At 34.6% G+C, this 41,809-nt stretch carries 50 protein-coding genes, 1 tRNA gene and 1 other annotated feature (1 of these 52 running past the window's edge); of the genes, 19 read left to right on the top strand and 32 right to left on the bottom strand.

The window, feature by feature from the left end:
* From CWR45_RS15790 to CWR45_RS15870, 17 genes are all read right to left on the bottom strand, one after another.
* Positions 1 to 258, bottom strand: the 5' portion of a protein-coding gene (locus tag CWR45_RS15790) for a hypothetical protein (protein ID WP_115750825.1). 135 nt of this gene lie to the left of the window's left edge; only the first 258 of its 393 coding nucleotides appear in the window; the start codon lies at positions 256 to 258; its stop codon lies beyond the left edge, outside the window.
* Between the two features lie 110 nt (positions 259 to 368).
* The gene (locus tag CWR45_RS15795; protein ID WP_115750826.1) at positions 369 to 821 is read right to left on the bottom strand and encodes a hypothetical protein; all 453 of its coding nucleotides are present in this window, start codon (positions 819 to 821) and stop codon (positions 369 to 371) included.
* A 14-nt stretch (positions 822 to 835) separates the two neighbouring features.
* A complete protein-coding gene (locus tag CWR45_RS15800) occupies positions 836 to 1,789 on the bottom strand; it encodes a hypothetical protein (protein ID WP_115750827.1) in 954 nt (317 codons plus the stop codon).
* Positions 1,790 to 2,008: 219 nt separating this feature from the next.
* Positions 2,009 to 2,665 carry a hypothetical protein gene (locus CWR45_RS15805; protein ID WP_115750828.1) on the bottom strand — a complete coding sequence of 219 codons (657 nt, stop codon included), beginning with the start codon at positions 2,663 to 2,665 and terminating at the stop codon, positions 2,009 to 2,011.
* A 221-nt stretch (positions 2,666 to 2,886) separates the two neighbouring features.
* Positions 2,887 to 3,333 (bottom strand): hypothetical protein, encoded by a 447-nt coding sequence (locus tag CWR45_RS15810; RefSeq protein WP_115750829.1) that lies wholly within the window; start codon positions 3,331 to 3,333, stop codon positions 2,887 to 2,889.
* A gap of 2 nt (positions 3,334 to 3,335) precedes the next feature.
* Positions 3,336 to 3,980 (bottom strand): hypothetical protein, encoded by a 645-nt coding sequence (locus tag CWR45_RS15815; protein WP_115750830.1) that lies wholly within the window; start codon positions 3,978 to 3,980, stop codon positions 3,336 to 3,338.
* 137 nt (positions 3,981 to 4,117) lie between these two features.
* The gene (locus CWR45_RS15820; protein WP_115750831.1) at positions 4,118 to 4,315 is read right to left on the bottom strand and encodes a hypothetical protein; all 198 of its coding nucleotides are present in this window, start codon (positions 4,313 to 4,315) and stop codon (positions 4,118 to 4,120) included.
* A gap of 132 nt (positions 4,316 to 4,447) precedes the next feature.
* Positions 4,448 to 4,753, bottom strand: a complete 306-nt coding sequence (locus CWR45_RS15825) for an HNH endonuclease (protein ID WP_115750832.1) — start codon at positions 4,751 to 4,753, stop codon at positions 4,448 to 4,450.
* Positions 4,754 to 4,757: 4 nt separating this feature from the next.
* Positions 4,758 to 4,952: a hypothetical protein gene (locus CWR45_RS15830; protein WP_115750833.1), complete on the bottom strand. Its 195-nt coding sequence runs from the start codon at positions 4,950 to 4,952 to the stop codon at positions 4,758 to 4,760.
* Positions 4,953 to 4,967: 15 nt separating this feature from the next.
* Entirely contained in the window at positions 4,968 to 5,387 is a 420-nt protein-coding gene (locus CWR45_RS15835) for a hypothetical protein (protein ID WP_115750834.1), read from the bottom strand.
* A gap of 3 nt (positions 5,388 to 5,390) precedes the next feature.
* On the bottom strand, positions 5,391 to 5,888 hold the full coding sequence (locus CWR45_RS15840) for a hypothetical protein (RefSeq protein WP_115750835.1): 498 nt from the start codon (positions 5,886 to 5,888) through the stop codon (positions 5,391 to 5,393).
* A gap of 33 nt (positions 5,889 to 5,921) precedes the next feature.
* Positions 5,922 to 6,257 carry a hypothetical protein gene (locus tag CWR45_RS15845; protein WP_115750836.1) on the bottom strand — a complete coding sequence of 112 codons (336 nt, stop codon included), beginning with the start codon at positions 6,255 to 6,257 and terminating at the stop codon, positions 5,922 to 5,924.
* A gap of 308 nt (positions 6,258 to 6,565) precedes the next feature.
* Positions 6,566 to 8,806: a phage/plasmid primase, P4 family gene (locus CWR45_RS15850; RefSeq protein WP_115750837.1), complete on the bottom strand. Its 2,241-nt coding sequence runs from the start codon at positions 8,804 to 8,806 to the stop codon at positions 6,566 to 6,568.
* 101 nt (positions 8,807 to 8,907) lie between these two features.
* A complete protein-coding gene (locus tag CWR45_RS15855) occupies positions 8,908 to 9,144 on the bottom strand; it encodes a helix-turn-helix domain-containing protein (RefSeq protein WP_245975440.1) in 237 nt (78 codons plus the stop codon).
* A 93-nt stretch (positions 9,145 to 9,237) separates the two neighbouring features.
* Positions 9,238 to 9,600 carry a hypothetical protein gene (locus CWR45_RS15860; protein WP_115750838.1) on the bottom strand — a complete coding sequence of 121 codons (363 nt, stop codon included), beginning with the start codon at positions 9,598 to 9,600 and terminating at the stop codon, positions 9,238 to 9,240.
* 15 nt (positions 9,601 to 9,615) lie between these two features.
* Positions 9,616 to 9,810, bottom strand: coding sequence for a hypothetical protein (locus CWR45_RS15865; protein WP_115750839.1), 195 nt, complete (start codon positions 9,808 to 9,810; stop codon positions 9,616 to 9,618).
* Between the two features lie 15 nt (positions 9,811 to 9,825).
* Entirely contained in the window at positions 9,826 to 10,053 is a 228-nt protein-coding gene (locus CWR45_RS15870) for a helix-turn-helix transcriptional regulator (RefSeq protein WP_115750840.1), read from the bottom strand.
* 161 nt (positions 10,054 to 10,214) lie between these two features.
* Between CWR45_RS15870 and CWR45_RS15875 the strand changes: the two genes are divergently transcribed.
* Together CWR45_RS15875 and CWR45_RS15880 are read left to right on the top strand one after the other, a co-directional pair.
* Positions 10,215 to 10,799 (top strand): helix-turn-helix domain-containing protein, encoded by a 585-nt coding sequence (locus CWR45_RS15875; protein ID WP_115750841.1) that lies wholly within the window; start codon positions 10,215 to 10,217, stop codon positions 10,797 to 10,799.
* Between the two features lie 2 nt (positions 10,800 to 10,801).
* Positions 10,802 to 11,962 (top strand): tyrosine-type recombinase/integrase, encoded by a 1,161-nt coding sequence (locus CWR45_RS15880; protein ID WP_115750842.1) that lies wholly within the window; start codon positions 10,802 to 10,804, stop codon positions 11,960 to 11,962.
* A 134-nt stretch (positions 11,963 to 12,096) separates the two neighbouring features.
* On the opposite strand, the gene CWR45_RS15885 is transcribed toward CWR45_RS15880, so the two are convergent.
* Positions 12,097 to 12,169: transfer RNA gene (locus tag CWR45_RS15885), tRNA-Val, on the bottom strand.
* 223 nt (positions 12,170 to 12,392) lie between these two features.
* Here CWR45_RS15885 and CWR45_RS15890 point away from each other — a divergent pair.
* The 6 genes from CWR45_RS15890 (at position 12,393) to CWR45_RS15915 (ending at position 18,816) form a co-directional block, all read left to right on the top strand.
* Positions 12,393 to 14,123, top strand: a complete 1,731-nt coding sequence (locus CWR45_RS15890) for an ABC transporter ATP-binding protein (protein ID WP_115750843.1) — start codon at positions 12,393 to 12,395, stop codon at positions 14,121 to 14,123.
* Entirely contained in the window at positions 14,113 to 15,948 is a 1,836-nt protein-coding gene (locus tag CWR45_RS15895) for an ABC transporter ATP-binding protein (protein WP_115750844.1), read from the top strand. The genes CWR45_RS15890 and CWR45_RS15895 overlap by 11 nt, the downstream gene beginning before the upstream one ends.
* Before the next feature lie 55 nt (positions 15,949 to 16,003).
* Positions 16,004 to 16,729 carry an alpha/beta hydrolase gene (locus CWR45_RS15900; protein WP_115750845.1) on the top strand — a complete coding sequence of 242 codons (726 nt, stop codon included), beginning with the start codon at positions 16,004 to 16,006 and terminating at the stop codon, positions 16,727 to 16,729.
* 207 nt (positions 16,730 to 16,936) lie between these two features.
* Complete coding sequence (locus tag CWR45_RS15905; protein ID WP_115750846.1) at positions 16,937 to 17,455, top strand: YjcG family protein; 519 nt, start codon at positions 16,937 to 16,939, stop codon at positions 17,453 to 17,455.
* The gene (locus CWR45_RS15910; RefSeq protein WP_115750847.1) at positions 17,452 to 17,874 is read left to right on the top strand and encodes a GNAT family N-acetyltransferase; all 423 of its coding nucleotides are present in this window, start codon (positions 17,452 to 17,454) and stop codon (positions 17,872 to 17,874) included. The genes CWR45_RS15905 and CWR45_RS15910 overlap by 4 nt, the downstream gene beginning before the upstream one ends.
* A gap of 234 nt (positions 17,875 to 18,108) precedes the next feature.
* Positions 18,109 to 18,816, top strand: coding sequence for a YetF domain-containing protein (locus CWR45_RS15915; RefSeq protein ID WP_115750848.1), 708 nt, complete (start codon positions 18,109 to 18,111; stop codon positions 18,814 to 18,816).
* Positions 18,817 to 18,845: 29 nt separating this feature from the next.
* Here CWR45_RS15915 and CWR45_RS15920 read toward each other — a convergent pair whose 3' ends face one another.
* The 3 genes from CWR45_RS15920 to CWR45_RS15930 all read right to left on the bottom strand — a co-directional run bounded on the left by CWR45_RS15920 (position 18,846) and on the right by CWR45_RS15930 (position 19,885).
* On the bottom strand, positions 18,846 to 19,085 hold the full coding sequence (locus CWR45_RS15920) for a hypothetical protein (protein WP_115750849.1): 240 nt from the start codon (positions 19,083 to 19,085) through the stop codon (positions 18,846 to 18,848).
* Between the two features lie 114 nt (positions 19,086 to 19,199).
* Positions 19,200 to 19,409 (bottom strand): hypothetical protein, encoded by a 210-nt coding sequence (locus tag CWR45_RS15925; RefSeq protein WP_115750850.1) that lies wholly within the window; start codon positions 19,407 to 19,409, stop codon positions 19,200 to 19,202.
* 272 nt (positions 19,410 to 19,681) lie between these two features.
* The gene (locus CWR45_RS15930; RefSeq protein ID WP_115750851.1) at positions 19,682 to 19,885 is read right to left on the bottom strand and encodes a hypothetical protein; all 204 of its coding nucleotides are present in this window, start codon (positions 19,883 to 19,885) and stop codon (positions 19,682 to 19,684) included.
* Between the two features lie 196 nt (positions 19,886 to 20,081).
* Between CWR45_RS15930 and CWR45_RS15935 the strand changes: the two genes are divergently transcribed.
* Positions 20,082 to 20,549, top strand: a complete 468-nt coding sequence (locus tag CWR45_RS15935; protein WP_115750852.1) for a CotY/CotZ family spore coat protein — start codon at positions 20,082 to 20,084, stop codon at positions 20,547 to 20,549.
* 67 nt (positions 20,550 to 20,616) lie between these two features.
* Here the strand turns inward: CWR45_RS15935 and CWR45_RS15940 are convergent, their stop codons facing one another.
* Positions 20,617 to 21,141: a CotO family spore coat protein gene (locus CWR45_RS15940; protein WP_115750853.1), complete on the bottom strand. Its 525-nt coding sequence runs from the start codon at positions 21,139 to 21,141 to the stop codon at positions 20,617 to 20,619.
* A 77-nt stretch (positions 21,142 to 21,218) separates the two neighbouring features.
* On the bottom strand, positions 21,219 to 22,604 hold the full coding sequence (gene mgtE, locus CWR45_RS15945) for a magnesium transporter (RefSeq protein WP_115750854.1): 1,386 nt from the start codon (positions 22,602 to 22,604) through the stop codon (positions 21,219 to 21,221).
* Positions 22,605 to 22,915: 311 nt separating this feature from the next.
* On the opposite strand from mgtE, the gene prpE reads away from it, so the two are divergent.
* Positions 22,916 to 23,656 (top strand): bis(5'-nucleosyl)-tetraphosphatase PrpE, encoded by a 741-nt coding sequence (prpE, locus tag CWR45_RS15950; protein WP_115750855.1) that lies wholly within the window; start codon positions 22,916 to 22,918, stop codon positions 23,654 to 23,656.
* On the opposite strand, the gene CWR45_RS15955 is transcribed toward prpE, so the two are convergent.
* Genes CWR45_RS15955 through yjbM form a run of 3 tightly spaced genes read right to left on the bottom strand, consistent with a single transcriptional unit; the run spans position 23,649 to position 26,011 of the window.
* Complete coding sequence (locus CWR45_RS15955) at positions 23,649 to 24,548, bottom strand: RluA family pseudouridine synthase (RefSeq protein WP_115750856.1); 900 nt, start codon at positions 24,546 to 24,548, stop codon at positions 23,649 to 23,651. The genes prpE and CWR45_RS15955 overlap by 8 nt on opposite strands.
* A 15-nt stretch (positions 24,549 to 24,563) precedes the next feature.
* The gene (locus CWR45_RS15960) at positions 24,564 to 25,373 is read right to left on the bottom strand and encodes an NAD kinase (RefSeq protein ID WP_115750857.1); all 810 of its coding nucleotides are present in this window, start codon (positions 25,371 to 25,373) and stop codon (positions 24,564 to 24,566) included.
* 29 nt (positions 25,374 to 25,402) lie between these two features.
* Complete coding sequence (gene yjbM / locus CWR45_RS15965) at positions 25,403 to 26,011, bottom strand: GTP diphosphokinase (protein WP_115750858.1); 609 nt, start codon at positions 26,009 to 26,011, stop codon at positions 25,403 to 25,405.
* Positions 26,012 to 26,153: 142 nt separating this feature from the next.
* Between yjbM and CWR45_RS15970 the strand changes: the two genes are divergently transcribed.
* The 4 genes from CWR45_RS15970 (at position 26,154) to CWR45_RS19925 (ending at position 28,854) form a co-directional block, all read left to right on the top strand.
* On the top strand, positions 26,154 to 26,726 hold the full coding sequence (locus tag CWR45_RS15970) for a CYTH domain-containing protein (protein ID WP_115750859.1): 573 nt from the start codon (positions 26,154 to 26,156) through the stop codon (positions 26,724 to 26,726).
* 86 nt (positions 26,727 to 26,812) lie between these two features.
* Positions 26,813 to 27,199, top strand: a complete 387-nt coding sequence (locus tag CWR45_RS15975) for a globin domain-containing protein (RefSeq protein ID WP_115750860.1) — start codon at positions 26,813 to 26,815, stop codon at positions 27,197 to 27,199.
* An 18-nt stretch (positions 27,200 to 27,217) separates the two neighbouring features.
* Entirely contained in the window at positions 27,218 to 28,105 is an 888-nt protein-coding gene (locus tag CWR45_RS15980; protein WP_115750861.1) for a ClpXP adapter SpxH family protein, read from the top strand.
* Between the two features lie 572 nt (positions 28,106 to 28,677).
* The gene (locus tag CWR45_RS19925) at positions 28,678 to 28,854 is read left to right on the top strand and encodes a hypothetical protein (RefSeq protein ID WP_170138887.1); all 177 of its coding nucleotides are present in this window, start codon (positions 28,678 to 28,680) and stop codon (positions 28,852 to 28,854) included.
* Positions 28,855 to 29,201: 347 nt separating this feature from the next.
* On the opposite strand, the gene pepF is transcribed toward CWR45_RS19925, so the two are convergent.
* The 6 genes from pepF to CWR45_RS16010 form a co-directional block, all read right to left on the bottom strand.
* Complete coding sequence (gene pepF, locus CWR45_RS15985) at positions 29,202 to 31,013, bottom strand: oligoendopeptidase F (protein ID WP_115750862.1); 1,812 nt, start codon at positions 31,011 to 31,013, stop codon at positions 29,202 to 29,204.
* 132 nt (positions 31,014 to 31,145) lie between these two features.
* Positions 31,146 to 32,339 carry a competence protein CoiA gene (locus CWR45_RS15990; protein WP_115750863.1) on the bottom strand — a complete coding sequence of 398 codons (1,194 nt, stop codon included), beginning with the start codon at positions 32,337 to 32,339 and terminating at the stop codon, positions 31,146 to 31,148.
* Between the two features lie 372 nt (positions 32,340 to 32,711).
* Positions 32,712 to 33,377, bottom strand: coding sequence for an adaptor protein MecA (gene mecA / locus CWR45_RS15995; RefSeq protein WP_115750864.1), 666 nt, complete (start codon positions 33,375 to 33,377; stop codon positions 32,712 to 32,714).
* A 538-nt stretch (positions 33,378 to 33,915) separates the two neighbouring features.
* Positions 33,916 to 34,311, bottom strand: coding sequence for a transcriptional regulator SpxA (gene spxA, locus CWR45_RS16000; protein WP_114916087.1), 396 nt, complete (start codon positions 34,309 to 34,311; stop codon positions 33,916 to 33,918).
* Between the two features lie 283 nt (positions 34,312 to 34,594).
* Entirely contained in the window at positions 34,595 to 35,170 is a 576-nt protein-coding gene (locus tag CWR45_RS16005) for a GNAT family N-acetyltransferase (protein WP_342770189.1), read from the bottom strand.
* Between the two features lie 82 nt (positions 35,171 to 35,252).
* Positions 35,253 to 36,464, bottom strand: coding sequence for a putative glycoside hydrolase (locus CWR45_RS16010; RefSeq protein ID WP_115750866.1), 1,212 nt, complete (start codon positions 36,462 to 36,464; stop codon positions 35,253 to 35,255).
* A gap of 1,013 nt (positions 36,465 to 37,477) precedes the next feature.
* Here CWR45_RS16010 and CWR45_RS16015 point away from each other — a divergent pair.
* The 5 genes from CWR45_RS16015 to trpS all read left to right on the top strand — a co-directional run bounded on the left by CWR45_RS16015 (position 37,478) and on the right by trpS (position 41,691).
* On the top strand, positions 37,478 to 37,735 hold the full coding sequence (locus CWR45_RS16015; protein WP_115750867.1) for a DUF3243 domain-containing protein: 258 nt from the start codon (positions 37,478 to 37,480) through the stop codon (positions 37,733 to 37,735).
* 282 nt (positions 37,736 to 38,017) lie between these two features.
* On the top strand, positions 38,018 to 38,326 hold the full coding sequence (locus tag CWR45_RS16020) for a DUF378 domain-containing protein (RefSeq protein ID WP_115750868.1): 309 nt from the start codon (positions 38,018 to 38,020) through the stop codon (positions 38,324 to 38,326).
* Between the two features lie 325 nt (positions 38,327 to 38,651).
* A complete protein-coding gene (locus tag CWR45_RS16025) occupies positions 38,652 to 39,074 on the top strand; it encodes a pyridoxamine 5'-phosphate oxidase family protein (RefSeq protein WP_115750869.1) in 423 nt (140 codons plus the stop codon).
* A 303-nt stretch (positions 39,075 to 39,377) separates the two neighbouring features.
* Positions 39,378 to 40,319, top strand: coding sequence for an AEC family transporter (locus CWR45_RS16030; protein WP_115750870.1), 942 nt, complete (start codon positions 39,378 to 39,380; stop codon positions 40,317 to 40,319).
* Between the two features lie 150 nt (positions 40,320 to 40,469).
* Positions 40,470 to 40,647, top strand: a binding site (T-box leader).
* A 54-nt stretch (positions 40,648 to 40,701) separates the two neighbouring features.
* Positions 40,702 to 41,691: a tryptophan--tRNA ligase gene (trpS, locus tag CWR45_RS16035; RefSeq protein ID WP_115750871.1), complete on the top strand. Its 990-nt coding sequence runs from the start codon at positions 40,702 to 40,704 to the stop codon at positions 41,689 to 41,691.
* Positions 41,692 to 41,809 lie beyond the last annotated feature (118 nt).

Raw genomic sequence — 41,809 nt, forward strand, 5'->3', positions numbered from 1 at the left:
ATAATCGTTAATATCTTCTTCATTTTCTTCAGCAATTTTCTTAAATAGTTCACTTTTTAATCCAAAACGCTCATAATCTCTTATTACTTCTTGAAGTTTACCTACTAAAGCTCTAGCTGGTAGTCCAACATGGTAACTTAATCGAGTAGTTTCAGGTTCATAAAACTCCTTTGTTGTACCAATTATTTCCCATCCTTCTGACAAATATTTATGAATATCTTCTGAATTTACGTAATCAGCCCTCACATATTCTTTCATCAAAACAGTCTCCTTTTTTTAAAAGTATATATATATATATAATTACTATTCAACAAAGATGGACTATTTTCCTTCATGATCAACATAGAAAAGACCTCAAGGTGAGGCCTTTAAAGATTTTTTCTTACTTTTTTTATAATTGATGCTAAATTAAAAATTGCTTTGATAAAGAAAGCAACTCCCAGTAATATAGCTATTTGTTCAATAATAAGTACATATTTATTATTATCCATGTTTTCTAGGAATAAAGCAGCAAGCCCAGATATAGCAGATGCAATAAAAAAAACTAGACCAAAATAAATTGTGTTGTAGTACTCGTCCATATAACCAGCTCTATCTGAATTGGCAATTTTAGTGTTGCCTAAGAAACCAACAATCACTCCGAGAGTTGTGAAAAGAAAGCCAATAAAAATAGAGTTTATTGTTAGAATATCAATATGTTTTATATTTTTCATTGTATCTTCATTTATCATATCATTCAACAAAGCCAATATAATTAAGATAACAAGGATTATTAATAGAAATAAATTGCGGGTATTTCGACGAACAAAACGACGAATCATTTTACCCTCTCCATTCAATACTTTTGCTTACAAAACCTTAATACTTCACTTTTATTTTTATTATACACCTTCACCATTTTTTCATAAATATCTTGTTTTATTAGTTTCATATCCTGAATATCTTCATTAAATTCAAAATTAACTTTTTTCGTTAAAGGATTGTTTATCAAACTATGTTCTTGTGTATACTCGTCATCATTCTTTGCTCTAACTTTAATCTTTGAACCAAACTCTGTGATTTTCCTGATGGCCTGACTAAACATCCCTTTATCGGGGAAGGTATCCTTATTACGCTCTGCAACTAATTTTACAGTGATCTCAACATTTTTGAGGTTTTCAATGCTCTCATAAGTACTTCGGTCTAATCCAGTTACTTCTTCATTCCACAACCTTGAGTCCGATGGCGGTAGGGTTGTTTTATAAGTTATGGTACCAATTGAATCTTTCTGACTTAAAAAAGGTATTGCATCTTCAACGCTAACTGCAGCTATTTCCCCAAATAAACTGTCGTCCTTATATAAATTAGTGAACAGTTCTCCCAGCTTAAGTATTGATGGAGCGGATTGTTCAAACAGATATGATACAATTAATGTTTCCCTATCAATAAGCAAGTATGTAAATACCTCAAAAATTTGGTCTTTTTTCACATCAATTGGTTTAGAAATCAAAGTTTTACCTTCCCTTATATGAAAAGCCCTTACATCTTTTTCTTTTCCCAGACGACCAAAAATATACTCATCATTATGTTCTATAACTTCTAATGTTGTGTAATCCGGATCATACTCTTGTTGTATTCTTATGCAGTTATTATTAAGTTTATTATTGATAATTTCTTCAAATAAGTTATTTACTTGTTTAATTTCAAGATCATCAAATTGTTGCTCACTTGCTGTACCGGCTTTTTTTACAAGTGTCCTTTTAAGTACACTAAGTTGATGGAAATGTAATTTCTTAAATGTTTTAGCCAATTATAAAATCCCCCCTATTTATCTACAGTACTAAATTCGACAAATAGGGACTATTTTCCTTCTTTACCAGCCATTAATTTCATCAATCTACAAAGGCAATGGTGATACCCTTGGCAAGTAACTTCACGAAAAAAATTTCTCAGGAAGACCGGGCAGATGGCTCGACAAACCGCACTAAAGGTAGTTTTAGTTCACAATAGTGGGCATACTCAGAGTTTTTCACATTAAAGTTACTTCTTTCAATTCTTCTATGTCATTATGGTTAACTACATACTCCTTACCGTATGAAAGTTGCTCATACGATAAATTAACTATTGAACCCTCAACAATTGCTAATATGCTTTCAGGGTAGAATGTTGTTTTATAAACCGTTCTAGGTCCCAGTAGATCATGGTTACGATCCTGAAAGACAAGAGCCATATTAATATCATCAGTCCAGGACATACCCCTAGCAAAATATGGTTCGGCTGCTCTATACAATATGATCGGCTTTTCTGGTCTCATTTTATCTTTATTAGATATGAATCCCAACTCATTAAAATAAGGTAGCCACCAATCAAAACCGTATAGATTGCCGTCACCCTTCGCTCCCCAAACATAGATTAGGTAAAATTCCTTTTCGTCCCGTGTGAAGGTATTCCACCATTTTTCTAAGAAGTACTGCTTATCAAAGTAAAAAGCATTTTTAAGCGCATATTCTGGGTTATCTGATTTCTCGCAGGCTTCCCTGGTTCTAGCGACCTTTCTCCAAAGTAAGCTTTCTTGAAGAATCTCAGTACCATCATCTTTAAGACCATTTATCATTTTAAACTTGCTCCAGAAAATTTTCATTTTATGCTTTTCGTACCATTCTTCATAAGTGAGATTACTTTTCATATACATCACTTCTCTTTATAATTTCTGCAATATACTCAATTGCTTTCTTTGTGTTTGGAGTACCAACTACTATTGTTTTCATATAATCCCTTCTCCCGTCAATTTGTGATATTAGGTTAACATTGAAGGTTGGAATACTGCTAATTAACAGATAAACCAACCTTTTTTCTTACCATTCTCAATATCTAAGAGTGATAGTTAATCTCTCTATGGGGTACAACTTATAATGCTTTTATATCATCAAATGTAAGTTTCACTGGCTGTTCTACTTCCACACGTTCGCCAACAACAATATCAAAGTCTTTTCCTACTTCTAAGGATGCACCGTACCCTTTAACGCCTGGTAGGAAGTGTGTAAACCCGTCAATTCCTTTACGACCAATTGCCCCAGGTACTGCATCTTTAACAATCGCTATTCGTGTCCCTTCTGTTTCCTGTGGGTCATCATAATGGAACGTATATCTCCCTGATAAATCTTTCATGTTTTCATCGGTCAGCAATGCTAAATCTTGCTTTTTCATCGATAAAACGTAACTTGTTGTTTTACTAAAGAAATGTTTGGCTACCATATATTTTGCTAACTCAGATTTCAATACGATGTGGTATGGGTAATAAAATAATGGAGTACGAGATTCTTGTTTTGCCACTTCGATTTCATAATGTTTCATTATTATTTCCCTCCTAAAATACGTTCGAATATAGATGGTTTAATAATTCCGTCTGATTGCTTAGGGGTTGTAGCTATATTTTTTAGAGCATTAAACAACTTTTCAGCTTTTTCGTGTGATTCTTTAGCATTGCTATGTTCAGGTGAAAATGATAAATAACTTACATGACCGAATGCGTTGCGGATTCTATTGTCTTGTGTAATTTTTTCTTCTAGTAAAATATCAACCTTTTTACCAATTAATCTACGCTCTTCTAATTTTTCGATATTCAGTAATACATTGAGTAGTGGTGTTTGTAGACCGTCTACTAACTCCATTAATAACTCTTTTTGTTTAGCTATCTCCAAATCGATTTGTTCTTCTTCACGTACACGATTTACAGCGATTTTACTTTGGTTTTCTTCTGGAATAGCAGGAACGTAATTTTTACCGTATTTTATTTCAAATTCAAAGTCTTTTATCATGTTACTTAATTCATCATAATCTTCGCGTGTTTTCGCCTTTTCCAACGATTCTTTTGCTATTCTTAACTTAAATTCTGTGGGCAATGTGCGGTGAATTTTGTCCTGACGATCTTTCACGATTTGAATTACCTTTTCCGATTCCTGGAAATACTTGTTTGCATCAATCAGATTAATTTTTTTCATATCTTAAAACCTCCATATAATTTTGTTGTTTGGAAAGGGTACCCCCGCCAAATATATTTCACTCAATTTTTATTTTTGGAAAACCGGTGCATAGGGTCAATTCAACGGATATATCAAAATATTTTATCCCCTCCCCCTTAACGCTTTTCCTCCTGTTTTTGCCTTGCTCTATACCTTCTCATTCGCTCCCTAGCCTTTTCCTTGTCCACAATGGGTTTACATACAGGGCAATACTTTTGAGCGAACGATCCGCATTCTTTTAATACTGCATCACACCGATAACAGATAGCTGTATATACTGTTTTTCCGTTGCCGGATTTTACTTTATACTTCATATCAGCCCTCCTATCTTGTTACGAATAACCCCTCTTCACGTGAGTTTTTCAATAAATCTAAAGAGCAGACTCCCCATCCCGTTCCCATGGTCAAGAATATGAGATTGGATTCTTGAGCCGGGGGGGTGTTATTTACCATCGTTCATCGTTTTCCCACTTGTTTATTTTTCTTTTAAAGACTCGACCTTCTTTTTCGTTGTGATGTCTCACGCATAATAGCTGCAGGTTTTCTAATTCAAGTGCTAACTCTGGATGATGCTCAATGCTTTTGATATGGTCAACATCTAATTTGCTTTGATCTCTTACCGTTACATATCCAAGTTCTTTACACATTCTGCATTCATAGTTGTCTCTTACTAATACTTGTTGCCTTATGTCTTGCCACTCTTTACCTTTGTAGAATTTCTTCTTCTGTTCAATCGTTTTATACTCAGCCATTGAATCACAACCTAATTAATTTCTTTTGTAACTTCCTTTTCTTTCCGTCTCCAACTCTTAATGCTTTCTTCAATCGGTTCTCAAAGTGTATCTGTCTTTGCTTCTGGTCAACCTGGTAGATAGAAAGAACTTCATCGTCAGATAAACTACTCGTATCAATCACTCTATCTAATTGCTTACGTATATCATCAATGTCCATTAATACAGTCCCTCCTCAATCCCGTAAGAAAGCCATGGCTGATTCTTTCAGTAGTTCAAAGTCTTTCTCTTTCTTAGCCAAGAATCGTTTACGTGATGCACTATGAACCAGATCAATAGCTTTTCTATATTCATCCTGGTATTGTTCCTTACACTTAATGAAGATTGGTTTAAGTTTCGTTTCAATTCGGATACGTTCCTTGACATATTCTTTTACATCCACACTGTTACGCTCTGCTAATATTGAGTCCTTAATGTATGGCTTCACTGGTACACGATACTTCTCTGCTAAGAATTGTCTTTCATCAAGTGTAATTTCCTTTAGTGCTGCATAAAGAATTTTCATCTTAACTAATTCAGCATCGTTCAGATATTCCATGTTATTATCCAAATAACCCCAGGCAAGTAAGTAATGTTTTACTATTTGATTCCTCACATTTCACACTCCTAACAATGTTGCTATAGCATCAAAATCCTTTTCTAAGGTTTCATTATTTAACTCGACATTTCTAATATCAGGTGGATAATCCCACATGAAATTAATAGCTTCATTGATTTCTAGAATTTCCTCGTATAATTCTCTATCCAATGGATTGATGGTTTTCGGTATTTTTTTCTTTGTGTACCTATTGATTAGATATGTTTTATCTAATGGATCCAATGTATTAAGATAATCATTCAAGTATCGTTTTCTTTTTCGTAATACTTCTATTGTTCTTTCTCTAGAAAGGACTACATCTAAATATGGAACAACGTTTCTATCAGGGGAAAAACCTACAGAATATATATCTAGTCCATCACATTCTGTACGTGTTGCCATTGTTTGGTCATAAAACATTTTCCTTAGTTGTTCTATTCGGTATTCAATATTGCTAATGCGATTATCTATATTGAAATAGGCTTGTATTTCTTCTTGTTCAATCTCGTTTAGCTCCATTAACCACCACCCCCAAAGTTTCAACACTTCTATTTAATTTGCGATTGCTTGTGTTCCGGCACGTTTGCTAAGCTTGAATGTCCAGTTTAATTGTCTTGAATCCTTTGGCTTAAAATCAGCTGCAAGCATTGCTCCTTTAAATTGTCCGTTGGTTATATAAAAACCATATTTACTCGATTCAAACCGGTGTTTTAGACCGTATGAAGAAGGAGATTGATAGTTATAATTTATCGTTTGATTCGGTGCTAAACATTTTTGAATCCACACCTCAAGCATGAACTTTTCTAATAACATTAATCGTTCATATTCCTTTGGATTGTTTCCTTCTGAAAAAGCTGTTGTTTTATAACTCCATTCTTTAGTTTGCATGCTTTTCACTCCTAGGATTGTTATTCACAAGACAGATACAAGACGGATACAAGACACGTTTTTTTAATCTATCTTGATTCAATCGCTTACCAGTACTGGATTTCTCTTTCACAAGACACATAAGACAGATTGATGTAACTTGTCTTATATATTCATACACATCTGCCTTATATATCTTTTTATCACCAAGAGTTAATGAAACGTGTCTTATGTGTCTTGTTACTCCAAAAGTACTGATACGATAAGGCTTGTGGACAAGATACATTTATTTAACATGTATCTTGTCATGTCTCATGTGACTTGTTTATCTAAGCTAATTTACTTTGTTCTTGTTGGAATTTCTTTAAATCTTCTTCATTTCTCAAATAAACGCGCACTTGCTTACCATCTAAATACTTTCTATCAGTGGTATAGCCATGTTGCGATAACTCAACTGCTAATGCTTTTTTACTTAATGGATATTTATAATTATTTTGTAAACAGAAATGCTCATAATCACCATAGACTGAAGCAACTGGCAAGTAATGAATGTCTTTACCATCTTCATAGTATTCATGTAACCATTCCGTTACCGGATTGTTAGTTATTTCAAATTCATTTAACATACGCTGTACTGCTTTAGGTTTTACAAATTTACCTCTTAGAAGTAATCCATTTAATGCAGCTAATCCCACATTCAATAAATAACTTTTAGCTTCTTCAGTCGTAATCTTGTTTTCAAAAAATGGATCTTGTTTTTTACTATTTCTAATCCTTGCATTCAAAGGAATAATTACTAATCTGTCTTTTAATCCCTGGCTATTGTCGTATACTCTAGGAATCTTGTTAGTTGCAAATATTAACTTTGCAAAACTTCTGAAGTAAAAAGGTGTTTCCCCTTTAAACTCTCCTTTGATTGTGTTACCAGTGGCTAGTTTCTTAAAGCTTGATGTATCTCTGATTGACGTATAAGGAATATCATCACCAATGTTTGCCAGTTTTCCGTTTAACATCCCCGTATTAAATCGTTCACTTAAATCTGATAAGGATAAAGCTGTTATATTCTCTTCACCTAATAAGGCACTTATAGCAGCAAACAAAGTTGATTTTCCGTTTCCACCTTCACCTTTAAACAGAAACGCTTTTTCAAATACGTTCTTCCTATAAAACGTGTAACCTATCATTTCTTTAATTAGATGCATTACCTCATTATCGTTATCGCTTATTAGAGTTAACATGTCGTCAATATGACTACATCTAGCTGACGGATTATAGTTAGCATTAATCTGATTGGTGATAACGAACTCTGGGCTATGGTTTAATAACCTGTTTTCTTCAATGTCATAAACACCATTTTTCACACCTATATAACGGGGGTCTGAATGTTCTTTCTGGGGTGAAACTAGCTTTAACCTCTCCATCACCTCACGTACTTTACTAACTGTTAAATTCGGTATGATTGTTACAATTAAACGCTTGATATATGTGTCGTTTGCAACGTATTTTCCATTTTCATAAATATGCAGCCTTTCATCTAAGCAGATGATGTTCCATTCTTTCACTAAATAACACGCAAAATTATGATGCAAGAATGTATTTTCATAATAGAATTGGGAAGAGTCTACCTCTATGGTTTCTTCACCATCTTTTACATGTAACTGAAATTTATTGTTTTGAAACGTTGCATTAAGTCCGTGTATAGCGTTGTTTATAGTGCTGGTCTTATAGTCATTCCTTTGCCATTTATCACGATATAACCCACTGTTTGAAAAGATGCGGTCAATCTGTGGAAACGATTGAGTATAAAAAGCAATGTAATTACATAACGCTTGATCTGCTTCACTTTGACTTTCATAATATGGAGCCCAATCACCTGAATAAAGAGCCTTGAATTTCTCTTTGTAGTCCTCTTTTTTAGAATTGAGTATTACGCTTATAATCTCGTCATCTTCCATTTCCTCTGATATTGAGACAGGCTTCTTATCGTTAACCTTTTCTGGAAAATAATGACTGTACATTTTGTTAATTTCGTTTTGCCTATCTTCTATGACCGATGGAGTACCTTTCACATGGTTTCCGGTCATAACGATAAAACGACTTTTACTGTATATCTCAATGCCCTTTTCTGGGTTTTTACTACGATTACCAGGCTTTTCACCTTTCACGAATATATGAATCCCATTTCCACTTTGACTGTATTCTGTATAGCTGTTTAGTGCTTGCACAATCGTTATAGCTTCGGGGGCGGTTTTCCCATCAATGATGCAATCGTCAATATCTACCACTGTGTATGGGTCATTTTTAGTTAATACATACCCAATTCCGCTGTATTGCCTATTGTCTACTGCATTTAATACATTGTCATAGCTTGTCCATGTAGAAGGGTCTGTACTAGCTGCCTTTTTACCGTTTAACTGAAACGGTACTTTTGTTTGTTTAATCCTGCCTGTTTTTCCGTCTATCACCTTTTCGCCTGTTTCTTTGTCAATTACGTCTACCAATTTCCACAATACCCACTGGTTACGACCCATTAATTCTTGGGGTATTTGACTTTTTATTAATGTTTGCAAGAAACCTCACCCCCTTGTACAATCTGACTTTTTACGGTAGAATTATTGTATTGAATATTTTTTTAACAACCGGTTTAGGAATTGCCGTTCCTAAGCTTTTTTTATTCCCATTCATCAATAACACTTGATTCGATTTGCTCTTCAATCCAATTGTCAATTGCTTCACGTTTAAACAATTTTCTTCTTCCAATCTGGAAGCAAGGAATCTTTTTCTCACGTACTAACTTATAAACTGTATCAATGGATATCCCTAAATACTCGGCCGTTTCTTTCGCTGTCATCGTGCTTCTTTTGATTGGTTCCAATTGAATTTTCCCCATTACTTGCTCTGATAACATAGACAAAGTAATTTCCCCTCTCATGAAATAATTAAAGATATATATAAAAATGCTAATGTTACAACAAATGCAATTTGATAAAAGCGTTCAACTTTACTCATTTCCAATACCTACATAAACATCTCCATCAATCTTCATTGCTACCCCTTCTGGGAGTAATTCAGTTTTAATCAGCTTATTTATTAATACCGATAGATCCACATGTATTTTCTCGCTAATTTCTTTATTTTCAAATAGGTAGTCATATGTCATATAAGGGAAGAAGGTCGTTTTAATTTTGTAAACTTCTGTAGCGTAAAAATCTGTGACAACATCCCTTTCTTCAGCTTCGGAATACATTTTTCCAACCCTATTAATTTTTCTTACGACTTCTTCAGCCGTAATCCCTAATACATTTGCTAGAGCTTGTGGCTGTAAACCTGCTTTGTTCATCTCAATAGCTAAATTACTGTACATTTTCATTCATCCCCTTTATTTTTTTACTTCTAGCGGATCTCCTAAATAACCCATATCACTCAAAACTTTTATTAAATCTTGCGCTACGTTTTCCTTTGTGTAATCCTTCACTTCTTGAAGTGCATATACAACCCGTAAAATACCTACAGTTATTTCGCTTCGTGATAACATTTCTTCCAAATTTAACTCCTTTACATTAGGTTCTTGCATAATTTAAACCTCCTTTTATACGCCCAAAAACTTTCGTTCAACTATCTCGTTTAAGAAATCTAAACTGAACAATTCATCAACGGTAACGCCTAAGGCTTGTGCGATTTTAAAAGCACTATTCATTGATGGTTTGCTTTTTCCATTCTCAAAAAGTGATATAGCAGGTTTACTCAATCCGGTAATAGAAGCTACATCTTTTTGTTTTAATCCCTTCTGTAAACGGATTTCTTTCATGCGGCTCATTTTTTCACCTTCCTAATTTTAACTACAGTTAATTAACTATAGTTAAAATATACCATAAGAAATTATTAAATGCAATAATATTATTATAAAAAATTTACTACAGTTAATTTTTGTGTTAATCTTAGTTAAAATAATATTTTCAAAATAGGGGGCTATTCCCAATGGATTACGAATTAGGTAAATTTATAAAGCAATTAAGAACAGAAAAAGGATTTACATTAAATGCGTTATCAAAGGAAATAGGTTATTCTGACGCTTACATTTCTATGGTAGAAAACGGAAAAAAGAAAAAACCATCTTTAGATTTTTTGCTTAAATTATCGGATATATTGGAAGTTGATATTAGAAAACTAACAAATTTATCAAATCATATTGATGTGGATTTGGCTCAAATTGATAAATTAACAAAGCTGGGGGAAAATAAGGCAGCAGTTATGGATAAATTAATCCAAAAGAGAAAAACATCTATGTTGGACGAATCAGAGAAAGATATGTTTTTAAATTTGCAACGAGAAATATACACTATTAGGGAAGATTTAAAGTCTATGCTTGCAAGGGCAAAAGAAAAGGAAAGAGAAAAAAATATTCAAGAAATAGAAAAAGAAGAAAGAGAAGCAATCACCTACGAACTTCATTCAATATTAACTAGGAACGCAAGCGTTTATTTCAAAGGCAGACTTTTAGATCGTGATTACAAAGAATTCTTACTAGATTTACTTGAACGATCAATAAAGGAAGGTGAATAACTATGGCTGGATCAATACAGGATAGAGGAAATGGATCTTTTTTATTGTCATATCATATAGGTTATGATGCAAAAGGAAAACGGATCCGCAAGACTAGGACAGTAAAAGCTAAGAATCCAACTGAAGCAAAAAAGAAACTTGCTGCTTTTGTTACTGAAATTGAGACCGGTCAATATGTTGCTCCTTCTCATACTCGTTTTAGTGATTATGTAAAAGTGTGGAGAAAACACGCCATTAAGAAACTATCACCTAATACATTAGAAACATATACCTATTCATTAGATGGTCGTATACTCCCTGCTCTTGGTCATTATAAGATGGAGGAAATAACGCATGTTCATATTAACGGTTTCCTTGAAAGCCTGGAAGGTGTTTTGTCATCATCCACCATTAAAAAGCAATATAATATCTTAAGCAGTATTTTTAAACTCGCTAAAAAAAATGAGATTATTAATCATAATCCAATGGAAAAATCCGAAAAGCCTTCTGTTACTTACAAAGAAGGTGATGTTTATAACTCTTCCGAATTAAATGAGTTATATCAGCTTCTTAACAAAGAAGAAAATAAACAAATGGTACTCTTAATTAAGATGGCTCTAAAAACTGGTATGCGTAAAGGTGAATTGTTGGCTTTACAATGGGATGACGTTGACTTTAATACTAATACTGTTCATATACGCCATTCATTAAGCTACACCAAAGATAATGGATATTTTCTTAAAGAACCAAAAACTAAAGGATCCTTCCGGAAAGTTGCTCCACCCAAAAAGTTAATGGATGAATTAAAGAAGCATATTTTTAAAAAGAAAACAGATAGAATGGAAGCAGCGGAATTGTGGGAAGGTGGAAAATATTACTTTGTTTTTTCTTCAGAGATGGGTAAGCCATACAATTTAGACGTACCTAATAGGTGGTGGACTAGATTCCATGAACGTGTTAATAAGGAATTGAAAAAGAATGATAAGCCTCCATTGAAAAAGATTCGCTTCCACGACCTACGGCACACGGCAGCTACCGACTTAATAAACAAAGGTGCTAACATTCATTCAATATCGAAAAGACTCGGTCATGCTAATATAACAACGACTATGAATATATACGGACATTACTTGGAAGAAGCTGATCAAAAAATAGCTGACTTACTAAATGAAGATTACATTTAAACATCATAATTTTATGGTGTTTTTTCTTTGCCTTTTCTGATTGGTCAACAATCGGACAACAAAACAAGCCTCATAATAATAATTATAGAAAACAAAAAACGCTCAATCCTTTTAAGGATAAGCGTTTCTCTGGATGATTCCGATTGGGCTCGAACCAACGACCTCTACCCTGTCAAGGTAGCGCTCTCCCAGCTGAGCTACGGAATCGTATGTAATAATTGGTAACTATTACTATAATCGCTTTAGCCAATTATGTCAACAACAAAATATCTGTTCGTTAAATTTTTAAAACTCCCTCTCATTCAGAAATAATATACATTGACACTTCCCTCCCCTTATTTACTTCGCCCCTCGAAATACTAAACTAGCGAAAATCCCACCTTACCATTATAATAATAACAAAATTGCATTTTTATGATGGAGGGTCAATGTGAGAAATGTCCTGTCATTTTTAAAAGCCTATAAATTCCCCGCGGTTTTCGCTTTTTCCTTAATGCTTATTGAATTAGCCATTGAACTGCTTCTCCCATTTTTCCTCGGAAAAATGATCAATGATGGAGTACTTAATCAAGATATTAATAATATTACAATGTGGGGTAGTATCATGCTTAGTATGGCACTCCTCTCACTCGGTATAGGAATAACAAATTCATTCTACTCTTCCCATGTTAGTTTTGCATTTGGGTATGATTTAAGACAGAAATTATTTGAAAAAATTCAGTCCTTTTCTTATCAGAATATGAATCAATACCCTACATCAGCACTTGTAACACGTTTTACTAGCGATGTGCGCCAAATTCAGAATACGGTATTCATGTCTCTAAGAATCATGGCTAAGGCCCCATTAACTGTTATCGGTGGCGTAATAATGGCATTTATTGTAAACGCTAGACTCGCTCTTATTTTTCTTGTAACCGTACCCCTTCTAATCCTTTTCCTATTATGGATTATGAAATATGCAAGTAAAATGTTTATGAAAGTGCAACACAATGTAGATAATGTTAATCGTGTTATGCAAGAAAATCTAGTTGGTATGCGATTAATCAAAGCATTTATGAGACGTGATTACGAGGAATCACGTTTTGATGAAGTAAATGAAAGCTTAGCAAATTCAACAAAATCAACATTCCGAATGATAGAAGCGTCTATGCCAGTGTTACTATTTGTTATGAATATAAGCTTGATTATTATATTATGGTTTGGCAATACACAGATTGGTACAGGAAACACTGATGTTGGCCAGGTTGTTACAATTGTAAATTATGCATTACGAGTAGCAATGGCAATATCCATGTTTTCCTTTATCATTATGATTATTTCTCGAACTAAAGCATCTGCCGAACGAATTGATGAGGTTTTTCAAGTTGAGGTAGATTTAAGTAATCAACCTCAACCAAATCCGAATTTGTCTATTACGAAAGGAAAACTTGAATATAGTAAGGTTTCTTTTTCCTATCCTGATGCAGGTAAATCCGTACTAGATAAAATTTCGTTCACATTAGACCCTGGTGAAAGATTAGCGATAATCGGGGCAACTGGTTCTGGTAAGACTTCCCTCTTCCAGCTTATCCCAAGACTTTATGACCCAACAGAAGGCAACATACTTGTAGATGATCAACCAATTGCCTCTTATCCATTGGATCACCTCCGCGGGAGTATCGGTTATGTACCGCAAAGTCCATTATTATTTACCGGCTCAATTAAAGATAATATCGCTTGGGGTAAGACTAATGCGACAATGGGTGAAATCATCCAGGCTGCAAAGGATGCGCAAATCCATGAAACGATTATGGGGCTTCAAAATCAGTACGATACGAAAGTCGGTCAGAAAGGGGTTAATCTATCTGGTGGGCAAAAACAAAGGATATCGATTGCCCGTGCGTTCGTACGTAAACCTAAAATATTAATGCTTGATGACAGTACAAGTGCACTCGATTTAGCAACAGAGGCCAGGCTGCTTGAAGCAATCCAAACTTACGATTGCACAACATTAATTATTACACAGAAGATTTCTAGCGCTTATAGTGCTGATCGTATTCTATTACTGGATGGTGGAGAAATTATTGCAATCGGCACTTATGAAGAATTATTAGCTACCTCATTACTTTTTCAGCAAATTGTTGAATCTCAATATGGAAAGGAGTATGCACATGTCGAATAACGAATTAAAGGCACCTTTTCAATATAAAAAGATTCCGGTCAATCAAGATGCTTCAAAAGATAAGAAAAAAGCAAAGAATATGACTGGAACGCTACTGAGAATTTGGTCATATCTAGTTCGAGAAAAAGTAAAACTATCTCTCGTCATTCTTATGGTTACCATAAGTTCTGGACTTAGTTTATTAGGTCCCTATCTAGTTGGTACCACTATAGATAAGTTCATTGTAACTCGCGAGATTTCTGGTTTTGGTTTGTTACTTATTAGCTTGCTAATCGTTTATCTCTTTCATTCATTATCCTTATTTTTACAAAGCTTTTGGATGATTGGGATTGCCCAGAATACCGTTTTTGATTTACGAAAGGATTTATTCAGGCAATTTCATCGACTTCCAATCTCTTATTTCGATAAACGGCAGCATGGAAATTTAATGAGTCGCTTAACAAATGATATTGACAACGTAAATAACGTACTTAATTCATCCGTTATTCAAATTTTTTCTAGTGTCTTAACATTAGTAGGTACACTAGTTGTAATGCTAATGCTCAGCCCTATTTTGACGTTTGTTACGATGATTATTATTCCGCTTATGTATTTTGCTACTAGATGGATAACAAAGCGAACAGGACCTCTTTACAAAATGCAGCAAAAAGATTTGGGTGATATCAATGGTTACATCGAGGAGGTTTTATCTGGACAGCATGTTGTACAGACCTATTCCCAGGAGAAAAGAGTAATCCATCATTTCGAGCAGAAGAATAATCAGTTGAAGCTGACAGGTTTTTGGGCGCAAAATATTGCTGGTTTTATCCCTAAGGTTATGAATACCTTAAACTTTTTAAGCTTTGGATTAATCGCTCTAGTCGGTGGGATTTTGTCGATCAATACCTCGCTTGTAACAGTCGGAATGATTGTTATTTTCATAGAATATTCACGGCAATTTACTAGACCATTAAACGAACTTTCCAATCAATTTAATTTACTGCTTTCAGCTGTGGCAGGTGCAGAGCGAGTATTTAATGTCATGGATGAAACACCCGAGGAGGACGATGAAGAAGACGCATTAGAGATTAAATCGACTTCTGGGCATATTATTTTTGACAACGTATCTTTCGCCTATGAATCTACACTAATACTGAAAAATATAAGCTTCGAAGCTAAACCAGGGGAAACGATTGCTTTCGTTGGCCATACTGGTGCAGGAAAAACAACGATAATCAATCTCATCTCACGATTTTACAATTATGATGGCGGCAGCATAAAGGTTGATGGAAATGAATTAAATAAAATAAAACGTTCTAGCTTACGTAAGCATATGGCATTCGTCTTACAGGAACCCTTCCTATTCCAAGGAACGATTCGAGATAATATCCGCTATGGTCAGCTAGAGGCAACAGACTTCGAAGTAGAAAAAGCTGCAAAGGATGCAAATGCACATGAATTCATTAACCAGCTGCCAAACGGTTATGATACGATTCTCGATCATGAAGGAAGTGGGATTAGTCAAGGGCAGAAACAACTGCTTACGATTGCTCGCGCACTTATAGCAGAACCATCGATTCTAATTTTTGACGAAGCGACAAGTAATATCGATACTATCACAGAAATAAAAATTCAAGATGCCTTACATCGCCTAATGTCCGGAAGAACGAGCTTCGTGATTGCCCATCGATTGAATACGATTCAAGATGCCGATCAGATTATTATGCTGGAGCATGGTGAAATAGTAGAAAAAGGAAACCACGAAGCCCTTATAAAGCAAGAGGGCCATTATTATCAATTGTACAAAGGACAGCTAGTAGAGGAAGCGAATAAATCATTAGAGTAATTGAATCATTCGTGATAAACTATTGCTAAAGTAAGCTTCCCCCGAGGTGAATAGAATGGGTAGAAAAGGATCCTTTATTGTGAAAGAAATCCAAAGCAATTATTTAAATGAGACAAAGGCTGTTAAAATATATTTGCCTGAATCATTTTCTCCTCTTAATAAATACAACATATGTATTATGCAAGATGGGGATGATTATTTCCAAATGGGCAGAATAGCTACGCTAAGTGATCGTTTGCATACAGATGGTGAGATTGAGAACACCGTGTTTGCCGGCATACATTATAAAAATAAAGCGGATCGTCGTAAGAGATATCATCTTGAAGGCGCTGAACATGATGCTTATACGAATTTTATTGTTCGCGAAGTAATTCCGATGCTGGATGAAATTATTCCTAATTTGCAAATGGGCAGATCTCGTGCATTAATTGGTGATTCGCTCGCAGGGTCATTCGCCCTTTCAACAGCAATCCGTTATCCAAATACTTTTGGAAAAGTAATCATGCAGTCCCCTTATGTTGATGATGCCTTACTTCGGAAGGTAAAAGCAACACCAAATCTTGAAACACTTGATATTTATCATACTATTGGAACTGCCGAAATAGAGGCATTACTATCTGATGAAAAAAAAGAAGACCTGCTAACACCAAATCGAGAGCTATTCAAGCTATTACAAGAGAAGGGTACCAATTATATTTATTATGAGTTAGCAGATGGTGACCATACTTGGAAATACTGGCAAAGGGATATGGAGCGGCTATTAAAAACAATGTTTAATTAATGCTTTAATTGAAGATTAGAAAACTACAATTTAATTAACCAAGCCTCTGCCTGATAGCCTTAGTATTACTTATTCGTTAAGAAAGCTGTTATGCTTTCTTACCTACTAAAATAATCTGAACTCTGCTATAATAAAATAATAAATAGGGTTCTTTAAATGTTCCGAAAATAAAGATTACCACTATATCTTGATTGAGGAGGCTTTATTATGAAATATGGTATTACAATTTTTCCATCAAAACCAATCCAAGACGAGGCAAACTCTTATCGAAAAAGGTATGATCCACATTATTCATTAATTCCGCCACATCTGACATTAGGGCAATCATTTGAACTGGATGAGAAATCAGTTGATGTATTGATTCACGAGTTAAAGATTATCGCTAACGGAACTAAACCGTTCAGCATCAACATTAATAAAGTCAGTACATTTGCACCGGTCTCAAATACCATTTATTTTAAAGTAGAACCAAATAAAGAACTATTAGAACTAGAAAGTAAAATCCATCAAAGTAAATTCAATATTGAAAGAGAGCATGCATTTGTACCGCAAATTACAATAGCTCAAAAGCTTACGAATGATGAATATTCCGATGTCTTTGGCCGGCTGAATATGAATGAGTTCAAGTTTGAAGATGTAATTGATCGTTTTCAATTACTTTATCAATTAGATAATGGATCTTGGACAGTGTACGAAACGTTTGTTTTTGGAAGGGAATTAGTATGATCGTTAAAATAGTAGAATCAGATAACGAATTACAGCAAGCATACAAAGTACGAATGGAAGTCTTTGTAGATGAACAAAAAGTGCCGGAAGAAATAGAAATAGATGAACATGAAGAAGCTGCAACCCACTTTATTGGTTATGAAAGTGCAACGCCAATTGCAGCCAGTCGTCTTCGTTTCGTTGATAAGTACGGTAAACTGGAGCGGATTTGTATCAAAAAAGATTACCGTGGCAAGTCCTATGGTAAAGAATTAATTAAAGAAATGGAGTCTGCTATTATCGATAAAGGATACGAGCAAGCTAAATTAAACGCACAAACACATGCTGAAGGCTTTTATCAAAAACTAGGATATGTTACTGTATCCGGTGAATTCTTAGATGCAGGTATTCCTCATGTGACGATGATTAAACAATTATAGATAGAAGGCATTCCACACTTTAAATGGGGTGCCTTTTTTTGATGGCGATATTAATAACAGTGCAGTCACTTTCAGGAATATCTATTACCATTTGCAAAGTTCACTGCAATATCGAAGATGATACGAACTTTTTTTCTAAGATCATTCGTTAATTTCATTATTTGCCATATGAATCATTTCAATATAATCTGGTTAAAATAATCGAGAATATTTACATAAGGAGTTTAATTTTCTATGTTGGACTATTTTCAAATGTTTACAGATACAGTCTTCGGTTTTATTGCATTGTTTACTTTAACAAAAGTACTTGGAAAAACGCAAATTTCACAGATTACAGCCTTTGATTTTATTTCTTCTTTGTTGTTGGGGGAGCTTGTAGGAAATGGATTATTTGATCCAGAAGTAGGAATTCTTCAAATTGGATTTGTCGTATTCCTCTGGGGTGGATTGATGTATATTACAGAAATTGTTTCACAGAAATATAAATCTGCCCGTTCATTCATTGAAGGCAGCCCGTCAATTATAATTTATAATGGAAAACTAATTCGTGATGTAATGGAAAAAAATAAACTTGATATTAATCAGCTTCAGCATCTTCTTCGGGCAAAAGAGGTATTTTCCATACAGGAAGTTGAATTCGCAATATTAGAAACGAACGGGACATTATCAGTTTTAAAAAAATCATCCTATCAGTCGCCAAATCGAAAGGATTTAAATCTAGCCCCGCAGGATGTCGCCTTATCAACAACTTTAATTAATGATGGAGAAATTATTCATGATAATCTCATGGAACAAAATCTCTCTGAGGAATGGCTCCTACAAGAATTACATGCGCAGCATTTTGAACGTATTGAAGATATATTCTATGCTGAATATATTAAAGGAGAGAAACTATTTATTCAGCCAGTTTATAATCGGAATCACACAAAGTGGGAAAGCTAAACACTTTTAACCTTATCTAGTTCTTAACTTTAAACCAATTTATTAAAGTACCTGCCCTTTCCGGTAATTTTTTCGACTGATATGTTTTTCTCGGGAGTCTGATACGTATTTTTAGATGTTCGCTCAAATTGATTGGCAATCTCTTGATGTTTCTTTTCTAATACTACTTTAAAGGGCATGTCGACTGAACTAACCTTTCTCTCATCTTTTGAAATCCGGTTTTGATAAGCATTATATTGGTATGTTTCTATAGGTAGAATATATCCCATATTACCCTATCCTTCCATTGAAAATTTATCTATTAATATACATTTCGGATGAAGTCGCTATTTTATTGCTGTTAAACAATTTATTATTTTACTTCTACCCTAATTCACCAAAAATTAACCTTTGTTTTCCATACTTTTTTCCAATTCACTCATGATTCCTTCAATTGACTTTATTCCCTCGATGAAATCTTTCTCCCATTTAGCTGCATTGTTTTCAAAGGTATGCATCTTCTTTTCCGGATGTTGAAACCATTTCTCGTTTTTGTCCAAATGCTTTTCAATGTCTGCAAAGTGTTTTAGCCAAGGAATTTTAGGCTCCACCATATCCTCCCCCCTTTAAGATCAATATTGATTTTCCCGCCGTACAATGCTTTCCCCAGTGTCATCCTAAATATCACTGTAATTTATCTTAACTAAAAGCAATATTCTTTCATAAAAAACGATTTAAAAATAGAAAGCAGCAAAGTTCAGCTGCTTTTGATTATTTTTATAGTATTTTAATCGATGAAGAGAAAACCCATAAATTTTTCCTTTTTCTATATAAGAAATGGTTTAGTTTTTTATCTGCTACTATTGCTTTACTTTATTATTTCTAGCTAAAACCAAAACGGTCTTCTTTCATTTCTTTCTTCTTTTTTATCAGATTCCTGATATTCATGGTGTTCTGATACTTCTTCTACTTCCCTGCGTTCTCTTCTATCCCCAAATAATGGGTCCCGGCGATGCGAATTCTCAATAATGACATTATCAGCCTTAATCACTAGATCCTTTACATGAATTACTTGTTTTTTTTCAGACATATTCCCACACTCCTTTCATTAGTCGATATTAGTTTATGATATTCGCATAGATTAGATATGGTCATCCGCCCTGTAACGAAAATCTTTCCGTTATGGGTATTTTCTTCAGAAATATATGTAAATGCCCACACCATCCATGTCCTCCCACATATTGTATTAAAGAAAGTCAATACATTTTTGAAAGGAGTAATGTTCCATGGGTTGTGGAAAAGATTTCGACACAGGTAACTGTGTAGCCGATATTCTTAAAGAGATAGTCGAAGCTCAAAATGATATCGTAGAAAATTGCTGTGATACTGGTTGCGAACAATCAATAAATGATTTATTAGGTGAGACGGAGCACGCAAATGGATTAGATACTGTTCCAGTTATCTTATATAATAAAGATGGTTCACCATTTAAAGGATTTGGCGCTCCTAAAGAACATCACAAAATCGGAGAGATTGTAGCTAGCTTTATTTTCAGAGTGAAAAAAGTATTTGATGACAATTGTGCTGTTATTGAATTATTGCTATCAGATGGAGAAACTTGCGGTCACGACCATCTTAAAGATCCAACCGATCAAAACACGAAACATTTAGAAGCAACTGGCATTTGCATCACGGTTAATTTAGATTGCTTCTGTCATGTAACATGCTTACCCGCAATTAATGCTTTCCGCTAAAAATACAACAAAAACCACCATTGAATTTGGTTATTCCAGATTCAATGGTGGTTTTTGTTTGTTCTAATTAAAATCCAATTAAGCGAATTTCAATAATGCTTTTGAATGGAATGGATGTTGAAGCTGTTTTTCTACCAACCTGCAAAAAGACTGTGTCCTCTTCAAAATTAGTAACTAATCCTCGATAAGATTTATCTTCTGTTTTAATTTCACATTTTACTTTAGGAGCATATGTTGGCGAATCAGCTAAATACAACACCTTTTCTTTAAGTGTCATTTCTTTAAATTGCTTTTTTCGATTTGGTGTTACTTCATCCTTTTCCTCTTGACCTGAATCCCTGTGAATTAATTCTAATTCTTCCAGCTCTTCCGTTGCTTTCCCCATTAATTCCTGCTGAAATGAATTATGTTTCATTTTTTTTCGCGGTGAAGCGGTTGATTTCTTTCGGTCAGACGTGTTCGATTCAGAATTTACTGTTTCCCTCCGCTTATTTGGTGTTGTGTATTGATGCTGCATTGGTGCTTCTGGTCTAGTTATATTTGGCTGCTGAATGTATAGCATTGGCTCATTAGCAAATTTCTTAACACTCATCAATCATTTCCCCCTTTCTTTCCCACTAAACTAGTATATGAACCCAGTTATGAATTGTGAGCAGAAAGAGGCTAGCTCTAACTCAAATAAGCCATAAATGTAGTTGCCAAACCAAAATAGATTAATATGGAAATAATATCGTTAATCGTTGTGATAAATGGACCTGAAGCAACTGCTGGGTCAATTTTTAATCGATCCATGATGATTGGGACGAGCGATCCAGCCAATGTCGCCACAACTAAAGATGCCATAATCGAAACACCTACAAGGAGACCTAAGTAAATATCGCCTTTCCAAAAATTAATTACAAGCATAATGACAAAACCACAAACAGTACCGGTAATTAACCCTGTCGTAGCCTCCCGGACAACTAATTTCATTTTTCCGAGTTTCTCATATTCACCAGTTGCAAGTCCACGAATCGCAATAGCAAGTGCTTGTGTGCCCGAATTCCCTGCCATTCCACCAATTAATGGAATGAAGATAGCTAAAATGGCAACTTGTTCTAATGTTGCTTCAAACTGACCAATTAAGCTTGCAGTAAATAATCCTAGAAATAATAAAATAACTAACCATGGTAACCGTTTTTTAGCTGAAGAAAAAGCTGTATCATTCGGTCGATCTGTGTCTGACACCCCTGCAAGCTTGGAGTAATCCTCGCTCGCCTCTTCTTCCATAACATCTAAAATATCATCTACAGTAATAATCCCTAGTAGATGGTCTTGAAAATCGACAACTGGTAGTGCAAGGAAATCATAATCTCTAAACATTTGTGCAACTTCTTCTTGGTCCTTGCCTACAGATACAGCAACAATCTTCTCACTCATAATTTCTTCTATACTTGTATTTTCATCGGCAATAATTAAATCACGTAAAGATAGCACACCAACTAATCGCTTATCGTCATTTAACACATATAAATAATAAATGGTTTCTGCATCTTTTGCTTCTTTTTTCAAATGTTGCATCGCTTGTTCCGCAGTTTGCGCTTTGAAAACTGCAACAAATTCCGTTGTCATAATACTTCCGGCAGTTTTCTCTTCGTAGTGAAGCAATTGTTTGATTTCATTTGCCGCTTCTTTATCCATTATTGTTAAGAAGCTCGCAACCTCTTCTTTATTCAGCTCATTTAAAATATCTACCGAGTCATCTGCAGGCATATCAGAAAATACCATCGCAGCGAACCGCGGATCCATCTCTATGAAATATTGCTTTGTCTCTTCTAATTCAATATTTATCATGATTTCAGCAATTTCTTCAGGAGACAAATAAGAATAGATTCTCAACCTATCCTCACTTGATTGTTCAATGAAAAACATCGCTTGATCATACGGATGTATCGCTAGAAATTCTTCCCGAAATTCATCTAATTTTTCGTTAGCTAACGCTGTCTGAACCTTTAACCAATGCTCCTGATATTTTTCTTCGTATTGATCTTCGTAGTTCTTTTGTATTTCCGCCATGTAAACACTTCCTTTTCTACGGCATAAGCGCAACTTAACCTACTACTGGATTAAATTGAATTAAATAACTGGTTTAATCAGTTACTCGTTTATAAAACGACAACTAATTCTTCCCGTCCACTCCTTTTTTAAACATGTAAACTCTATCTCTTTTTATGGAGTAATAATCGAATATTTGGTGTACAATTATAACATAGTTAAGAATTTTTTCTTCCGCTACTATATTTAAACTACGTGCAATATCTTAATCCATTCCGATTTATAATGCAATTCCTTTTTTCAGTACATTTTTTGGAAGAGGTGAATTTGAGTTGAAAATTGACGTAATTGGTGATGTTCATGGTTGTATAGAGGAGCTTCACAATCTATTCGATAAGCTAGGGTACAAGCAAATACATCAGAGCTATATACATCCAGATGGTCGAATACCGATATTCGTTGGTGACATTACGGATCGAGGACCAGGCTCACTTTCTGTAATAAAGATCGTATACGAGATGGTTGTTATCCATAAAAAAGCAAAGTATGTACCTGGAAACCATTGCAATAAATTATATCGATTTTTCCTCGGTAATAATGTGATTCTTCGATACGGTTTAGAAACAACTGTTGCCGAATATGAATCTTTATCGAAGAAGGAACAAAAAGAAATAAAAGATATGTTTATGACACTGTATGAACAGGCACCCCTGTATTTACAAATCCCAGAACTAAATGCGATTATCGCTCATGCAGGAATTAGAGAAGATTTAATTGGACGAACGGATAAGAAGGTACAAACCTTCGTCCTATATGGTGATATTTCTGGTCAGTTCGATGCAAATGGAAAACCGATTCGTAGAGACTGGGCAAAGCATTATCATGGAAATCAGTGGATAATTTACGGACATACCCCTGTAAAAGAGCCACGAATGGTGAACAAGACGATGAATATTGATACTGGTTGTGTTTTCGGTAATGCATTAACTGCGTTTCGTTTGCCGGAAGAAACCATTGTATCTGTACCGTCAAAACAGCCATTAATAGAAGAGAAATTTAGTTATTTTAATTAATTTGGTCCTCATCCTCAAGTTCCCTAATTAAATCTAACATATCCTCTGAGAGAGAGGATTTGAGGCTGATTATTTCTTTAGTAAATGGATGTTCAAAACTGATCTCTATACAATGTAGTGCTTGACGCTCTATCCTCTCAATACTACCTCCATATAAATCATCCCCTAAAAGGGAATGATTTATATGGGAAAAGTGCACTCGGATTTGATGCGTTCTTCCTGTCTCAAGTTCGATTTCAACTAAACTTGTATCTGCATATTCTTTGATTACCTTATAGTGTGTAATCGCTCTTTTCCCCGTTTCAATTACTGCACGTTCAATTATCGATCCTTCTTTTCGATCAATTGATGCATCAATTGTCCCACTCATCGGCTCAAGATGACCTTTAACAATTGCTTGATATTTCCGCTTGATTGCCCTTTGTTTTTGCGTAGTTGCAAGTAAGGAATGACTGTATCGATCCTTCGCAATCAATAATAACCCCGATGTATCTCTATCAAGTCTTGTAACAACGTGAATCGTATGTGGAATATTATTTTCTTCATAATATGCTAAAACTCCATTTGCTATCGTACCTGTTGGATGATTTTGAGACGGTATCGTCGCAATACCAGCTGGTTTATTTAATACGATCACTGCATCATCCTCATACACAATCGCTAGCTCCATTTTCTCACGAACCATATTTTCACCTATGGTTTCACGTGGAAAGATAACCTCTAAATAATCTCCCTCTGACAAGCAAAAACGAACCGTTTGCGGCGCACCATTGACAAGTATCCGCTTATCTTTCTTTAATGTTGTCAGCATTCTTCTTGAAAATCCGTGATTTTTTTGCAAAAAATCACGGATAATCATCCCATGATGTTCTTTCTTGATTGCCCAGTTCATCCTTATTCTACCTCACTAAAATAAATACTTGTCTTCCGCAACGAACGAATCCCTAACTCTATTCCAAAATGGAAATTGTCTGAACCTTGCAAAACGTACTTTCTCTTTTGCAACACGGCAATGTATCGAACGTACATTTGTAAACTGCTTGGTAAAATGATCGATTGCAATGATGAAGCTGCTATCTACCATAGGTTTTAATATACATGGATGATGCTTAGGTAATACAAGTGGTGAGCCTATCGTACGGAATACACGATTATTGATTGATGCCATTTCCGTTAGCTGAATCACTTCCAAGGATGGATGTAATATTGCCCCTCCAAGTGCCTTATTATATGCTGTGCTTCCAGTAGGTGTTGACACACATATCCCATCACCACGAAATGTTTCGAAATGCTCTCCTTTAATCTCTACATCAAGAACTACTGAGCCTTCAATCGTCTTAATCATTGCTTCATTTATTGCTAGAAAACTATCTTCCTTCTGCCCGGTCTTTGAACGGATTGTCACTTCCAATAGTGGATATTCTACAATCTGAAACGGCGTTTTTGCAATTTCAATAACTAATTTTTCTATTTCGTTCGGCAAATAATCTGCATAAAACCCTAAATGTCCTGTATGTACACCAATAAAAGCAGTTGATTCTAAACGATGAACATACCGATGGAATGCTTCTAAAAAAGTGCCGTCACCGCCAACAGATATCACAAGATCTGGTTCTTCTTTGTCATATACTAAATTAAAATCCGTTAAATATTGCTTCATCGTCTCTTTAATAGTATTTGATCGGTTATCTCCTTTTGAAACAATCTTAAATTTCAAGTATATCCTCCCCAATGATTAACATATTTTTACTTCCTATGGAAAATCCATTGTGCTTCTTGAATTTCATGTTTAATTTTTGACATTTCCTCATCTAATAGAAAAGCTGCCTCTGCAGCATTTTGCAATCTTTCTTTGATCTCTGCTGGGATTCTTCCATCATATTTATAATTTAAAGAATGTTCGTTTGTTGCCCAAAAGTTCATCGCCAAAGTACGTATTTGAATTTCTGCTAATACCATCTTTCTTCCATGGATCATTTCCACTGGATATTCAATGATCATATGATAAGAGCGATATCCGCTTTTTTTCTTCTTTGTTATGTAATCTCGCTCTTCAACGATTGTAAAATCATTTCTTTTACGCAGCATATCTACTACCGTATAAATATCATCTACAAATTGGCATACAACACGTAAGCCAGCAATATCCTGGATTTCCTGCTCTACATTTTCTTTCGCAATCTCTCTCATCTTCACTTTTTCAATGATGCTTGGTATTGGTTTTACCCTGCCTGTGACAAATTCAATTGGTGAGTGACTAGACTCGAATTCGAACTGTGGACGCATTCCCTTTAACTTAACTTTTAATTCTTCTACAACCTGTTTATATGGGGCTAGAAACTCTACCCAATTCATCTGCTAACACCTCTGTATCCATTCAAATTATAGCTTATATCATTTTAACATACTAGCTATATAATGGTTATTCATTGCATATTTTATTATTTTTAGCCATAATCAATAGTACCTAATTTTTACACTGGAGGCCGAGCATACAATGGCACAGGAAATTGAAATTGAATTTAAAAATTTACTAACGAAAGATGAATTTCTAAGATTATTGGATAATTTACCTTTCCCTTTATATAGTGAAGTACAAACCAATTATTATTTTGAAACAAAAGATTTTCAGCTTAAAGAAAATGGAAGTGCATTGCGTATCCGTGAGAAAAATGGAAAATATCGTTTAACATTAAAAGAACCACATCCACTCGGTCTGCTTGAAACTCATGATGAATTAACGAAACAGGAAGCAGCTGATTGGATACACGGTAATATCTCTTCAAAAAAGAATATCTCGAATCAATTATTTGAAAAAGGAGTCGCGTTTGAATCCTTGACCTATTACGGAAATTTAACAACAGAGAGGCGAGAGACACATTATCAAGATGTATTAATTGTCTTAGACAAAAGTGAATATAATGGAATAACTGATTATGAATTTGAACTAGAAGCGCAGAATAAGGAGATAGGATTAGAAACATTTCATAACATCTTAGATGAACATAATATTACAAAGAAAAAAACGCCAAATAAGATTGAACGTTTTTTCAAGACTTTACCAAAATAGGTAGTATTCACTAGATTCCAATCAGATTTGTTGCTCATCTATAGTTCCATTGCTACAATATAAACAAATGCGAGGTGAACTGTACTATGACAACAACAAAATATGGAACTATATATGAAGCAATCGGCGGGTATGATACAGTGGAACGACTAAATATCGCTTTTTATAATCATGTTGCACAACATCCGGACTTAACACCTATCTTCCCTAAAGATTTAACGGAGACGGCAAGGATTCAACTACTTTTTTTCGTACAATTCTTTGGTGGTCCAAGGCTGTACGAGGAAGAACGTGGGCATCCGATGTTAAGGAGACGCCATCTTCCATTTGAAATAACACCAACAAGAAGAGACGCATGGTTAGAATGCTTGGAAGACGCACTTATTGAAGTCGAAATTGCAGAACCCTATCGTACAGTAATATATGAAAGAATAACCCTTACCGCTAATCACATGATGAATACACAGGAATAATAGAAAGGAGAATTCGATGTGAGTTGGAATGAATCTGAGCTTAGCAGCTCAAATAAAACAAGCACATCGGCAAATTATCACTATTTAAATCTAGTACAGAAACCGATTGAACTGTATGTTTTCATTGACCCACTATGCCCTGAATGCTGGTCATTGGAACCATATTTACGAAAGCTTGCAATGGAATACGGACGCTTTTTTACAGTACGACCCGTTGTCACAGGATTACTAAATTCAAAGGATACATTTGGTCAACCACGGAAACTAAAAGAAATTTGGGAACGAACTGCGAAGCGAACAGGTATGAGCTGTGATGGGGATTTATGGCTTGAGAATCCCGTCTATTTCCCTACTATCGCCTCTTTAGCAATTAAGGCTGCAGAGCTGCAAGGAAAAAGAGCAGGTAGAGTATTCTTAAGAAAATTACAAGAAAGCCTATTCTTAATGAAACAAAATATTTCAGATAAAGATGTTCTAATCCAGATTGCCAAAGAAGCAAAACTGGATATTGATGAATTCGAAACTGATCTTTACTCTACCTCAGCAAAGAAAGCATTGCAGGATGACATTAAATTAACTCAAGAATTGGAAGTTGATTATATTCCGACCATCGTTTTATTCAATCAAGAAGTGGATGAACAAGGAATAAAAGTATCTGGTCTTTATCCTTACGAAATTTATGAACTAGTTCTGCAAGAAATATTACAGAGAAGTCCGATTCCGTCGGAAAAACCACCATTAGAAGAATTTATGAAGCATTATGAGGTTGTCGGAAGTAAAGAGATTTCTGTCGTTTATAATTGGACCTTAGTGAAAACCGAAAAAGAAATGAAAAAACTACAATTTTCCCGCAAAGTAGAAAGAATCCCAGCAAAATATGGATCTTTTTGGAAATTTATTAGTTAAAACAATTAGCCTTAAGTTTTTAAGGCTATTTTTTTATGTAATTGCAAAAGTAAGGTTGAGAGCGAAATGCCACTTTTATCATATGAAAGTGCATAAAAAGTAGTAGTCGCACAAACCACGCGGAGGAAATAGACGGAGACTCCCTGAAAAAATAGAACATTTGTCTGATTGCGATGAAACTATGCCGAAGCCCTCCTTGTCCTGCGGGAAGAAAGGCTTCGGTGAGTCTCCGAAGTGACTTAGCTCAAGGAGGCTCACCAACCGCCCTAATGTGCGCCTAGTGTTTTTCTGAAGAGACTGGCCCGTGAGCAAGCAACATAAATATAAAAGAACAATAAAAAAAGGATATACGGGGCAGCGTATATCCTTTTATCCGTTCTTTGTATAAATACAAAGGGGGGATGGGAGAAAGTTTCATGATCAAACAAAAGGGGTTTTTGTTTGTAATTAACTTACTAAATTATTGTATCAATTGATACTGCAAAACGCAATATACATGTGTATCTTTTCACAAAAAGTTCACTTCTATTCCAAATTTATAATTCATATAATGACAATAGGAGGTTGATTTTATGAAAAATCTTTATCCTTTTTTATTCATTCTACTGACCTTATTTTCAGTTATCTTAAATATTCTAGGTCTAATGCAGCTTATTCCATTATATTTTACTTTGCCATTATTATTTATTTCAATATATTTAACGATTTATTCACTTACACAACGAAATATTTATCGAAGAATGAGATGATGGTATAAATTGGTATATAAGGCTTTCGAACGCCTCTACATTGAAAGCGCTTATCGTTTTCTTCGAAAAATAAAGGATATACGGGGCAGCGTATATCCTTTTATCCGTTCTTTGTATATACACAAAGGGGGGATGGGAGAAAGTTTCATGATCAAACAAAAGGGGTTTTTGTTTGTTTATTAAACTAACAATTACATTGTAACAAGAGATTAAAACTATATCAACATTTTTGTTCATATTTTCACATAATGTTCACTTTTTAAATTCAGAGTGCTATTAGTCAAATAAGGATCTGATATTCGTCAGATCCTCATTTGACTAACCTGCTTCAAACATACAAAACGGGATTATCCTATTAATAATTTTTCCATTTCATTTAGTTTTTCTTCAAACACGTCAAGCGCATCTAGAATTGGTTGCTTCGATGTCATATCAACACCTGCTTTTTTAAGTACTTCAATCGGAAAATCACTGCTTCCTGCTTTTAAGAAGTTAAGATAGCGCTCTACTGCACTCTCCCCTTCTGTTAATATTTGGTTTGCAAGTGATGTTGCAGCAGAGTACCCTGTTGCATATTGATACACATAATAATTATAATAAAAATGTGGAATTCTTGCCCATTCTAAGCCAATTTCTTCGTCAGATACTACATCTTCGCCATAATATTTTTTATTTAACTCATAATAAATCTCTGTGAGTTTATCCGCAGTTAATGCTTCACCGTTTTGTGCTCTCACATGGATCTCATGTTCAAATTCAGCAAACATTGTTTGACGGAATACAGTTCCACGGAAACCTTCTAAGAAGTGATTAAGAATATAAAGCTTTTGTTTCTCGTCTTCTAAATTATTTATTAGGTATTCATTTAGCAATGCTTCATTACATGTAGATGCAACCTCTGCAACGAAAATGGAATAGTTGCCATAACGGAACGGCTGAGATTTCCTTGTATAATAGCTATGAACTGAATGTCCAAGCTCATGTGCTAATGTGAAAGTATTATTCACATCATCTTGCCAATTAAGCAGGATATATGGGTTTGTACCATATGCACCTGAAGAATAAGCTCCACTGCGCTTACCTTTATTCTCTTCGACATCAATCCAGCGATTGTTGAATGCTTCTTTCAAGATTTCATTGTATTCACTGCCAAGTGGTGCTAGCCCTTTCAATACATAATCCTTTGCTTCATCATAAGATACTTTCATATCTAAATCCTGGACGAGTGATGTATAGAGATCATACATGTGAAGCTCATCTAATCCTAATACTTTCTTCCTTAATTTCGTATAGCGATGTAATAATGGTAATTTTTCATTTACAGCCTCTACCAAATTATCGTAAACAGATTCAGGAATATTATTATTGTCTAATGCTGATTGTCTTGCAGAATCGTAATTGCGAACCTTTGCAGAGAAATTATGAACCTTTACATTCCCACTAAGCGTTGTTGCGAAAGTATTCTTGAAATTTCCATACGTAGTATACATTGCCTTAAAAGCATCCTTACGTACTTGTCGATTTTTTGATTCTAAAAATTTACTATATCGTCCATGCGTTAAATCAACCTCTTCCCCTTCTTCATTTTTAACCGATGGGAATGTTAAATCAGCATTATTTAACATACTAAAAGTTTGTGATGCAGATGAAAGCGGCTCTGATACTTCTGCTAGCAATACTTCCTCACGCTCACTTAGTACATGTGGGCGCTGCCTTGTAATTTCATCTAATACCTTCTTATATAATCTAAGTTCGTCTTTTTCTTCTAAGAAAGAATCAATTTTCCCTTCATCCATTGCAAGTATTTCTGGGACGATAAAGCTCATCGTACTTGATGCTAATGTAAGTACTGTTTCCGCTTGAGAATTCATTTCTTGGTACGTTGAATTCGTCGTATCCTGATCATATCGCATATGTGAATATGTATATAGCTTTCCTAATCTTTCAGAGAGCGTGTCTTGAAGCTTTAACAATTCAAATAGTGTGTCCGCAGATTGAGCCAATTTTCCTTGGTAATTTGATACTTCAGGGATTGCTGTTTGCAAACTCTTTAACTCCTCGGACCATTGAGCATCAGTTGCAAATATATCTTCTAATTTCCATGTTAATTCTTCCGCTATTTCACTTCGTTTCGGTAATTCCTTTGTTGATTTTGCCATTTAAGTTCCTCCTTATTTTGCTCTACCTTAATTAATTCTAGATTGTATTTGGAAAATCCTTTAATATTCCCTATTAAGTTAGTATACCGAAGTATATTTGTTTCATGCTCAGTTTTTGCTCATTTATCCTTGTTATATCAAGGGTGTCTTATTATTAAGCGAAATGAATTCATTCATCAGCTCTTCGTCACCTCTCACTGCTGATTCAATTTGATTATAAAAGGAAATGGGAGTTAGCTTTTGATATGTTGAAGCAGAGGTTTGTTTTATTATGTTTAGTTGCTCAAGAAGGTTGAGATATTGTTTAATCGGATGGTCGTTAGAGTGGATTAATGGGTAATTTTCCATTGGTAGAAGCTGTTTTTTTAGAAGTTGTTCGCAGTTTCGGAGTGAGAATTCGTTGCCGACTGGTAGACGCTCTAGAAGATCAATGCAAATTCTGCTCTGCCAGTTCCAAGTAGAAGAAACCATACGATACTGGGAAACAACCGGCAAATGGATGATTGATGGTAAATATTCGAGATGGGTACCCTTCAAATATAGCCACTGGAACCATGCTAATTCATTTCCATATAATTTTTTTCGTTGTACCATACGAAATTTAAATTTCTCTTTCTTCCAATGCTGAAATAAATCCAAATTAGAGAAGGTATCAATTGTAAAGAAGTCCTTTATATTTAACCTAGTCAAAGACATTACCTTAAACTTTCCTATCGCTTGACCAATTCTTGTTTCGTATAGATCTTGAACCATGATGAATTGTAAGGTGATTGGACAAAAATAGTATAAAATTAGTGGAGTATTTGGAGAAAATTGATGTATTAATTGGAGAGTAAATTGATCCATTTTAAAATGATTCGCTAGTTGCCTCTGCAGACGATTCTCTCCTAAAATCCATATTGGTATAATTTCATTTTTCTTATAACCCTCATTTCGCTTCTTTACCTGCTCGATTGGAATTTTAGAGCATTGATATTCTATTGCAATTCTTCGATTATTTATTGTTAGCAAAATATCTGGTCGCTGGTTAATCTCTGGTATAAATGCTTCTAATTCAACATGGAGCATTTGACTTTTCAACCAATTATATAATAATAATTTACCTTGCTCGTGATATTTCCCTTCTCCGCCTTCGCTTGCAGGACAATCAATAATCGATTGATGTGCAAAATGAGGAATTACTTTGCTCCCTGCTTTCATAATCACCTTCCCTTTACAAACCGGACAATAAAAGTTAGGCTGCTTTTCTTTTAATTCCTTTAGCTCATTTTGTGACAACATTGCTAGTGTAATGGCATTCCCTTCTGCTGTATTTGCCTGTAACACCTACTCACCTCCGTATATATATATGATTCGACAGAGATAAACAATTTCCTGCAAGAAAAAAGAACATTTGCATAAGCATCTGTTTCTTGACGTACGGACTGCACACTAGACGATCCAAGCTTGATTTTGTTTGATTCTTCTTTGAACAAATACAGTAAACGATTTGATGCACAATTAAGCGATGTTGACTTTCATCTCAAGAGTATATATGCGACTAAGCCTCATATGTAACCAATCAGCAAGTCTTCTTTATCGTACGGAGATGGGAAAGTATCGCTCACTTTTTAGCGCTTGGGTGGGATGGAGAACTCATAGAAGGTTGTTTATACTTCTCATCTGATAAAAAATAGACACTCTCATTTTTGAGAGTGTCTATACTTGTAGTGGAAAATAAGAACGAACCTGTGCAAAGGTATCTGATTCAAATATGTTCTTTCCGTATTCCTCAAGATAATGTATTGACATATCCGAGTCATTGGCAAATTCCAATACTTGGCTGATGATATTCTCTTGCTCATTATCGTCAAGTAATTCCTGAGAGAAACCGAGATATAAATAATATTTATCATTATAATAGTAAAGTGCATCTTCTACTGTACTTGTAAAGTTTTGGAAATAATGACTTAACTGAATAACATCTTCAAAATCATTAAAATCAACAATGATCCATAGCGTTTCTTCTGTCATGTCATCCTCTTCATCGATATGTTCAACATTTTTCCCGAATTTATCTTCTAGCATTGTTTCGATCATTTCCTCATCAAAGGAGCTATCCGGATGTAGTTCTCCTTTTTTACTTAGTTTTGCTTTTGTGACGACAATTTCCAATCCCTTTTCCATTGCTTGAACCTGAATCCATAATGGACCTTCAACATTGAAATCTTCTTTATAATTTACTTCGTCCATCATTTGCCAAAAGAGCTGCTCACTTCGTTCCCGATTATACCAAATTTCTTCTCGTTCAAATCCAAGGTCCTCAATATCGATATAAGAAATATAAAACTTAATTGTATTCTCATTTATTCTTTCTATCTCCATTTTTATTTCTCTCCCTTCACGTAGAAAATATCCTGCGCTTTTGTTCTTCCTAAACTTTTTATTGTTGCTTCATATGCTATAAACAGTTAGGCGGAAGAGACAATTACCATTTTCTAATTTAATTTAGAATGAGTTCTGTATTACGATACCCGCTTTACTACTTTACTAACCATTCATATTATTATGCTTACTGCCATTGTATGTTAGTGTACAGTATTTTGGAAATTAATATGCCTATATAGAAATCCATTTTAAACAGAATGTATGTGAATTTTACTGTACTTAATAAATTTTATCACTATATTAAAGTCCCATTTTAAACTATTACTCCCTATTTGTCACGAGATATAACTGCAGAATATTAGCAGTACACAACAAAACACAGATCATAAATAAGATCTGTGTTCTATGCTGATTCAATATATTAATGCGTTTATTAGAAAACCAGGGGTTGGCCAAGCCTTTTAGCGACAGCCTTCGTTACGCTTATGCAGTGAGAAAGAGTATTTATACTTTCTTATCTGCCAAAAAATCCAATCTAATTAACCATTCTTTGTGCTTCTCGTAATTGAAAAGTACGAACTGTTCTTGGTAAAAATCGACGAATCTCATCTTCGTTATAGCCTACTTGCAGACGCTTTTCATCAAGAATGATTGGTCTTCTTAATAAGCCAGGATTTTGCTGGATTAAACTGAATAGATTTTTCATCGGTAATTGATCGATATTAACATCTAACTTCTGAAATACCTTCGAACGTGTTGAAATAATCTCATCAGTTCCATCTTCAGTCATGCGTAATATTTCCTTAATCTCATCTAAAGAAAGTGGCTCAGAGAAAATATTGCGTTCTTTAAATGGGATATCATGTTCTTCTAACCATGCTTTTGCTTTTCTGCAAGATGTACAACTTGGTGAGGTATAAAGTGTTACCATTAAAACTTCACTCCTCATTCTAAAAAGTATATATGTTACTTTAGTAAAACATGGGTTAACTTATTTCATTCTTAAATTAAAATAAGTTTAAATAACCTATAAATAATAGTATACTACATTTGTCAAGTAAAAGGTAGGATTTCATCTATAAACATCAGATTTTTTATGAAATCCTGATTTTTTGCTGACAAATATCTCTTCACATTCATTACCTTTCCCTAAAGTATTTTCATTTAAACATCTTAATTAGAATTAATTGAGAAAAATATACATTGACTGTTAATTACACACAGAGCAGATTGGCTCTATTTCGACTTTCGTCTATCTGTAAAATCTCCTCAGCTTCACTAAACTTCCTCCCATAAATCTCTGTAGATTTATATTTATGAATGGAGTTGTATACCTTCTTCATTTGTACCAAAATAAAGGAATCTTCCACAATTTCTGCTGCCCAATACAATATTTCCAGTGGTGCCATTTCATTTGTTTGAAACGAACGGTTCTGGAAATTAATGGTTTTTGCATGTTTAAAACCTTCTCCTTGGTAGAATCTAAGTCTCTTTGCTGTATCCTTTTCATCCGGATCAACAGGTTCTACTTCCAGTAAGATTGGCTTGTTTTTCTGCTTGATCATCTCCATCAATTTATGACCAGTTCCTTGTCCTCTTGTATCCGCTGCGACCCATAAATAATCAACAAATATACATTGGTCAAACTCGGCATACATCATTACATAATCTTGGCTCTCAACCTTCTTATAAGGACTAGTCTTATCTTCTAATAGTAACTCCATATGCTTCCTTGATTTCATTTCTTCAATTGGAAAATAGTCATTCAACTTCTCATACCAGTTCATCATTAAAACTCCTACTATACCGTATTCATATTTAGTATTATAAAATGTTAAAAACAGGTCCTGCTCAGAAAGACCTGCTTTAATATTACTTACCGATTAGATAATCCACATTTTCCGTATACTTATTTCCTGCATTCCACAATAGAAATTCATCGATACCACTTTCATACAATGCTTTTATTTGTGCTTCGACCTCCTCTTTACCATATTGTTTTGTTGCCCCACTGTATAACCATGGAGCCTCAAAATCCTGTAACCAAGGTCGTGATACTGGTTGTGTTTCTAACGCACCAAGAACTTCATTTTCCACTTTAGAATATTCTTTAATGAGTCGATATGGCTCTTCATCTGGATTCTCCAGGCCAAAATAATTGGTCGTCCAATGACTTGGATAGATCATCGATGAGATGATATCAACATTCTCGGCGATACGTGAGAAGTTTTGGCCAATGCCTGGTGTTTCTTCAACGGTAGCAGCATAGCCAAATATATCAACGGAAACGTCAACATCATAGTTCATAAGCTCTTCTCTTGCATATGCTACAAAATCAGATACTGCTTCTACTCGTTTTTTTGTATTAGATAAATCAACTTCCGAGTATTCCCCTTCTGAATATTGTAATTCTTCATCCATATTTTCAAAGCCTTCAGGGAAACGGACATAATCAAATTGAATTTCTTGGAAGCCCATTTCGGCCGCCAATTTTGCGATTTCTACATTATAACCCCAAACTTCTTTCTCAAATGGGTTAACAAATGCTTCACCACGATTATTCACCCAAACCTCGCCGTCTTTAGTAAAGGATAGTTCCGGTCTTTCCTTGGCAAGAACAGAATCCTTGAAAACTACGATTCTAGCAATTGGATAAATTTGCTTTTCCTCTAAGGTTTTCATCATAGATTCCGGATCCGAAATATAATTCATGGCAATATCCGCAAATGGAGAGCTCTCTTCTGGTTTAAATGTTAAATTTCCATGATCTTCTTTAACATCAATTACCATCGCATTTAAAGCTGTCGTATCAACTAAATCTACTAGTGATTCAAACCGACTTCCACCTGCTGAATTTCCTGTCACATAAATGCCACGAACCGCATCAGGATATTCAAAATTATAGCCTGAATCAATTGTAAATCGTTTCATTGATTGATCAGGATCCAATAATTTGATATTAGTCTGCCTTCCACCATGTTCGCTAGTTGTTTCTACCTCTTCACCGTAACTTGTAATTGGTAAAAGCATACTGAAAAGGAGAATCATCATAAATGTATAAATCTTATGCTGTCTTTTCGCCATGTTTATCAATCTCCTCTATTTATGTATGAATCTAGTATATCGAAAAATAAGGCGAATTTGAATGGTAAAAAAAGCTTAAATTCGAGAAAAGATGTTGTATTATTGACTGTATAGGCTTTTATTCATATTAATCTTTATTTTCATGAATCGATATAACCTGAGAACTGGATAGTATGGTTGGCGTTCTCGGGTCTTGCATCAGAAATACATACATGCACCTAAGTCTTCATCCCAATGCATCTCTATTTATTTCGTCAGCTAGGATTACACACTTGATGTAGATATGTTGAGACTAATTCCTCTCAGACGGCTTTAATTTTACTGAGAAAATTAAATTTGTGTTGTGTGTTTAATTGACAGCCTTAATATACTAAGAAATGTACCGAACCTAAAAACTCTAACTTTTAGGGGTAACCACCTAACGGATGACTTTTTAGGTATATTATTCTTCACTTCATTGTTGTTTCATTTTTTCATGGACTATCTCTTCAACTTGAATTGATGGGCATTACTTGAATGATCCTCCAAAATTGGTTTAACCTCAATTTCATCTAAGTCTTCAATCACTTCTTTTTCATTTAATAAACGAAGAACCTTATTGTGGACAAGTCCTTACTACATTTTAGACAAGACTAACTTAAAGTCATCCGCTCCTGATTAATTGCAGACGGTCAACCAATTCATATTTTTTTTGATAACCAATGACAACAAACAATGCTAAACAAGAATTACGCCCTAATGCTATACTATTTTACATATTTTGAACCGAAAACCAAGACTTTATCCTCAAAAATTTACGTCTAAAGATCAGATTATCTATGCATTATACAAGGTCCCACAAAAAATAGCCACGTATAATTATTTATAATAGCTACACACTAAGACTCAAGAGCTGATTTTTATCTAGTTGCGATCAAAAATGATTCCTCTTCTAAATTGGAGGATTTAAATTTGTAACAAGATATGAGCGCTCCCTACATTAATTTGTAAAAAATTACTAAGGAGGAATAAAATTGTCAGTACTTGATAACTTTGATACGTGGAAGGATTTTCTTGGTAATCGACTACAACAAGCACAAAATAATGGAATGGACGAAGGAATAATGAGTACCATTGCTGCGGAAATTGGAGACTACTTAGCAGCTAATGTAGAACCTAAAAACGATGAGCAAAGACTACTAGCTGATCTATGGCATTCAGCGGATGAGAACCAAAAGCAAGTTTTGGCCAATACTATGATTAACCTAGTAAAAAACAAGAATGCCCATTAATACAAAAAAGGGATGTGGTTCATAGCTGCATCCCTTTTATTGTATACAAGGATTCTGATTTGGGTAATTATTAATTTTTCTATCTAATTAGAGTCATTATCTAGTATAAATAATTCATTATGGCAAAAAATAATACCAGTTACTATCAATTCATGGGGGGTGTTATTTATGCCAAAAGTACGAGGCTTCCCAACAGCTCTGAAATAACTAAAACGTATCTTAATTTAGTCGAACATAGCTAAGGCAGATTTTCTTAATATATTTATTTTGGAGGTAAAAATTATGAATACATTAAAACGAATTGCCCTCGCACTAGTTATTATTGGTGCAATAAACTGGGGACTAATTGGATTTTTTCGATTTGATTTAGTTGCATCGATTTTTGGTGGTCAGGATGCTCTATTAGCAAGAATTGTTTACGGCCTAGTCGGATTAAGTGGGTTATATTGTTTGACAATCTTATTTGATCCAATGGACGAAAAAAATACTAGCAGAGACGATTTCGCTAAAAAGAGAAACTTAAATTATGGTACTGAGTTTGGTGAAGATAAAGACTTTTCAAGCATAAAAAAAACTGACAAGGACGTTTAATCGATATAAACTAATTAAAGCCATACACACTATTTGTATGGCTTTATCTTTTCATATTTATCTGTTCTCTATATACTGCACATCCTAATATATCTTCTAGGGTTATATTTTGCTACAAAGGCAATAAACTATTGTGATAACAATCCTATTGACTACAATAATCGACTTTGCTTTCTATAACCGATTGGCAATCCATTTGGGGTCGGCCACTTTTATAGTAGCTATCGCAGTTTATTGATGTTTTAATGGGATACTCAGAGTGATGGTTTATTAATCAAACAAAAAAGGAATAATGTTAATAAAATAGATAAAGGAGTGCAGCTATATGAGTCAACAAGAAGTTAAAGCAACGATTGAAAATATTTTAGATAACAGTTCTGTTGGAACAATGGCAACGGTACAACATAATAAACCACACTCAAGATATATGACATTTATTCGTAATGGACTAAACCTTTATACAGCAACAAATAAGGAAACCCACAAAATCGAAGAAATTGAAGGAAATCCTTTTACACATATCCTCTTAGGTTATGAAGGAGAAGGATTCGGTGATGAATATGTCGAGTATGAAGGAAAAGTCAAAATTACCGATTCTAAAGAACTGAAAAAAGAATTGTGGAATCCGTATTTGGAAAATTGGTTTGATGGGCCCAATGACCCGAATTACGTTATATTAGAAATTACACCGATTCAAATTAGTTTGATGAATAAAAACGGCGTGGAACCGAAAATATTAGAGTTGTAATAATAAACCGAGCTTAACTGCTCGGTTTATTAATTTCTATTAGCTCGTTACTAGGCCATATGAAGTAAAGATTATTTAATTTCCTCTCCCCCTTATATCCTGCATTTCCTTTCTAACACAAATTTATAAAAAATAAAGAAAGCATCCATTGGGATAATTGGATATTTGCTCCTAAAAAGGGGGGATTTATGGAGAAGTGAATGATTTTTTGCTTCGAGAAACAGAACCGATACCTTCAACCAGTTTACACAGGAATTAACAAGCTGGGCAATTGTTTCATACAGTGAGTTAGGGGGGATATTTATGGTTTTGGATGTAGGGGCATTTTTGCAGGAAATGTTAATGCTTTATGGAATCGCGTCGGTGGGGTTTATTGCAAGGAAAATAGGTGTTCTGAATAAAGATGCAAATGATGTTTTGACACAGCTAATTCTATATATTACATTGCCCGCGCTCATCTTGTTCTCACTGGATATCTCTTTTTCTATTACCGTAGTAAAAGAATTTTTATGGCTTATTACGATGTCTCTCTATATACTTATCATTTCCTGTTTTTTAGCATATTGGATGAAACGACGCTCACAACTTTCAGAAAAGCAAAAAAGTGTCTATGAAGGGCTAATAATCTTTGGAAATCAAGGATTTATTGGATATGCGATTAGTTTTATTCTTCTTGGTGAGCAGGGAATTATTTATTTAACGATGTTTAACCTGTGCTACTTAATTCTTATATGGACTTATGGAATATACTTGTTTAGTAAGGATTCAAACACTATTAACTATAAAAATATATTTTTAAATCCAGGTATTCTCGCCACCCTAATAGGAATACTAATTTTTCTATTGCCGATTAGCTTTCCAGTAATCATTTCCGGTGGTCTAGAAAGCGTTGGTAAAATGACCATTCCACTTTCCATGATGCTAATTGGAAGTCTAATTGCAAATGTTAAATTTAAAGAATTAACTTTACTGATAAAAAACATCTATTTATGGAAATCAGCGGTAACTAGACTTATTCTGATTCCGTTACTTTTACTCCCCTTTGCAGCTTTATCTGTACCATTTCCATTACTCGTTATTGGTGTTATTGTATCTGGAATGCCCTCTGCCCCAACAATTTCACTCTATTCCCATAAATATGGGGCTGACGCTTTTTTTGCATCACTAGGTGTACTATTAACTACATTATTATGTATTATTACAATTCCATTCCTTTATATGATCGTAAACTTTTTAAGTAATTAAATACGGTAACCATTTGATTCTAACAGTAGCAATCAAAAGAAGATTACTCTTATTTAAAATTCGGAAAATGGGCTTTGCATCATAGAAATAATTAATTCAGCTTTATTCTTGTCTTTTTACAGCAAACTATATATAATATTTAAAAGAATATCATTAGCAATGAAAAAGGCGTAGTACAATTTACCCTCTGAATTTTAGAGAGCTTGTGGTCGGTGGAAACAAGCATCAAGGTATTTTGGAATTGGACTTTGGAGCTAATTCAAGTAATTAAGCGATCTTAGAAACGTTAAGATAATCAGGGTGGCACCGCGGTTCATTCGTCCCTATTCAAGGGATAAATGGGCTTTTTTTGTTGTAAAAAATAAGATGGAGCGTGAGTTAGATGGAAACAATCTTTTCAGGAATTCAACCAAGTGGTACTTTAACACTTGGAAATTATTTAGGGGCACTGAAGCAATTTGTCGAATTACAGGATGACTATGAGTGTTATTTTTGTATCGTTGATGAACACGCGATTACGGTTCCACAGGAGCGATTGAAGCTAAGACAAAATATCCGTTCCTTGGCAGCATTATATTTAGCATCAGGTATTAACCCAGATAAAGCAACTTTATTCATTCAATCAGAGGTGCCTGCACATACACAATTAGGTTGGATGCTACAGTCAATCGGCTATGTCGGTGAATTAGAACGGATGACACAGTATAAAGACAAATCGCAAGGAAAAGATGCAGTTTCAACTGCACTACTTACCTATCCTGCACTGATGGCTGCAGATATTTTGCTTTATCAATCAAATCTTGTACCAGTTGGCGATGATCAGAAGCAGCATATGGAGTTAACGAGGGATTTAGCTGGGCGATTTAATAATCGCTTCAATGATATCTTTACTATTCCGGAAATTCGCATTCCTAAGGTTGGAGCACGAATCATGTCTTTACAGGATCCTACGAAGAAAATGAGTAAATCAGATGAGAATGAAAAAGGCTTCATCTCTATGCTTGACGAACCAAAGAAAATTGAAAAGAAGATAAAAAGTGCTGTAACAGATTCAGAGGGTATTGTTAAATATGATAAGGTTAATAAACCTGGTGTTTCCAATCTATTAACAATTTATTCTAGCTGTACTGGCGAGTCCATTGAGGCAATTGAAGCAAAATATGAAGACAAAGGATATGGCGATTTCAAACAAGGTGTTGCTGACGCAGTTATTGCAGTATTAAAACCTATTCAAGATCGCTACTTGGAATTAATTAACTCTGACATATTAGATGATATCCTTGATAATGGAGCAGCTAAAGCTAACGTAACTGCAAATAAAACAGTTGCAAAAGCGAAGAAAGCCATGGGTCTAGGCAGAGTGAGAAAATAGTTACGCGGAAAAGCGCTAGAACTAAGTTCTAGCGCTTTTTTTCTCGTGCTGATATATTTTTTCTCGTGCTGATATATTTTTTCTCGTGCTGATATATTTTTTCTCGTGCTGATATATT

Origin of the sequence: Oceanobacillus chungangensis, assembly GCF_003369565.1 — a bacterium.
Classification (GTDB): domain Bacteria; phylum Bacillota; class Bacilli; order Bacillales; family Amphibacillaceae; genus Oceanobacillus; species Oceanobacillus chungangensis.

What these genes read in the sequence shown, in the direction of transcription:
- CWR45_RS15795 (WP_115750826.1), bottom strand. Translation starts at nt 821, where the DNA reads ATGATTCGTCGTTTTGTTCGTCGAAATACCCGCAATTTATTTCTATTA.
- CWR45_RS15805 (WP_115750828.1), bottom strand. Translation starts at nt 2,665, where the DNA reads ATGAAAAGTAATCTCACTTATGAAGAATGGTACGAAAAGCATAAAATG.
- CWR45_RS15810 (WP_115750829.1), bottom strand. Translation starts at nt 3,333, where the DNA reads ATGAAACATTATGAAATCGAAGTGGCAAAACAAGAATCTCGTACTCCA.
- CWR45_RS15815 (WP_115750830.1), bottom strand. Translation starts at nt 3,980, where the DNA reads ATGAAAAAAATTAATCTGATTGATGCAAACAAGTATTTCCAGGAATCG.
- CWR45_RS15820 (WP_115750831.1), bottom strand. Translation starts at nt 4,315, where the DNA reads ATGAAGTATAAAGTAAAATCCGGCAACGGAAAAACAGTATATACAGCT.
- CWR45_RS15825 (WP_115750832.1), bottom strand. Translation starts at nt 4,753, where the DNA reads ATGGCTGAGTATAAAACGATTGAACAGAAGAAGAAATTCTACAAAGGT.
- CWR45_RS15830 (WP_115750833.1), bottom strand. Translation starts at nt 4,952, where the DNA reads ATGGACATTGATGATATACGTAAGCAATTAGATAGAGTGATTGATACG.
- CWR45_RS15840 (WP_115750835.1), bottom strand. Translation starts at nt 5,888, where the DNA reads ATGGAGCTAAACGAGATTGAACAAGAAGAAATACAAGCCTATTTCAAT.
- CWR45_RS15845 (WP_115750836.1), bottom strand. Translation starts at nt 6,257, where the DNA reads ATGCAAACTAAAGAATGGAGTTATAAAACAACAGCTTTTTCAGAAGGA.
- CWR45_RS15855 (WP_245975440.1), bottom strand. Translation starts at nt 9,144, where the DNA reads ATGTTATCAGAGCAAGTAATGGGGAAAATTCAATTGGAACCAATCAAA.
- CWR45_RS15860 (WP_115750838.1), bottom strand. Translation starts at nt 9,600, where the DNA reads ATGTACAGTAATTTAGCTATTGAGATGAACAAAGCAGGTTTACAGCCA.
- CWR45_RS15865 (WP_115750839.1), bottom strand. Translation starts at nt 9,810, where the DNA reads ATGCAAGAACCTAATGTAAAGGAGTTAAATTTGGAAGAAATGTTATCA.
- CWR45_RS15870 (WP_115750840.1), bottom strand. Translation starts at nt 10,053, where the DNA reads ATGAGCCGCATGAAAGAAATCCGTTTACAGAAGGGATTAAAACAAAAA.
- CWR45_RS15875 (WP_115750841.1), top strand. Translation starts at nt 10,215, where the DNA reads ATGGATTACGAATTAGGTAAATTTATAAAGCAATTAAGAACAGAAAAA.
- CWR45_RS15880 (WP_115750842.1), top strand. Translation starts at nt 10,802, where the DNA reads ATGGCTGGATCAATACAGGATAGAGGAAATGGATCTTTTTTATTGTCA.
- CWR45_RS15895 (WP_115750844.1), top strand. Translation starts at nt 14,113, where the DNA reads ATGTCGAATAACGAATTAAAGGCACCTTTTCAATATAAAAAGATTCCG.
- CWR45_RS15900 (WP_115750845.1), top strand. Translation starts at nt 16,004, where the DNA reads ATGGGTAGAAAAGGATCCTTTATTGTGAAAGAAATCCAAAGCAATTAT.
- CWR45_RS15905 (WP_115750846.1), top strand. Translation starts at nt 16,937, where the DNA reads ATGAAATATGGTATTACAATTTTTCCATCAAAACCAATCCAAGACGAG.
- CWR45_RS15910 (WP_115750847.1), top strand. Translation starts at nt 17,452, where the DNA reads ATGATCGTTAAAATAGTAGAATCAGATAACGAATTACAGCAAGCATAC.
- CWR45_RS15915 (WP_115750848.1), top strand. Translation starts at nt 18,109, where the DNA reads ATGTTGGACTATTTTCAAATGTTTACAGATACAGTCTTCGGTTTTATT.
- CWR45_RS15920 (WP_115750849.1), bottom strand. Translation starts at nt 19,085, where the DNA reads ATGGGATATATTCTACCTATAGAAACATACCAATATAATGCTTATCAA.
- CWR45_RS15925 (WP_115750850.1), bottom strand. Translation starts at nt 19,409, where the DNA reads ATGGTGGAGCCTAAAATTCCTTGGCTAAAACACTTTGCAGACATTGAA.
- CWR45_RS15930 (WP_115750851.1), bottom strand. Translation starts at nt 19,885, where the DNA reads ATGTCTGAAAAAAAACAAGTAATTCATGTAAAGGATCTAGTGATTAAG.
- CWR45_RS15935 (WP_115750852.1), top strand. Translation starts at nt 20,082, where the DNA reads ATGGGTTGTGGAAAAGATTTCGACACAGGTAACTGTGTAGCCGATATT.
- CWR45_RS15940 (WP_115750853.1), bottom strand. Translation starts at nt 21,141, where the DNA reads ATGAGTGTTAAGAAATTTGCTAATGAGCCAATGCTATACATTCAGCAG.
- mgtE (WP_115750854.1), bottom strand. Translation starts at nt 22,604, where the DNA reads ATGGCGGAAATACAAAAGAACTACGAAGATCAATACGAAGAAAAATAT.
- CWR45_RS15955 (WP_115750856.1), bottom strand. Translation starts at nt 24,548, where the DNA reads ATGAACTGGGCAATCAAGAAAGAACATCATGGGATGATTATCCGTGAT.
- yjbM (WP_115750858.1), bottom strand. Translation starts at nt 26,011, where the DNA reads ATGAATTGGGTAGAGTTTCTAGCCCCATATAAACAGGTTGTAGAAGAA.
- CWR45_RS15970 (WP_115750859.1), top strand. Translation starts at nt 26,154, where the DNA reads ATGGCACAGGAAATTGAAATTGAATTTAAAAATTTACTAACGAAAGAT.
- CWR45_RS15975 (WP_115750860.1), top strand. Translation starts at nt 26,813, where the DNA reads ATGACAACAACAAAATATGGAACTATATATGAAGCAATCGGCGGGTAT.
- CWR45_RS19925 (WP_170138887.1), top strand. Translation starts at nt 28,678, where the DNA reads ATGAAAAATCTTTATCCTTTTTTATTCATTCTACTGACCTTATTTTCA.
- pepF (WP_115750862.1), bottom strand. Translation starts at nt 31,013, where the DNA reads ATGGCAAAATCAACAAAGGAATTACCGAAACGAAGTGAAATAGCGGAA.
- mecA (WP_115750864.1), bottom strand. Translation starts at nt 33,377, where the DNA reads ATGGAGATAGAAAGAATAAATGAGAATACAATTAAGTTTTATATTTCT.
- spxA (WP_114916087.1), bottom strand. Translation starts at nt 34,311, where the DNA reads ATGGTAACACTTTATACCTCACCAAGTTGTACATCTTGCAGAAAAGCA.
- CWR45_RS16005 (WP_342770189.1), bottom strand. Translation starts at nt 35,170, where the DNA reads ATGATGAACTGGTATGAGAAGTTGAATGACTATTTTCCAATTGAAGAA.
- CWR45_RS16010 (WP_115750866.1), bottom strand. Translation starts at nt 36,464, where the DNA reads ATGGCGAAAAGACAGCATAAGATTTATACATTTATGATGATTCTCCTT.
- CWR45_RS16020 (WP_115750868.1), top strand. Translation starts at nt 38,018, where the DNA reads ATGAATACATTAAAACGAATTGCCCTCGCACTAGTTATTATTGGTGCA.
- CWR45_RS16025 (WP_115750869.1), top strand. Translation starts at nt 38,652, where the DNA reads ATGAGTCAACAAGAAGTTAAAGCAACGATTGAAAATATTTTAGATAAC.
- CWR45_RS16030 (WP_115750870.1), top strand. Translation starts at nt 39,378, where the DNA reads ATGGTTTTGGATGTAGGGGCATTTTTGCAGGAAATGTTAATGCTTTAT.
- trpS (WP_115750871.1), top strand. Translation starts at nt 40,702, where the DNA reads ATGGAAACAATCTTTTCAGGAATTCAACCAAGTGGTACTTTAACACTT.